This is a genomic window from Ciceribacter sp. L1K22 (assembly GCF_017599385.1).
In the GTDB taxonomy this organism is placed as follows: Bacteria; Pseudomonadota; Alphaproteobacteria; order Rhizobiales; family Rhizobiaceae; genus Allorhizobium.
The window spans coordinates 2960483-3015926 of record NZ_JAGFPK010000001.1; the positions used below are offsets into that span (position 1 = coordinate 2960483).

The window sequence follows — 55444 nt, forward strand, 5'->3', positions numbered from 1 at the left end:
GATTAAGATCACGAAAACCTAAGACCAAAACACCACCTGACCGCGCACCTAAAAACAAGAAAACCCGCCAAGCAAAAATCGGCGGGTTTGTCAGCAGTCTGAATCCCGCCTCCACCGAGGCGGGATTTTTTATAGTGCGAAATCTTGCACTCCGGCATCACCCCTTTGTTAATCCTGTCGCTTCAGCCGCGTTTAAGCTTTCTCTGACACCCTCGCCTCTTGATCAAAATCATAAGGGGAAAAGGGTTTGAATTCCGCATGGGGACATCCGGAGCAGCGGGAGGCCGCCGCACCATGACACATTCAGTCGAGAACCGGTTCCTCGCGATCGTCGCGACGGCGGTTTTCGTGCTCGTCGTTCCCCTATTCGTCCTTTTCCTGACGCTGTCCACCGAACGGGCCGGACGCGAGCTCGAGGATCACGTCGACGTACTCCTGGCGGCCAATGCTCAGGCGCTTGGTAAGCCAATGTGGGACTTCGACGAGGAAAGCGTACGGCGTATCGCCACGACCGTTATTTCCGGCGGCGCCATCAGCAAGGTGCAGATCAGGGATACGGCCGGAGCCCTTGGCGTCGCGCTGCCCGCCATGCCCGATTGGCCCAAGGGCGGGCTGCGGTCCAAATCGCAACCGATCGTCTACGAAACGGTCGAAGGCCCCAAGGTCGTCGGCTCGATCACGGTCTATTTCAGCCGCCGGAGTTTCCTGTCGAGCCTGCGCGAAGCCGAGGCGGCCATCGTCGCGATCTTCCTGATCACCGTTCTTGCCGTCATCGGTGCCGCCGTCGTCGGCAACCGAATGATGATCGTGAAGCCGCTTCTGAAGCTGACGGCCGCCATCGAGGCGACCCGTCGCCTTGGCTCGCGTCACCACGTCGACTGGCATTCGAACGATGAAATGGGCCGCCTGGCGCAGAGCTTCAACGCCATGCAGATCAAGCTCGAGCAGGAAGAGCGTGAGTTGAAGCTCGCGCATCGGCGCTCGAACGAAATCTACAACATGACGCCGGCCATGCTGTTCTCGATCGACGACGACGATCGCATCACCGGCGTTTCCGACCACTGGCTGCTTGCCACCGGCTATAGCCGCGAGGATGTACTCGGAACGCGGTTCTCGGACCGCATTGCCGCGGATGCCCGTGAAAAATACCTCAGCCGCAAGCGGGAACGCCAGATCGGCGAGTGCATCTGGGAATGCACCACCAAATTCATCTGCGCCGATGGGCGCGTGATGGATGTCCTGATCATCGAAAGCTCGAAGAGCGTCGAAGATGAGGCCGAGGCCCTTTCCCTCAGTGTCATGACGGACATCACCGCTCTCAAGCAGTCCGAGGCAAGAAACCACCGTCAGGCGATCACCGATCACCTGACAGGGCTCATGAACCGCCAGGGCTTCGAAAGCGCGCTGGACGAGAAGATCGCCGAGGCGGACGCGGCGCACACGCAGCTCGCCTGCCTGTTCATCGACCTCGACCGCTTCAAGTGGATCAACGACAATCTGGGACATCAGGCCGGCGACTCGGTGCTGAAGATGTTCGTCGCCATGCTCGAACCGCTTCTACCGCAGGGCTCCGTTGCGGCAAGACTGGGTGGTGACGAGTTCGCGATCCTGCTGCTCTCCGGCGACGCAGAGCGCACCGCGCTGGACGTTAGCCGGCGCATCTGCGCAATCTTCGACGCACCCTTCATATTGCAGGGCACGGCCGCGCGCCTCAGCGCCAGCATCGGCATCGCGCTCTATCCCGCCCATGCCGGCAATGCGGCCGAACTGCTGCAGAAGTCTGACCTTGCGATGTACAGCAAGAAGCGGGGCGGCAAGAATGGTGCGCGCGTCTACGACCCGCAGCTTCAGGACAGCACCCGCCAGCGCGCCGAGATCGAGAGCTTCATCGAGGCAGGCCTCGAAAACGACTGGTTCGAGGCCTTCCTCCAGCCGATCGTCGATCTGACGGACGGAACCGTCATGGGCTACGAGTCGCTGATGCGCCTCAACCATCCGCAAAAGGGCCTTCTCCCGCCCGGCGACATCATCAATGTCGCCGAGGAGACCGGTTCGATCGTCGACATTGGCAATCGCATCCTCGAAAAAGCGCTCGACAACCTCGTTATGCTGACCGAAGCCACCGGCGACGACCGCACCTATCTTGCCGTCAACTATTCGCCCCTGCAGTTCGAGCCCGGCCTGCCGATGCGGCTGGCCGCCCTGACGGCGCGACGCAACATTCGGCCCGAGCGCATCGTCATCGAAATTACGGAAGCCATGCTGCTACGCGACAATCCGCTCGTGCACACGATCCTTGAGGAGTTCAAGCAGTTCGGCTGCCGCATCGCGCTTGACGACTTCGGCACAGGCTATTCGTCGCTGAGTTACCTCAACCGTTTCCCGGTCGATATCATCAAGATCGACCAGAGCTTCATTCGCTCGCTCACAGACGGACAGCCCGAAAAACGCAAGAAGAGCCACCTCCTCGCCGAAGGCATCACGGACATCGCCCACCGCATGGGCTGCTCGGTCGTCGCCGAAGGCATCGAGTCCGGCGCCCAATGGGAAATCGTCCGCGACTTCGGTTGCGACTACGGCCAGGGCTATCTCTTCGCGCGTCCGCAGCGGGTCGAGGATCTGATCGAACAACACCAGTGGCAACAGGAGAAGTCGACCTACGTTGCCTAATGCGGCGGCCGCCCCGCCCGAGAACCAGGAGAAGACAACATGAGAATGCTTTCTGTGCTGCTTCTGCTTGCCGCCGCTCCCGCTGCGGAGGCACAAACCGTCAAGTTCACCACGGAGGAATATCCGCCCTACAACTATCGCGAAGGGGATGGCTATGGGGGCGCCGGCTACGAACAGGTCGTCGAGATGATGAAGACGGTTGGTGTCGACTATACCGTGGAACTTATGCCCTGGGCCCGGGCCCTCGCGCTCGCCGAATCCGAGCGTGACCACTGTGTCTTCACAACGGCCCACATTCCCGAACGCGACGCGCGCTTCAAATGGGTGGAACCACTGGCGATCGATCGCAACTTCATGATCTCGAAATCCGGGACAAACGTCGAGGCGAAGAACGTCGAGGAAGCGCGCCAGTACATTGTCGGCACGCAGCGCAACGATTACACGCAGGATCTTCTCCAACGCAACGGCTTCCCGAAGATCGACCTTGCGGCCGATCTCGATCTGACGCTGAAAAAACTGCTGGCTGGTCGCATCGACATGATGCCGATCTCCGAGAAGTACTACACCAAGCTCAAGGCGGAAGGTAATCCGGTGGAGGCGGAATTCGTGTTCTCCAAGCAGACGTTCTCGATCGCCTGCAACATCGATTTCCCCGCCGACCTGCAGAAGAAAATGCAGGACGCGCTATCAGAGTTGATCGCTAATGGCACGCAGGCTCGCATCCTGGAAGCCCACGGTCTCGGCGGCCTGGGGGAGACGACGGCGGAGTTGCAGTAAGAAACGGGTTGACAAGTCCCGCGTTTGACGATGGTGGATCACCAGAGACAAGCACGGGACTGACGTCACATGTTCATCATCGCCGGCCTCGGCAATCCGGGCGCAAAATACGAAAGCAACCGCCATAACATCGGCTTCATGGCCATCGATGCCATCCATCGCCGCCATCCGTTCGGCCCGTGGTCGAAGAAGTTCAAGGCGGAGATTTCCGAGGGGGAACTCGGCGGTGAAAAGGTCCTGCTGATCAAGCCCCAGACTTTCATGAACCTATCAGGCGAATCCGTCGGGGAAGCCATGCGCTTCTACAAGCTGACGCCGGCGCAGATCATCGTGATCCACGATGAACTCGACCTGCCAGCAGGCCGGGCCCGGATGAAGACCGGCGGCGGCCACGGCGGCCATAACGGTCTCAAATCCATGGACGCCCACTGCGGCAAGGACTATCGCCGCCTCCGGCTCGGGATCGGCCACCCCGGCGACAAGGACCGTGTCCATGGTCACGTTCTCGGCGATTTCGCCAAAGTCGACCGCGATTGGCTCGATCCGCTGCTCGACGCCATCGCCGACCATGCCGACATGATGATGCTGGCCGATGAATCGAAGTTCATGAACAAACTGGCGCTGGCGACCGGCGGCAAGGCCGAAGAGGAAAAGGCAAAGCCGGCGAAACCACCCAAGCCTGCCGGCCAGTCGCATATCCGCCAGGCGCGGGGCGGCGCGGCACCGAAAATGCCGGCGAGCGGACCGATGGCCGACATGCTCAAGCGCATGTTCGGCGAGAAAAAGGATTGAGTCCTATTCTTCGGGCTCGGTCGTGAACATCAGCGGGAAGCCCGCCTCCTTTGCGAGGTCGGTCGCCTCCTTGGCTTTGGTCTCGGCGATATCCCTGGCACAGACCACGACGACCGCCGATCCGAACCGGTGCGCCGTCATCATCACCCTGTGACCGGTCTCCTCGCTCATCCGGAACACCGCCTTCAGCACGATGGTGACGAACTCGCGTGGTGTATAGTCGTCGTTGAGCAGGATGACCTTGTAGAGCTTGGGACGCTCCAGCTTCGGCTTCGACACCGTCTTCGGCGCCAGCACCGTGTCCTTGTCTGCCATGGCGAACTCCCGGATCGGTTGGATACGCTTCGCGGACGGTCAACACTTGACCGTCCCTCTCCTATACCCCATACGCGTGGTCAACGAAAATCCATCCCGAGCAGGTATTCAGAGCCATGGGCTTCAAATGCGGTATCGTCGGGCTTCCGAATGTCGGCAAGTCCACTCTCTTCAACGCGCTGACCAAGACGGCAGCCGCCCAGGCGGCAAACTATCCTTTCTGCACGATCGAGCCGAACACCGGTGAAGTGGCCGTTCCCGATCCGCGCATGAAGAAGCTCGCCGACATCGCCGGCTCCAAGGAAATCATCCCGACCCGCATCTCCTTCGTCGACATCGCCGGCCTCGTGCGCGGCGCGTCGAAGGGCGAAGGCCTGGGCAACAAGTTCCTCGCCAACATCCGCGAAGTCGATGCGGTCGTGCACGTGCTGCGCTGCTTCGAGGACGACGACATCACGCATGTCGAGGGCAAGATCGACCCGGTCGGCGACGCCGATACGATCGAGACCGAACTGATGCTCGCCGACCTGGAAAGCCTGGAACGCCGCGTCGAGCAGACCCGCAAGCGCGCCACCGGCAAGGACAAGGAAGCGACCGCCCAGCTGCCGATCATGGAACAGGTGGTCAAGCTCCTGCAGGAAGGCAAGCCCGCCCGTCTCCTGCTGAAGACGCTCGCCCCGGAAGAGATCGAAATCCTAAAGGGCCTCAACCTCCTGACTTCGCATCCGGTCCTCTACGTCTGCAACGTGGCAGAGGCCGATGCCGCGACCGGCAACAAGCACACCGAAGCCGTTGCCAAGATGGCGGCGGAACAGGGTGCGGAATGCGTCATCATCTCGGCCGCGATCGAAGCCGAAGTCGCGCAGTTGCCGGAAGACGAAGCGACCGAATTCCTCTCCGCCCTTGGCCTCGACGAGGCCGGCCTCGACCGCCTGATCCGCGCCGGCTACCACCTGCTTGACCTTATCACCTATTTCACCGTCGGCCCTAAGGAATGCCGCGCCTGGACCATCGTCCGCGGCACCAAGGCTCCCCAGGCCGCCGGCGTTATCCACACCGATTTCGAACGCGGCTTCATCCGCGCCTTCACCATCTCCTATGACGACTACATCGCCTACAAGGGCGAAGTCGGCGCCAAGGAAGCCGGCAAGGGCCGCGACGAAGGCAAGGAATATGTCGTCCACGACGGCGACGTCATCCACTTCCGCTTCAACACCTGACGGCAAGCCATTCGTTCAAAAAGAAAAAGCCGCGACATCGATCGCGGCTTTCGACGTTTTGGGACGTTGCCCTTCAGGCCTTGGTCACCGGGCACGTGGTGATACCGAGGATAGAATAAAGCGGGCAGGTCGACAGCAGACCGGTCGCCAGCGGCACGATGCCGATCAGCGTCAGATAGCGCCACGAAGCATTCGGGTAGATGAAGAACAGCGACAGGAGAACGAGTCCCGCGACAATCCGCAGGACGCGGTCGATCGATCCGACATTCTTGGTAAACATGAAAGTCCCTCCGGCTTTGTTGTCCATGCGCCGACACTACGCCGCGTTAGCTTCCGTGTCGGTGACTAAGTCACGCTTTCACGCAATTTGCGATCCGGCCATCCCGCGCATTTCGTTGCGGTCGAGAAGGCGAACCTGGCCTCGCTCGCTCGTGACCAGCCCTTGCGAAACCAGCGCTTCTATCCGCCGTGACACCACCTCGCGGGCGGAGCCGATAACGGCAGCCAACTCCTGGTGCGTCGCCGCGACGATACCGTTATCGTCAGCGCGCTCGACCAGTGCCTTCGCAAGTCTCTGCTCGACCTTCACGAAAGCGACCTGTTCCAGCACGAACATCATGTCCGTAAGGCGCGCACCGAACGCCTTGAAGACGAAGCCGCGAAATGTCGCCGACCGCGCCATCAGCCGGTCGAACAGGTCGGGAGCGAGCATCACGGCGACGATGTCGATTTCGGCAATGGCCTCCCCGGAATAGCGCGTACCGCCCATTACGCCGAGTGTCGTCTGGATGCAGGTCTCCCCCGGCGTAACCGAGTAAAGCAGCAGTTCCCGACCGTTGCGTCCGGTCAGATACACGCCGATCCGGCCGGACAGGATGATCACGAACGCTTTGGCCTCGTCGCCCGCCCCGAAGAGAACGGTCTTTGCGGGCACGAACTGCGGCTTCACCGCGGCCAGCATGTCTCGGGCTTCGGGCTCGATGCCGTTGAGAAAGGTCGCTTGGTCAAGCCACCCGCTCATGTCACCTCCTTGAATTTCAGAACGTCCCCCGCCATGGTACCGGCACAGTAATGCGGGCGGAGAAAATGACGAGACTTTATTTCGAGGATTTTGAACCGGGCCGGAGCTTTCCGCTCGGGCCGAAAACGGTTGATGCTGCCGAGATTGTTGCTTTCGCCACGGAGTTCGATCCGCAGCCGATGCATCTCTCCGAAGAGGCCGGCAAGGCGAGCATTCTCGGCGGTCTATCTGCCTCCGGCTGGCACACGAGCGCCATGCTGATGCGCATGATGATCGACGCCTATCTGCTGTCCTCGGTCTCGGAGGGCGCACCCGGCATCGACGTTATGGAGTGGAAAAAGCCCGTGCTGGCCGGTGATACGCTGTCAGGGCGGTCGACAGTCACGGCCGCGCGTACCCTCCGCTCGCGTCCGCAGATCGGCATCGCCACCTTCCGCCACGAACTGGAAAACCAGCGCGGCGAACGGGTTCTTGTCTCGGAAAACTCGATCATGTTCCGCCGTCGCGATATCGAGGGGGGCACCGCATGAAGTTGCTCGAACTCTCCCCGCCTGGTCATCCGTTGAAGACCGGCAGCAAGGAATTCACCGCCGAATCGATCATCCGCTTCGCCGAAAAATTCGACCCCCAGCCCTTCCACACCGACGCGGAAGCCGCAAAGGGTTACGTCTTCGGCGGCCTCTGCGCGTCCGGCTGGCACACCTGCGCCGAATGGATGCGCTGCTTCATCGATTTCTGGCGCCTCGAGACGGCGCGGCTGATCGCGGAGGGCGTGGTCCCTCCGAAGCTCGGCCCCTCCCCCGGTTTCAGCGAGTTGCAATGGCTGAAACCAGTGTTTGCCGGCGATGTCGTCAGCTACTCCCTGACCGGCATCGACAGCCGTCCGCTCGCCTCTCGTCCTGGCCTCATCCTCAACACCGGCCTCGCCGAAGGGGTCAACCAGAATGGCGAGCCGGTTCTGCGGTTCAAAAGCAAGATCATCGAGTTCGAATAGGAAACGACTATGACGGTCCACGATTTCACCGCCTTCGACATCACCGGCAAGGAACGGCAGCTCTCCGAATTCACCGGCAAGGTCCTCTTGATCGTCAACACCGCGAGCGCCTGCGGCTTCACGCCACAATACGAGGGCCTCCAGCAACTGCAGGAGAAATATGCCGATGACCTCGTCGTGCTCGCCTTTCCCTGCAACCAGTTCGGCGCGCAGGAAAGTGGCACCAACGCGGAGATCGCCTCCTTCTGCGACCTGCGCTTCCGCGTCACGTTTCCGCTGTTCTCCAAGATCGAGGTCAACGGCAACGATGCCCACCCGCTCTACAAATACCTGACCCACGAGGTGCCGGGCATTCTCGGCACCGAGGCGATCAAGTGGAACTTCACCAAGTTCCTGATCGGCCGCGACGGCGTGCCGATTGCGAGGTATGCCCCAACCACCAAACCGGAAGCGATCGCGCCGGATATCGAGAAAGCGATGTAGCGTTCATGGCCCACGGGTTCACAGCCTTCTCGACCGGCATTCGCGGCCTCCACGCCGTGGCGGCGGAAAGCGATCACGTCTTTCCGAGGCATACCCACGACGAGTTCGGCATCGGCGTCATACTTGACGGTGGTCAACTCTCGGCATCCGGACGCGGTCAGGTCGAGGCCGGTCCTGGAAACGTTATCACCGTCAATCCAGGCGAGGTTCATGATGGCATTCCGGCGGGCGGCAAGAGCCGTCGCTGGACGATGTTCTATCTGACACCGGAATGTCTGCACGACTTTGCCGCCGGCTTCACACACCTCACCGTGCCAGCTCTCGAATTCGAGGCCCCGGTGTTCAGGAACGGGCAACTGGCTGATCGTTTCCTGTGCGCCTGGCGAACGATCAGGACGACCGATGCGGCCGGGCCGCTCGCTTGGGAAGAGGCACTATTGGACCTGCTGGCCGAAGCGATGGCCCCACCGCGCACACGCCTTGACCGACACGATCAACGGGGCATTGCCCAGGCCCGGCAGATGATCGACGACGACCCAACCTCGACGCCGACACTTGCATCTCTCGCGGCGGAGACTGGCCTCAGCCGTTTCCAGACGCTGAGAGCCTTTGCGAAGGTAACCGGATTGACGCCGCACGCCTATCTCCTGCAACGGCGCCTCCTCCTGGCGCGCCGCCTGATCGCCTCGGGCGTACCGCTGGCGGCAACTGCCGCCGAGAGCGGCTTCGCAGACCAGAGCCATCTGACTCGCGCCTTCCGCCGTCACTACGGCCTGACGCCGGCTGCCTTTCGGCAGGCGACAACTGCAATCCCGTTCAAGACGCAGGAGCGGCACTAGTCGTATCTCTCCTTCCAAATGGAACCGGAGACACCCATGACCCTCGAATTCCTCGTGACCGCCTTTATCGTCGTCGCCACGCCCGGCACCGGCGCAATCTACACCATCGCCATGGGACTGATGCGCGGACGCAGCATGTCCATCGTCGCCGCCTTTGGCTGTACCCTCGGCATCGTGCCCCACATGGCCGCCGCGATCCTCGGCCTCGCCGCCGTGCTGAGCAGCAGCGAAAAGGCCTTCATGATCCTAAAGCTCGCCGGGATCATCTACCTCATCTATATGGCGATCGACATGCTGCGTGCCGGCGGTGGAGGCGGGCTGGGAAAGCCGGATACACGTCAGTCCGGCACCGGTATCGTCATGCAGGCAATACTCATCAACCTGCTCAACCCGAAGCTATCGCTGTTCTTCCTCGCCTTCCTGCCGCAGTTCGTCGATCCGTCAGCGGAAGGCGCCGTCTCTTTGATGATCGCCGACAGCCTCGTCTTCATGCTGATGACCTTCGTGGTCTTCGCCATCTACGGCCTCTTCGCCGCATCGCTTCGGGATCGTGTCGTCGAGCGTCCGAACGTACTCGCCTGGATCAGACGTGTCTTCGCGACCGCTTTCCTGGCGATGGCTGCGAAGCTCGCTCTGGCATGAGCGTCACAGGTATCCGTCAGGGGGATGCCGCGGCCAACTCCGACGGGACAGACGGCAGCCGCTCCGCGTGATCCGCTGTTGCCCGCAGCATGCTTGCCTCGATCTGCCGCGCCAGTCCGATCTCGCGCACGATCTCGGCCACCTTCTCGAACTGCTGCTTGAGCGGATTTGTCTTGCGCCAGACCATGCCGATCCTCCGGGATGGCCGGGGTTCGGCGAGACGGGCGACGGAAATCTCCGCCGACCGCGCCTCGATAGAAACGGCCATTTCCGGAATCAGCGTCACGCCGATGCCGGCACTGACCATCTGCACCAGCGTGGAGAGCGAACTGCCCTCCATCAGATCGCGTGGCGTGGAGGAACTGATGTTGCACACCGCGAGCGCCTGGTCGCGGAAGCAATGGCCCTCTTCCAGCAAGAGCAGCCGCATTTCGTGCAGCCTGTCGGAACTCGGCACAGGCCTGTCGGCATCTTCGAGCGAGCGCACCAGCACGAATTCCTCGTCGAACAGCGGCACCTCTTCGAGCGCAGGTTCCGACACCGGCAGCGCCACGATTGCCGCATCGAGCCGCGCGTCCAGCAGGTCCTCGATCAGCCTCTGCGTAATCGCCTCGCGCGGGCGCGGGTCGAGACCCGGATAGCGGCGGGTGAGCGTGGCGATCACCTCAGGCAACAGATAAGGCGCGACCGTCGGGATGATTCCGAGCCGCAGCCGCCCGGCAAGCGGCCCGTGAGCAGCCCGCGCCAGATCCTCGAGCTCGTCCACGGAACGCAGGATGGCCCGCACCCGCTCGGCGAACTCGTTGCCGAGTGTCGTCAGCCGGATGGTCCGCCCACCCCGCTCCACCAGTGGCGCGCCGATGAGGTCCTCCAACTCGCGGATCTGTACCGAAAGCGCCGGTTGAGAGATGGCGCAGGCCTCCGCCGCCCGGCCGAAATGGCCCGATCGCGCGAGCGCATCGAAGTACCGCAGATGCCGCATCGACAAACCTATCATAACCTGAGCATATCGGACCCTTTAGATTATACAATTGGAATTTATGGAACAGGCTTGCTAACCGTGGAAATCACGGAAGGAAGACGCTCGCTGTCACACAACGCGCTTACCTTCTCCTCGATCTTCAAACCTGAAAAAATCCGTCGGAGGATATTATGGACGCAAGTACGAAACCGGCTGGCAAATGTCCCGTCATGCATGGTGGCAACACCGCCACTGGTAGCTCGGTCATGGCTTGGTGGCCCAATGCGCTGAACCTCGACATCCTGCACCAGCACGATACCAAGACCAATCCGCTGACCGGCTTCAACTATCGTGAAGCAGTCAAGACGCTCGATGTTGCTGCCCTGAAGGCTGACATGAAGGCGCTCCTGAAGGACAGCCAGGATTGGTGGCCGGCCGACTGGGGTCACTACGGCGGACTGATGATTCGCCTCGCCTGGCACTCCGCCGGCTCCTATCGCCTGGCCGATGGCCGTGGCGGCGGCGGCACCGGCAACATCCGTTTTGCGCCTCTCAACTCCTGGCCGGACAATGCGAGCCTCGACAAGGCGCGTCGCCTTCTGTGGCCGCTGAAGAAGAAGTACGGCAACAAGATTTCCTGGGCCGACCTGATCATCCTCGCCGGCACGATCTCCTATGAGGACATGGGCCTGAAGACCTTCGGCTTTGCCTTCGGTCGCACCGACATCTGGGGTCCGGAAAAGGACGTCTACTGGGGTGCCGAAAAGGAATGGCTGGCGCCGTCCGACAACCGCTACGAAGACGTCACCAAGCCCGACACGATGGAAAACCCGCTCGCCGCCGTGCAGATGGGCCTCATCTACGTCAACCCGGAAGGCGTGAACGGCCGGCCCGACCCGCTGGCCACCGCCGCCCAGGTGCGTGAGACTTTCGCCCGCATGGCGATGAACGATGAGGAAACCGCAGCCCTCACGGCTGGCGGCCACACCGTCGGCAAGGCCCATGGCAACGGCGATGCCGCCACGCTCAGCGCCGAACCGGAGGCCAGCGACGTCGAGAACCAGGGCTTCGGCTGGATCAACCCGAACCAGAACGGCAAGGCGAGCCTCGCCGTGACCTCGGGCATCGAAGGTGCCTGGACCGCCAACCCGACTGTCTTCGACATGGGCTACTTCGACCTGCTGTTCGGTTACGAGTGGGAACTGACCCGCAGCCCGGCTGGCGCGCAGCAGTGGCAGCCGATCGGCATCAAGGAAGAGCACATGCCGGTCGACGCCTCCGATCCGTCGGTCCGCCGCATGCCGATGATGACCGACGCCGATATGGCGATGAAGGTCGACCCCGCCTATCGCGCCATCTGCGAAAAGTTCATGGCCGATCCGGAATACTTCAAGGACACCTTCGCCCGCGCCTGGTTCAAGCTGACCCACCGCGACATGGGACCGCGCGTCCGCTACATCGGCCCGGACGCCCCGACCGAAGACCTGATCTGGCAGGATCCGATTCCGGCCGGCCCGACCAATTACGACATCGGTGCCGTCAAGGCGAAGATTGCCGCCTCGGGTCTCTCGATCTCCGAAATGGTCTCGACGGCGTGGGACAGCGCCCGCACCTACCGTCAGTCCGACATGCGCGGCGGTGCGAACGGCGCACGTATCCGGCTTGCCCCCCAGCGGGAGTGGGAAGGCAACGAGCCCGCCCGTCTCGGCAAGGTCCTGTCGGTCCTTGAGCCGATCGCGGCGGAATTCGGTGCGAGCATCGCAGACGTGATCGTCCTTGCCGGCAATGTCGGCATCGAAAAGGCAGCCAAGGCGGCCGGCTATACGATCGAGGTGCCCTTCGCCGCGGGTCGTGGTGATGCGACGGCCGAGCAGACGGATGCCGCAAGCTTTGCACCGCTCGAGCCGCTGGCCGACGGTTTCCGCAACTGGCTGAAGAAGGACTATGTGGTCAGCCCCGAGGAAATGCTCCTCGACCGCGCCCAGTTGATGGGCCTGACGGGTCCGGAAATGACGGTCCTGCTCGGCGGCATGCGCGTGCTGGGGACCAACCATGGCGGAACCCGCCATGGCGTCTTCACAGACCGCGAAGGCCAGCTGACGAACGACTTCTTCGTCACGCTGACCGACATGGGCTACAGCTGGAAGCCGACCGGCAAGAACAGCTACGATATCTGCGATCGGAAGACCGGGGCGGCCAAATACACCGCCACCCGTGTCGATCTGGTTTTTGGATCGAACTCAGTCCTGCGCTCTTATGCGGAAGTCTACGCCCAGGACGACAACGCCGAAAAGTTCGTGAAGGACTTCGTTGCCGCCTGGACGAAGGTCATGAACGCCGACCGCTTCGACCTGGCCTGATATCGAACGCGTCTGCTTCGACAAACAACAGTGTGAAGCCCTCCCCCGCCCGCCGTGGGGAGGGCTTTTCCATTCGCGACTTTGGCGGCCGTCGGACGATCAGAGGGAGGAACATTTGCCTATCGGGTCCGTTGATAACGGGAGCCCAACGAGGAGTAGACAGATGTCCGAATACGCAAAGAACAACGACACGACGAAGAAGGAAACCGACGAGGATCCGGGCGTCATCACCGCCAGCCCCGACGCACACCGTCGGGAAAAAGCCGGCGCGGACAAGCGGGATGACAAGCCGGCGCAAAAGCCGGCGACTGATCAAACCAAGGACCGCTAACGTCCACCGAAACAAAAAACGCCGGCGTCTACGCCGGCGTTTTTTTGTGAACGCGATCGCCAGATGGGCTTCAGTGCCCCGAAAACTCCACCAGCGTGCGTACCTCGACGCCCATCGCTTCGAGCTTCTTTCGTCCGCCAAGATCCGGAAGATCGATCACGAAGCAGGCGGACACCACGTCCGCGCCGATCTGCCGGAGAAGCTGCACAGCTCCGACGGCGGTGCCGCCGGTGGCGATCAGGTCGTCGACAAGGATAACCTTCTCGCCCGGTTGCACCGCATCGATGTGCATCTCCATCTCGTCCACTCCGTATTCCAGGCTGTAGGCGATCCGCACCGTTTCGTGCGGCAGCTTGCCCTTCTTGCGGATTGGCACGAAACCGGCCGACAGCTGATGCGCGACCGCGCCACCCAGGATAAAGCCACGCGCCTCCATGCCGGCGATCTTGTCGATCTTCAGACCCGCATAAGGCTGCACGAGTTCATCAACGGCGCGACGAAACGCCCGCGGATTGCCGAGCAGCGTGGTGATGTCGCGGAAGATGATCCCCGGTTTTGGATAGTCCGGGATCGAACGGATGGCGGAGGCGAGCTCCAAGGCAATATTGCTCATGTTCTGTCTCTGGGAGAGTTCGGAAAAGTTAGGCAACACTAGCAACAGCGCCCGCTGCGACCAACAAAAAAGGCGGCCGAAGCCGCCTTTTCCAATGGGCTTGGAAAACCTCAGTGTTCCTTGTTCGCGTAAACCGACTTCTTCGTCAGATAGACGAGCGCGGTGAAGATCGCCAGGAACACCATGACCATGAAGCCGGTGCGCTTGCGCTCTTCCAGATGCGGCTCCGCTGCCCACATGAGGAACGCGGCTACGTCCTTCGCGTACTGGTCGAGCGTCTGCGGCGTGCCGTCGTCGTAGGTCACCTGATCGTCGCTGATCGGCTGTGCCATAGCGAGCGCCGCGGCATTCGCGAAATAAGGATTGAAGTGCGTACCCTCGGCAACGGTGACACCTTCCGGCGGCTCCTGGTAACCAGTAAGCAGCGAGTAGATGTAATCCGGCCCGCCTTCCTGGTACTGCGTGAAGATATCGAACACGAAGGTCGGGAAACCACGGGTCACGCCGCGCGCCTTGGCGATCAGCGAGAAGTCCGGCGGAGCAGCGCCGTTGTTGGCGGCGGCAGCCGCTTCCTTGTTCGGGAACGGCGACGGGAAATGATCTGATGGCACGGCGGTGCGGGTAAACATCTCGCCATCACCGTTCGGACCGTCCTCGACTTCGTACTCGGCGGCAAACGCCTTCACCTGCTCCTCCGAGTAGCCAAGGTCTTCCAGCGTACGGAAAGACACGAGGTTCATCGAGTGACAGGCCGAGCAGACTTCCTTGTACACCTTCAGGCCACGCTGGAGCTGACCCTTGTCGTATTTGCCAAACGGGCCGGCGAACGACCATTCGACATTTTTCGGCTTCAGGATCGGATAGTGACCGACCTGGGCCGCATGATGGACGGCTTCGGCGAGGTCTCCCTCGCTTTCTGCCGCCGTGGCGACGGCACCGAAGGTTCCGATCGAGGCGATCAGCGCGATGCTTGCAACAAGCTTTTTCATTGTATCAGTCCTTCTCTCGCGCTCAGGCCTGGGCTGCGGCAGACTTGCCGTTCTTTTCGAGAACCGCCTCGGTGATCGAGTTCGGAATGCGCCGTGGCGTTTCGAACAGACCAAGCAGCGGCATGATCACGAGGAAGAAGCCGAAGTAGTAGAGCGTGCCGACCTGCGACATGACCACATAGAGGCCTTCCGCCGGCATCGCGCCGAGATAGCCGAGCATGATGGCGTTTGCCACGAAGATCCAGAAGAACAGCTTGTACCACGGACGGTAGACGGCGGAGCGAACCTTCGACGTGTCGAGCCAGGGCAGGAAGAACAGGATGATGATCGAACCGAACATCACCAGAACGCCGCCAAGCTTGGAGTCGATCGGGCCGACGTTGAAGGTGATGGCGCGCAGCATCGCGTAGAACGGCAGGTAGTACCATTCCGGAACGATGTGAGCCGGGGTCTTCAGGGCGTCAGCCGGAATGTAGTTGTCCGGATGGCCGAGGTAGTTCGGCATGTAGAAGACGAACCAGGCATAGACGATCAGGAAGAGCGAGATGCCGAACGCATCCTTGAGGGTCGCGTAAGGCGTGAACGGAACGGTGTCCGTCTTCGACTTCACTTCAACGCCGGTCGGGTTGGTCTGGCCGGTGACATGCAGCGCCCAGATGTGCAGCACCACGACGCCGGCGATCATGAACGGCAGCAGGTAGTGCAGCGAGAAGAAGCGGTTCAGCGTCGGCTGGTCGACGGCAAAGCCACCGAGCAGGAATTGCTGGATCCATTCGCCGACCCACGGGAAAGCCGAGAAGAAGCCGGTGATAACGGTCGCACCCCAGAAGGACATTTGACCCCAAGGCAGCACATAGCCCATGAAGCCGGTCGCCATCATCAGGAGGTAGATGACCACGCCGAGAATCCAGAGGATTTCGCGAGGCGCCTTGTAGGAACCGTAGTAGAGACCGCGGGCGATGTGGAGATAGACCGCGATGAAGAAGAACGAGGCACCGTTGGCGTGCATGTAGCGCAGCAGCCAGCCGTGGTTCACGTCGCGCATGATCTTTTCGACCGAGTTGAAGGCGACTGTCGTTTCGGCGGCATAGTGCATGGCCAGCACAACGCCGGTCAGGATCTGCACAACCAGCATCACCATCAGCATGGCGCCGAAGGTATAGGCATAATTCAGGTTCCGGGGGACCGGATAGGCGACGAAGCTGTCGTACATCATGCGCGGCAGCGGCAGACGCGAATCGATCCACTTCTCCAGACCGGTGGACGGCTGATAGCTAGAATGACCACTCATATTTCAGTATCCCCTCAACCGATCTTGATCACAGAGTCGGAAACGAAGCCATAGGTCGGAATGTGCAGGTTTTCCGGCGCCGGGCCTTTGCGAATACGACCCGCTGTATCGTAGTGCGAGCCATGGCAGGGACAGAACCATCCGCCGAAATCGCCGGCCTGGCCGAGCGGGACGCAGCCGAGATGGGTGCACGAGCCGATCATGACGATCCAGTTTTCCTTGCCGTCGCCGGCCGAACGGGCGATATCCGTCGCTTCCGCGGTACCGTCGATATTGGCATTGCGCGCGATCGGGTCCTTCAGGTCGGCGAGCGGAACGGCCTTGCCTTCCTCGACTTCCTTCTCGGTACGGTTACGGATGAAGATCGGCTTGCCGCGCCACTTCACCGTCAGCGACATGCCCGGCTCCAGTGCTGAGACATCCACCTCGATCGAGGCGAGTGCCAGCGTCGAGGCGTCTGGCCGCATCTGGTCGATGAACGGCCAGGCAACCGACACGGCGCCCACGGCACCGGCCATACCCGTCGTCAGGTAAAGAAAATCGCGGCGAGTAGGCTCGCCCATGCTGTCGCTGTTGTCGTGTTCGCTCACGGTCAGACCATCCTCTTCGCAAATGTTTGCGATCACCGCATTTGCCCAAATGGCGACGAATCCCCCCTGCGCCATGAAGCAGACACAGATTCCCCGTCAATTTGGCGCGTTCTAAGCTTGATAGCGAAATATGTCCAGCCTTGACAGGGGGATGGGGGCAGTTTGTCGCGGAATTTATTGACCGCTCTGAAGAAGTCGGCATTGCCCTTCTTCGAGGCCCGAATCATGCTGGTATCGCTGGGATTCTCTAGGATATTTACCTAGCAGGATGACGTGTTTTCGCCATTCTTGCTACCGATGTTGCATTGCACACAGGTCTGCGGCATGGTCCGCGACCGTCAACACGCCGCTCAACGGAACGTCCTGCATGAAAACCAGCCTCGCCAGTGCCGTGTGCACGATCGTCACGCTTGCGATCGTGGCAATGAGTCTTCGCTACCTCACAGATTTCTGGCCGCTGTCCTTCATCTATACGCTTCAAAGCCACGCCGGTATCGCAGCGATGTCGGGAGCCCTGGTCGCGATCATGCTCGGCGCACGCCGTTACGGCACCACACTCCTGTTGGCGGCAGCGGCACTGACGGTCCACTCCGTCTGGATGTCGCGTGAATTTCTGCCGGCCGCGCGCGACGTGGCGGCGGGAGCGCCGACGGTGCGGCTAATGTCCTTCAACATCCTCAGCAGCAACCACGCCAATGCCGGCCGCATTGCCGACGAGATCCTGTCGTCCGAGGCCGATATCGTCTACCTCTTCGAGGCAGCGCCCACCCTGTCGCAACTCTCCGCCTTGTCGGAGAAGTATCCCTACCGCATTGGCTGTGGCGAGGTGACCCGCGGATGCGACCTCATGGTCCTGTCACGCCTGCCGATGAAGAAACGCGGCGCCTGGGGTCTCTCGGACCTGCGCGGCGAACGTTTCGCCGTGGCCGAAATCGACGTCGGCGGAAGGACCGTGCACTTCGCGGCCATTCATCTCACCAAACCCTACTACGACGATTACCACAGTACCGAGCTCGAGGTGGCTGGCACTTACTTCGCCAGACACCCCGGAACCTGGGTGGTGGCGGGCGATTTCAATTCCGGCGTCATCGCGCCCGACATGCAGCATTTCCTGCGCACTTTCGACATGACGACGGCAGGCACGGAACCCGCCACATGGCCGGTCGCGGCCGGCCGCTGGGGCGTGGCCCTCGACCATGTTTTCGTTTCTCCGGACGTCGCTCCGCTGAACCTTGAACGGATGGAAGACAATTATGGCTCCAACCACTTCGGCCTGATCGCCGACCTCGCCTTCCCCGCGGAGTAAACGGTCAAGTCACTCCGCATCGTCGACGGCAATGAACCCGCCTGACTGCCTGGCCCAGAGTTCCGAGTAGAGTCCGCCACTCTCGACCAGCTCCGCATGCGTGCCCTGCTCGATGATCCGCCCCTTGTCCATCACCACCAGCCGGTCGAGCGCGGCGATCGTTGAGAGCCGGTGGGCGATGGCGAGTACCGTCTTGCCCTGCATCAGTTTCTCAAGGTTGGACTGGATCGCCGCCTCGACCTCGGAATCCAGCGCCGATGTCGCCTCGTCGAGCACGAGGATCGGCGCGTCCTTGAGCATGACCCGCGCAATCGCGATCCTCTGGCGCTGGCCGCCGGAGAGCTTCACGCCCCGCTCACCGACATGAGCGTCGAACCCCTTGCGCCCGCGCTGGTCCTCCAGCCTTTCGATGAAGTCGAGCGCCTCCGCCCGCTCCGCCGCCTTGATCAATTGCTCTTCGGTCGCGTTCTCGCTGCCGAACAGGATGTTGTCCCTGATCGAGCGATGCAGCAGCGCGGTATCCTGCGTCACGACACCGATCGAGGAGCGGAGGCTCTCCTGCGTGACCGACGACACGTCCTGCCCGTCGACTAGGATACGGCCGCCCTCCACGTCGTAGAAACGCAGCAGCAGGTTCACGAGCGTCGACTTGCCGGCCCCGGAGCGCCCGACAATGCCAACCTTCTCACCCGGAGCGATGGTCAGGGACAGGTGGTCGATCACGCCGGACTGCCGGCCATAATGAAACGACACATCCTCGAACCGGATTTCCGGACGGCTGATCTTGAGCGCGACCGCATCCGGCTTATCGGTGAGTCCGATCGGTTTCGAGATCAGCTCCGCCGAATTCTGGATCGTGCCGATATTGCGCATGATGCCGTTGAGCTGCGTCATCATCCGGGCGAGCAGCATGTTGAGTCTCAGCACCAGACCGAGCGTGAAGGCAACGCTGCCAGCGCTGATCTGCCCGGAAAGCCACAGGTCGATGGAGAGTGCTGCCACCGCCGTGATCATCAGGCCGGAAAGCGCCGCCTGCGAGGCGCGCACCCCGGTGATCAGTCGCGCGAACGGCCGCAGCGTGTCCTGGAAACGGTCGAAGCCTTGGCGGATGAAATGGTCGTTTCGATCCTCACGCCCGAACAGTTTAAGCGTCTGGATATTGCTGAAACTGTCGACCAGCCGCCCGTTGACCATCGACGCCGCCTCGGCAGACTCCCGCGCATGATGCCGGATGCGAGGCACGAAGTAACGGGCAAGCAGGCCGAAAATCACGACCCAGAGCCCGATGATCGCCGCAAGCCGCCAGTCGAGCTGGCCGACGAGTGCCATGGTCGATGCCGTATAGATCACCATGAACCAGACGACCTGCAGGATCGAGGTTAGGAGATCGCCCGTCGACTGTCCGGCCGCCCAGACCTTGGTAACGATACGACCGGAAAAATCGTTCTGGAAAAAGCTCAGCGACTGACGTGCCACATGCGCATAGGCCTGCCATCGCACGAGGTTAAAGAAATTGAGAACGATCGCCTGCTCCTCGACCAAAGCGCCGACCGTCACCACGATGAAGCGGCCGAGCAGAACGACCAGCATCATGCCGAGCAATTCAAGTCCATGTGCCTCTAGGAGGCCAGACCAACCCGCCTCGCGCGGCACGGTATCAAGCAGGTCGACCAGCCGCCCGACGAACCAGAACAGCGCCGCCTCGAGAATGGCAACCGCGCCACCGAAGACGGCCATGGCCGCAAACGCGCCCTTGGCCTGGCTGACATAGTGCCAGATGAACGCCGACGTCTTCTCCGGCGGCCGCACATCACCGCGCTTGGAGAAGGGATCAATCCAGGTTTCAAAGAGGCGGATGATGGGGGCGAAGATCATGGAAGGCGATATAGGCGGTTTCCGACGAAAGGCAAAGGACCCCGCCGCTGACCCCTACTTCGAAAACCGCGTGAGATAGATCCCGAACAGGATCAGCGCCACTCCGGCCGGCTGGCCGATGTGGAAGGTGGCGGTGCCACGCAGATAATCGATCATCAGTCCCGCGATCATCTGGCCGCCGATGATCAGCAGCGCCGAGCGGTTCGCCCCGATGCGGGGAAAGACGTAGGAGCTGATAGCAACGAACACCGCGCCGATGATCCCTCCCGTGAACGCCCACGACGGCGTTGCCCCGAGAAGCGGAATACCCTCGCGGTGCAAGAGCAGGATATAGACGGTCAGCAGCGCGAAGCCGATGAAGTGGTTCCAGAACGAGGCGCTGAAGGCGCCGCGGTCCATGGTGAGCCGTCCGTTGATCGACCGGCTCATCCCGACAGCGGCGCCGCCGGCGAGCGCGATGAGAACCGAGGTCAGCATCAGGCACCTCCCGAATAGATGATCAGCGCGCTGCCGCCGATCACGCAGGCGGCCGCGAGCAAGTCATATCGGTTGATCGCCCGCTGCGGCGTGCCGAACAGTCCGCCCATGTCGGAGATGAGGCCGAACAGAATCTGCCCGACCAGAAGCAACGACAGTCCGCCGGCGAGCGCCAGTTCCGAATTGACCGCGATGGAGGACAGGGCGACGGCAAAGGCGCCCGGCGCGCCGCCGAGATAGGACCAGAGTGGCGGTTTTTCGCCGCTGAGACCTGCCGGGCGACGACCGCGCACCAGCGTCACGTTGACCCGAAGCAGCACGAAGGCGGCGACAGCGCCGACACCGTGCACGACCCATGAGGCGGTAAAGGGCGTGGTATGGGCCGCCAGTCCGCTGTTGATCGTGACCATACCAGCAAGCAGCACGCCAGCCAGCCCCGCCCACAGCCAATCGATATAATGTCTCATGCCGCCTCGCTTGCACTGCCGCAAGGATTCGCGGACCGATGGCCCCGCATAGGCAAGCAGCGGACACATGCCAATCGAAATCTGTCGGTCCTGTATATAGAAAAACTGAAGCGTCCACGCGTCCGCAAACGCGTGGACGGAGATGATGCGGCAGGATTACTCCGCCGCTTCGTCCGCCTCTTCGAGGGCTTTGGCCTCTTCATCGGCGCGACGCTTCTTTTCCAGCTCCTGCTCCTGGTCGACCTGGTCGGCAAGAAAGCCGCCGGACTGGCGGTTCCAGAGGTCGGCATAGATGCCGCCCTTTTCCACCAGTTCGCCATGCGTTCCGGTCTCGACGATATGCCCCTTGTCGAGAACCACCAGCCGGTCCATCTGCGTCAACGTCGATAGGCGGTGTGCGATCGCGATCACCGTCTTGCCTTCCATCAGCGAGAACAGGCTCTCCTGGATTGCCGCTTCCACTTCGGAGTCGAGCGCCGAGGTCGCCTCGTCTAGGATCAGCACCGGCGCGTTCTTGAGGAACACACGGGCAATAGCGATACGCTGGCGCTGACCGCCTGACAGCTTCACGCCGCGTTCGCCAACCTGCGCGTCGAGCCCCTTGCGGCCCTGCATGTCGACGAGCCCCTCGATGAAATCCCAGGCATTCGCCCGCTTCGCCGCCTCGATCACTTCAGCATCGGTCGCATCGGGACGACCATAGGCGATGTTGTCACGGATAGAGCGATGCAGCAGCGACGTATCCTGGGTCACCACGCCGATGAGAGATCGCAGGCTGTCCTGCGTCACCGCCGAGATGTCCTGTCCGTCGATCGTGATGCGGCCTGCCTCCAGGTCGTAGAAACGCAACAAGAGGTTCATCAGCGTCGTCTTGCCGGCACCGGAGCGTCCGACAAGGCCCACCTTCTCGCCCGGCTTTATAGCCAGGGAGAAGTCCTCGATGATGCCCTTGCTCTTCCCGTAGTGGAAGCGCACGCGATCGTAGACGATCTCCCCCTTTTCCACCGTCAGCGCCTTGGAATCCCGGCCGTCGACGATGTCGTGTGGCTTGGTCATCATGCCCATGCCGTCATAGACCGTGCCGATCTGCTCGAACAGCGCCGCCACTTCCCACATGATCCAGTGCGACATGCCGCTGATGCGCATGGCGAGACCGACGGCGACCGCGATCGCGCCGACCGACACCGTACCCGTCATCCAGAACCAGATGCTGAGCGCCGAGATCGTGAACAGCGCCAGCGCGTTGTTGAGATCGACGACGATGTTGAGCCAGGTGATCTGGCGCATCTGCCGGTAGACCGTGTCAAGGAAGGAGTCCATGCCCTTGCGCGCATAGACCTCTTCGCGTCCCGAATGCGAGAACAGCTTCACCGTCGCGATGTTGGTATAACTGTCGACCACCCGGCCGGTCATGATCGAGCGCGCATCCGCCTGCTCGCTGGAAAGCTTCCGCAGCTTCGGCACGAAAAAGGCGAGGATGCCGACATAGAGCACGATCCATGCGATCAGCGGCAGCGCCAGCCGCCAGTCGACGGATGCGACCAGCACGACCATCGAGACGAAGAATGTCACCGCATAGACGAAGACGTCGATCAGTTTCATCGAGGTTTCGCGCACCGCCAGCGACGTCTGCATCACCTTAGTGGCCACACGGCCGGCAAACTCGTTGGCGAAGAAGGTCATCGAATGGCGCAGCAGGAAGCGGTGCATCTGCCAGCGCGCGATCATCGGATAGTTGCCGGCGAGCACCTGATGCATGACCAGACTGTGCACGACCCCGATCAGCGGCAGGCCGACCAGCACCAGCAGCGCCATCCACAGCAGGCGTCCGCCTTCGTCTGTCAGGAAGGTCTGCGGATCTGCCTTCGACAGCCAGTCGACGATATTGCCGAGGAACTGGTAGAGCACGACTTCGCCGATGGCGATGGCGCCTGAACACAGGCCGAGAACCGCGAGCCACGGCGCCGCCGTCTTGGTATAGCTCCAGCAGAAGGCGACAAGCCCCTTCGGCGGAAGGCTCGGTTGTTCCGACGGAAACGCAACGAGGCGTTTTTCGAACCACGAGAACATGAAACAGCTCCTGATGAGGTCACCCGCGGCGCCGACAACGGCAGCATTCTGAGAGCGCGGGCGTTAGTTCAATATGAGAAGGCCAAATCCGGCCTAAAGGCGATTCACGGGGAAAATCAAAAAAGCAGAACGGCGTCCGCTGTCACGCAAGCCAGTAAAATGGCGGGACGGGGAAGCGCATCATGCTGAATATTGTCATCGAGGCCTCCCTTGTTGCGTGTTGAAGATGGTGTCTTCTACCTTTGCCGCCAACGTCTGGAAAGAGACAATCGGCTCGGCCGGCGCGGAAGCGCAAACCTGTTGCCCGCCGACAACAGCGCCGGTCGCTTGAGTTCCATGCTTTCTCCGCGCTAGATCAGGCACATGAGTCTCATCAGGATCGCCCTCTACCAGCCCGACATTCCCGGCAACACCGGCACCATTCTCCGGCTCGCCGCCTGCCTCGGCATTGGCGTCGATGTGATCGAGCCGGCCGGATTCGACCTTTCCGACCGCAACCTCAAGCGCTCCGGCATGGATTATCTCGCCGCCGTGGCGCTGACCCGTCATCTGTCGTGGACGCATTTCGAGGCGTGGCGGGCAACGACCGGCCGGCGGCTTGTCCTCGCTTCCACCAAGGCGGCGGAACGCTACACGGATTTGCGTTATCGCCCCGACGACATCCTGCTCTTCGGCCGCGAGAGCGCCGGTGTTCCCGACCATGTCCACGACACCGCCGGCGAAAGGGTGCTTGTCCCCATGGTGGAAGGGCAAAGGTCGATCAATGTCGCCATGACCGCGGCGATGATCGCGGGCGAGGCGTTGCGGCAGACAGGCTTCTCCGGCTGATTGTGTCGGCATGACCATAGTCCTCCCAGGGGCTGGCATCGGCAGGACACCTTGATAGAGGCTCAACCGCGGTTGAGGTCAAGCCTGCTCAGGAAACGCCGCGACCTATTCCCGCAACCATTCATTCAAGATTGCTAATTCCACCTTGACGCGCTATGTTGCAACGCAGCAAAAACCGGGAGGTGACTCATGTTCGAGACAGCATTCACCGTAGGCCTGACGCAGTTCGCCCGTACTCTCAGTTTTCCCGAACGCCTCCAGCACCGCACCGCGCGCAACGGCGTGCTCGAGGCATGGCGTCTCCGCAACACTGGACTCGACGGCTTCTTCTATGACGTGAAAACGTTGACGCCGGAAGAGATCTACTATGTCAGCGACGCAATCTCGGCCGAAGGGCTGATCCTGATCGTTCCACCGAGCGGCGGGCCGATGCTGACTGTCTGTGAAAATATCGACGAATACCTGGCGCGCGGTGGCCGGAACGTGAAGGTTCTTGCGGTCGCCGGCCTCGGCGGCTCGGCCCTTGGTGCCGCCGCCTTCGCCCGCAACGTTGCCGACGCCGTCGGCGAACCCGTCGCAGCGATCGTCTCCGGCTATGGCCTCGGGGATATCGTCAGCGAAACGATCGGCGCGACCTTCCTGTTCGGATGGCTCGGCAGCATCCGTGGCGACTGCGAGGTGATCGACGACGTGGTCGGGCGCCCGCGCTTCGGCGCCTACGATGATCGCCGGGCGGGTGACACGCCGGTCCGCACCTGCCTCGACGTCGATACCGTCAAGGGCCTGCTCGCCGACGACCGTCTTTCATTCCGGCTGCTTGCAGGGCATTCCCGTGGCAACCTGGTCCTGTCAGAGGCGCTTTACGCCTTGAAGGACGAAAAACCCGAGCGGCTCAAAACCATCGCCGCCGGCGCCCGGATCGTTACCTTCGGTGCACGCATCACCATGCCGCCCGCCTTCCAGTCCGTCATTGACGTGATCGGCGATCTGGACTGGTACGGCGAGATCAACTCCCGCCCGAAAATCGAAAGCGATATACGAGTGCCCATGGCCGGGCATTCCACCAACACCGACATGCTGGGTGCCTTACGGGTAACGACGCTTCTGAAGTCGATTCTTGCGGATACATCGGAGAGCGGCGAGGCACATGCTGCCGATCCCCTCGCGCTCCCGGCCCCCTCGCCTTCCGATCATGTCGTGGAGATAACAGCCGAAGACGCCCTGCCGGAGCCCCTGCCACCTGAAGCGATTGAGGCAATAGCGTCGGCGGAACCGGTTGCGGAGATAACGACGAGCGTTTCGGAGACGCCGCCCGCGGAGGCGCTGGAAGCGACGCCGGCTGAGAAGCCGGATAGCGTCCCGGCAGAGCCCATCATTGCCGATGCGGGCACGGCCAAGGCCCGACCCGCAACGTCCCGACGAAAGAACCCGCCATCTCGCCGCAAGGGCTGAGATCGGACGATTAGAGGAAGAGCTTGAAAGACCCGGCGACGCTGTTGGCGATGGGCAGCGATTGCGCCTGCAACTGTTCGCTGGCCTTCAGCGCGAGTTCGATTGCTCCTTGATCGTCGAGACCTGCATCGAGCGGGGAGGTCGATGAAGCCTGAACGTCGTCCAGGCCGATATCGCCAATCACCTGTCCTGCGGTCGTCTCGAGCGCTGTCGCGGCCGCGGCAACATATCCGGACATGAGATCGACGGCGGTGATCATGCCGTCGATCTCATTATTCGAGGTGGCTGGAGTCAGCATGACCGGCCGAACCGCATCGCCCGTACCCGCCGCCCCGGCGCCGAGCAGGACATAATCCGATATCTCGCCATTGGCGGCGACCACCGAATAGCGTCGTGTGAGAAGACCGTCCTCGGGGTTGTGGCGGCTGACGAGAACCGCCCCGGACGTATCGAAATCGATCACGTTGACCGAAAGCTCGCCCGCTGCGGTGCGCGACACCGAGGCGACGATAGCCTCCACATTCGGCGACCGGCCGGCGGGAAGGCTCAGCCAGTTTTCACCATCGAATTCGGATTGATCGGCTACGGCAAGGAGCTTTTCCTTCAGCACATCCAGCCTCGCGCCGATCCCGGAGCGCGAGATGTCGGACCGCTTTGCCGCCACGAGGGTCGAGCGGATTTGATCAAGAAGGGTCGCCGCATCTGCAAGGCCAAGCGCCGCCGTATCGACAAGCGCGCTCGCACGACTGGTTGCCGCCTCCGCGCTGGACAACGACAGGCCGTCGACCTTCACCGTCGTGGCAATCGACCAATAGGCCGCGTTGTCGGAAGCCTGCTCAACCTTGAGACTGGCCGCACGCGTCGACGCCGGCGGTGCAGCCCGCCCGACGCCAACAAGCAGCGACAGCGCCTGCGCCGCCGCGGTATTGATAGAAAGCCCCACGCCCATCGACCCTTTAAGTGAATCATTCACCTAAGGCGCCGTTCGCCACCCGAAACGGCACCCTGTCGCGACACACCTTGCATCGTAGGTCTTGAAACCGGGTTTAAGGGACCTTTAAAAATTTAGCGACGCCGCAGATAATGCGACAGTGTCGCTCAATCGGCGGACGGAAGACGGCGCATGGTGAACTCGATCTGATCGTTGTCGAGCTGACGCCAGCTCTCGACCTCGGTCCAGTACGCCGCCTTGGGATAGGAATCGAACCATTCGCGCGCCTTCGCCCTCGCCTCGTCGCGGGACAGGCAATAGGTTTGCCGCACGAACTGGCCGGCGCTGCGGCTCTCTTCGCGATGCCGCGCGATCCTGCGCTTCAGGCCGTCAAGCGGCGGTAGACCGGGCATCTTCGTCATGGAATACACCTCGCAGCTGAAAAGATAGTCGCCGACCGTTGCGATTGCGAGTCGATTTTTCGGGGAAGTCCGGCCGCGCGTCTGTTCGCGAAGTCCCTGACCTGCTAATCAAATCCGATTGTAAAACCCGCACACGATCGATGCGGGACAGCAAGACGGCGATGGGGGACGCGATGGAAAGACCGGATCTGCCGAAGGGCCTGCCCGACGATATCGAGGACAAGAAGAGCCGGGCACGCGCGTGGTTCGAAAGCCTGCGCGACACCATCTGTTCGTCCTTTGAAACGCTCGAGCAGGAATTGTCGGGTCCCAACTCCGAGCGCGAACCGGGTCGCTTCGTCGCCAAGGACTGGCATCGGGAAGACGGCGCGGGCGGCGGCGGTCGCATGTCGATGATGGAAGGCCGCGTCTTCGAGAAGGTCGGCGTCCACACCTCCACCGTCCACGGCGAATTCTCGCCCGAATTCCGCAAGCAGATCCCCGGCGCAGACGAGGATCCGAGCTTCTGGGCCTCCGGTATTTCGCTGATCGCCCATCCGGTCAATCCGAACGTGCCGGCGGTGCACATGAACACCCGCATGGTCGTCACCTCGAGCAATTGGTTCGGCGGTGGCGCCGATTTGACACCGGTCCTCGACCGCCGCCGCACCCAGGACGACCCGGACAGCCAACTGTTCCACAAGGCGATGGAAATCACCTGCGGCCGCCATCCCGATATCGCCGACTATCCCCGCTACAAGGCCTGGTGCGAGGAGTACTTCTTCCTGCCGCATCGGAACGAGCCTCGCGGCATCGGCGGCATTTTCTTCGACTGGCTGCATTCCGACGAGGAAATCGGGGGCTGGGAAGCCGATTTCGCCTTCGTGCAGGATGTCGGCCGCGCCTTCAGCCTCGTCTATCCTCGCATCGTGCGCGGCAACTTCAACGCCCCCTGGACAGATGCCGACCGCGAAGAGCAGTTGGTGCGCCGCGGCCGCTATGTCGAGTTCAACCTGCTCTACGACCGCGGCACGATCTTCGGCCTGAAAACAGGCGGAAACGTCGAGTCGATCCTCTCTTCCCTGCCCCCGTTGGTGCGCTGGCCGTAGTGCGGCCTGCGGGCGCGCCGCGACATTATTTCGTTGGGCAGTTGCGAAACCACATGCTAATTTTCCTCCCGAGACTCATGGGAGGAGAACCGCAATGGCTACGATTGGCAGCAGTCCGGTACCCGTAGTTGACCCAGCTTCGGAGCGCGCGTTGGATGCGCCCGAGCTTATCGAACGCATGGCCGCAGAGCTGCGCACCGCAAGCGGCTCGGAACTGCCTCTCGAATACTTTATCGATCAGGTAAAGCGAGGGCTCGCCGGCCAGGAGACGAACGACAGCCGGCCGCAGACCACCGAGACCCGCCGCGCCGCAGCCGGCACCTCGCCGTCGGTCTTCCACTCCTGGGCGATGCCGGAGAACTAGGGACCTATCGAATTTCAGCAACGATGAAACCATGCTACGATCATGGCGTTGAACCATGGCAAAGGAGGAAACGCCATGAGACTGTTTGAATGTGGTTCATTGGTTCCCGGTTGCCCCTGGCACACCCGAGCCGACGAGGATGCCGAGGTGGTCCGCCGCGCCGTCGAGCACATGCGCACCGCCCACGGCGAGACGATCATCCGGGAAAACATGGTCGACAACATCAAGGCGCGCATTCGCGACGACGCGAAGGCGGCCTGACCGACGGCTCAGCCGCCGGCCTTCAACTCTTCCAGCCGGGCGAGCAGCCTCGCCCGGTCCAGCGTAAAATTGCGTTCCAACCACTCGTCTTCCAACCGCTTCAGCAGGTCGCCCACCGTCGGTCCAGGCGCGATCCCCGCGGCAAGCACGTCCGCTCCGCTGACCGGAAACGAGGGCTTTTCAAAGCGCTCTGCGCGGGACAGCAATGTCGACACCCGTCCGACCTTTTCCATCCCCGCCATTCCGCCATCGCTGTTTGCGCGTGCCGAGGCTAGGTCCAGCTTCAGCCGAGCAATGATTCCCGTCTTGCCGGCCCGATAGAGCAGGCGATCGAGCGCGGCTTCCTTGAGATCATCGGCAACGGCCGGTGCTCCCGCGAACTGTTCGAGGAACGCCGTCTCCGCATTCGACATCCGCAAACGCGCCGCCATCGCCTTCAGCCGGTCCACGTCGCGCGGCACGATGGACGCGAGGCGCAAAAGCGGGTCGGGCGTCCAGCCGAGCGCCTTTTCGGCAGCGATCAGACCCGGAATGGCGTCGATGCCCCATCGCTCTGTCTCGGGCAGAATTTCGGTGAGGATCGCCGTCTGCCGCATCCAAAGAAGCGCCCGCCCCGGATCAGGTGCCGACAGAAGCTTCTTCATTTCGGCCCAGATGCGTTCGGCGGACAGTTGCCTCAGATGGCGTCTGGCGGCGGCGCAAGCCTTCAACCCGTCCGCGTCGGGTCGACCATCGCCATACCAGGCAAAGAAGCGGAAGAAACGAAGCACACGCAGGTAGTCCTCGGCGATCCGGAGGTTCGCATCGCCGATGAAGCGGACCCGCTTGGCCTCGATATCGTCGAGCCCGTCGACAAGGTCGATCACCTCGCCGTCGGCGTCGAGATAGAGCGCGTTGATTGTAAGGTCGCGGCGCATCGCATCCTCCGCCCAGCCCGCGCCAAAGGCCACCTGCGCCCGCCGTCCATCCGTCTCAACGTCATGGCGAAGCGTTGTCACCTCGAAGCCGCGACCATCGACGACGAGCGTCACGGTGCCATGGTCGATGCCCGTTGGCACCGCCTTCACGCCATCCTCCTTGGCCCGCCGCACGACCTCTTCGGGCACCAGCGTGGTGGCGATGTCGATATCGGAAACCGGAAGCCCCATCAGGCTGTTGCGCACGGCCCCGCCGACGATGCGGCCCTCGCCGCCGTCGCGATTGAGCAGCTCGAGCACGCGCCGGACAGCCGGATCATTGAACCAAGGCTCGGCCGAAAGATTGGTCATGCGTAGAGCCTTTCATAAAGCGTGCGCAGGATGCCGGCTGTGATACCCCAGATATACCGCTCGCCATAGGGCATCGAATAGAAATGCCGGACAATCCCCTGCCACATCCGGCTTTCCTGCTTGTGATTGTCGGGGTCCATCAGAAAAGCGAGCGGCACCTCGAACACCTCATCCACCTCGTGCGGATTGGGCGTGATGGTGAAGCCGCGTTCGACGACCGCCAGCACGGGCGTGATCCTGAAGCCGGTGCGCGACAGATAAAGCGGTAGGCGCCCCACAGGCTCCACAAAGCGCGGATCGAGCCCGATCTCCTCCTGCGCCTCGCGCAGCGCCGCCATCTCCGGCGAGATATCGTCCGGGTCTATGCCTCCGCCGGGAAAGGCTATCTGCCCTGAATGTTTGCGCAGCTTCGAGGTGCGCTGGGTCAGGATCACCTTGGCGTCGTCGCCATCGTTGACGATGCCGACCAGCACCGCCGCATCCTTGAGCTTCAGCCCCTCCACCTCGAGCATGGTGTCAGGATTGAGGATGTGATCGCCGTGGTCGCGCCAGGCATGTTCAACCGGCGCCCCGATCTGGTTGAGCGCGCGGTGACGGAAGTCGGCGGCATTGAAGGACGGTGTCAGGCTCATCGAGACAGGCGTTCCAGCTCGCGCGCCGGCATGATCGGAAAGACCTCTCCTCCAGAGCGGACGGAGAACATCGCCTCACCGTCGATCTCGATCTCCTCCCCGAGTTCCACCAGGTCGTACATCACGGCGCGCGAGACCAGAGCCTCAAGCCGACCGCGGACATGCAGGTACGGCTTGAGCTCCCCAAGGTCGCCCTCGATCGTGAAACGCAGCGGATGGTCTCGTCCCGCCTCGACCACGTCGCCAACATTGGTGCGGAACGTCAGAACCCGCTCAGCACCCTCACCAACCACATTCATCTCTACGGCAACGAATGGCGCGTCGATCACCCGGATTCCGACTTTTTCCACAGGCGTGACGAGATAGGTTTTGCCGTCCTCGTCCTTCCTCAGAACGGTCGAAAACATCCGCACCAGCGGCTGGCGGCCGATCGGCGTTCCCATGTAGAACCAGGTGCCGTCGGCGCGAATTTCCATGTCGATATCGCCGCAGAACGGCGGATTCCATCTATCGACGGGCGGAAGAGAGCCTTTTTTGCCCGGTGTCTGCTCGGCGGCGCGCGCGATCAGCGCGGCCAGTCCCGCCGCATCCGTCGTCGCTTTCAGCTCCTCGCCTGCCATCTTTGAGTCCCGGTTGTGAACTAACGGTTGATTTCACGAGATAGTCATTCATGAGCCGCTTGTCAGCCATTCGCCAGGCAATAAGTTATTTAGAATAGCGAAAAACGGATGGCCCGCCTGATTCGCCGGCCGCCATGCAACCGAACGGAGATCAGCATGGGGATGAACACGACGCCGGAAGCCGTGCTGGACGAAAAGGCCGCGATTGAGGCCGCCGAACACGCGCTCGCCGACATCGCGCTGATACGCCAGGAAGTGTCGAAGGTCATCTTCGGACAGGAGCGCGTCGTCGAGAACACGCTGCTCGCGATCCTCTCCGGCGGTCACGCTCTGCTCGTTGGTGTGCCCGGTCTTGCCAAGACCAAGCTGGTCACGACTCTGGGCTCCGTCCTCGGGCTCGACGCCAACCGCATCCAGTTCACCCCCGACCTCATGCCATCGGATATCGTCGGCACCGAAGTCATGGACCAGGACGAGACCGGTCGCCGTTCGTTCCGCTTCGTCAAGGGCCCCGTCTTCGCCCAGCTTCTGATGGCCGATGAGATCAACCGCGCCTCGCCGCGCACCCAGTCGGCGCTTCTGCAGTCGATGCAGGAGTACCACGTCACCATCGCCGGCCAGCGCTACGACCTGCCCGCCCCCTTCCACGTCCTCGCGACCCAGAACCCTCTGGAGCAGGAAGGAACCTACCCCCTGCCCGAAGCCCAGCTCGACCGCTTCCTGTTGCAGGTCGACGTCGGTTATCCGGGCCTCGACGCAGAGCGCCAGATCCTGCTCGAAACCACCGGCCTTTCCGAGGCCACACCGCAGAGCGTGATCACCGCCGCCCGCCTGTCCGAGATCCAGCGCCTCATCCGCCAGATGCCGGTGTCCGAAAAGGTCGTCGACGCCATTCTGGCGCTGGTACGCTCGGCTCGTCCCGGCCAGGGCACCACCGAAACGGACAAGCACGTCGCCTGGGGACCCGGCCCGCGCGCCGGCCAGGCCCTCATGCTTTGCGCCCGTGCCCGGGCCCTTTATGAGGGACGCCTCGCGCCGTCGATCGACGACGTTCGCGCCCTTGCCGAACCCGTTCTGCAGCACCGCATGGCGCTCACCTTCGCCGCCCGCGCCGAAGGCATGTCGGTCCGTGATCTGATTGCGGGTCTGGCGAAGAAGGTGGACGGCTAGGGAAACGCCCATGGCAACGATCGGCCAGGTCGTCGAACAGACATCCGGAAGTGAGGCGCTGACGCGCGCCCGCCAGCGCGCCGTGCTGGTGCCCGATTGCATGGTCGAAGCCAAGCGCATCGCCAACACCGTGATCGCCGGCTGGCACGGCCGCCGCAAGCGTGGCATCGGCGAGAATTTCTGGCAGTTCCGTCCTTACAGTGAAGGCGAGAGCCTCGCCCGCATCGACTGGCGGCGCTCCGCCCGCGACGATCACATCTACGTCCGCGACCGCGAATGGGAAGCCGCCCACACCGTGTGGCTCTGGGCCGACATGTCGCCGTCGATGATGTACAAGTCGACGCTCGGCAACGTCTCGAAGGAAAGCCGCGCGCTCGTCCTGATGCTGGCGCTTGCCGAAATCCTGGCGCGCTCGGGCGAGCGCATCGGCTGCCCCGGCGTCATGGAACCGGTGTCCGCCCGCAACGCCGCGGAACGGCTGGCCGCCGCGCTTCTCCACGCGCCGCTGACGACAGGCATCCCCGATACCCGCATGATCCGTGGCGCGAGCGATATCGTGCTGATCGGTGACTTCCTCGACGATGCCGAGGCGATCATGGCGCAGATCTCGCCGCTTGCCCGCCGGGGCCTGCGCGGCCATGTGGTCGAGATCGCTGATCCGGCCGAGGAAGATTTCCCCTACGCCGGTCGTACCGAATTCACCGATCCGGAAACCGGCGATAAGCTGGTATCGGGTCGCGCCGAAGGCATTCGCGAGGAATACCGCCGCGCTTACATCGCCCGCCGCGACGGCCTTGGCGAGGGCTTGCGCCGTCTCGGCTGGAGCTTCGTTCCGCACCGGACAGACCAGCTCGCCTCGCAGGCGCTCGTCGCCGTGCACATGTATCTGTCCGGCAGCCCGCCGCGCAGCGAAAGGAGCACCCGCAGTTGAGCTTCCTGTCGCTCGCCTTTTTAAGCCCCGCCGTGCTTGCCGCGCTCGCCGTGCTGCCGCTCATCTGGTGGCTGCTGAAACTCACCCCGCCACGCCCGCGCACGGAGGTTTTCCCACCGCTCAAGATCCTTGCTTCGGTCCTGAAGCGGGAGGAGACGCCATCGAAGAGCCCGTGGTGGTTGACCCTGCTGCGCATGGTCATGGCCGCGCTCATCATCGTCGCCCTGGCTGACCCCGTGCTAAATCCGCGCAGCGATACGCTGTCGGGCAATGGTCCTCTCGTGCTGGTGGTGGACAACAGCTGGGCGACCGCAACCGACTGGGACCGCCGGCGCGACACGGCGGAGTCGATGATCGACGACGCCGAAGGCCGCGACATCCCCGTTTCCATCCTCTTCACCGCCGATGCCCGCCATGACGCTACCCCGGGCGCCGCGACGGCTGCGCGGGAAAAACTCGCGGCTGCCAGCCCGCAGCCGCAGGTGCCACAACGCGCCCTTGCCATCACGGCCCTCACGGAAGCGCTCGGCGGCGAAGCACCGGGAACGCTCGTCTTCCTGAGCGATGGCATCGCCGCAGCGGAGGAAGACGACACCCTCGCCGCCCTGTCATCGCTCAACCCTGCCGAACTCCGCCTGGTCGAGGGTGACGGCGCCGCAGCCGTCGCGGTCACCACCGCTTCCAACGGCTCGACGGCGCTCAATGTCACAGCGTCCCGGCTGCGGACGACCGATGCCGCAAGCCTCGTCGTCGACGCCCAGGATTCGCAGGGCCGCACGATCGCCTCCGGCAGCATCGACTTCGCCGCCGGCGCGGCATCGGCGAGCGGCGAGATCGCCGCCCCCTTCGAACTGCGCAACGATTTCGCCCGCGTCTCCATCGCCGGACTGTCGACGGCCGGTGCCGTGCATCTGCTCGATGATGGCTTCCGCCGCCGGCGTGTCGCTCTGCTGGCCGGCGACACCGGCGACGAATTCCAGCCGTTGCTGTCACCGCTCTACTACATCAACCGTGCCCTGCAGCCTTTCGCCGATCTTGTCGAGCCCGGCGTCGCCGATCTTGCGGTCTCAATCCCCGACCTTCTGCAGCAGAACCCGTCCGCCATCATCATGGCCGATATCGGCCGCCTGCCCGCCGAAACCTATGAACCGGTCGAGCGGTGGGTATCGAACGGCGGCACGCTGATTCGCTTTGCCGGGCCTCGTCTCGCCGCCGCTCCCTCGGCGGACCCGCTCGTTCCGGTGATCCTGCGACAGGGCGAGCGCGCGCTCGGCGGGGCGCTCTCCTGGGCGGAGCCGCAGCCGCTTGCGGAGTTTCCAACCTTCGGCCCCTTCGCCGGCATGCCCCGCCCCGCCGATGTGATGATCCGCAGGCAGGTGCTCGCCGAACCGACACCGGATCTTGCCGAACGCACCTGGGCAAGCCTCGCCGACGGCACGCCGCTCGTCACCGTGCGCGACGTGGGCCGCGGCCGCATCGTGCTCTTCCACGTGACCGCCGAAGCAACCTGGTCGAACCTGCCGATCTCAGGCGATTTCGTAGAGATGCTGCGCCGCGTCGTGCAGCTCTCCTCGACAGGGGGCGGTGACGCCAGCTCCGGCACTTCGGCCAGTCTGGCGCCCTGGCGGCTGCTCACCGAACGCGGCGCGCTGACCGCCGAAACAGGCGATGCGCGCCCGATCGCCGGGGGACAAAACCGCCCTGTTGCCGCAAGCTTCGACCACCCACCCGGCCTCTATGGCAGCGAGGATGGCTTCGTTGCATTGAACCTCTTGCCGCCTGACACTGAACTTCGCCCGCTCGACCGCACCGTGCCCGTCACGACCGCCCCGCTGCTCGGGGAGATTGCCACGCCATTGAAACCGACCCTGCTGGCGCTCGCCCTGATGCTGCTTTTCATCGATGCCCTCGTCGTTCTTTTCATGGGCGGCGCCTTCGCCCGCCTGCCGAAACGAGCCGCGGCCGCTGCCGTCATCGGCCTTGCAGCGCTCGCCCTCTCGCCAGTGCCACAGGCCCGTGCGGACGACCCGAAGCCCGGCGATGAACAGATCTTCGAACGGCTCGACAACACGCATCTCGCCTACGTCGTGACCGGCGAGGAGGAGGTCGACCGCCTGTCGGAACAGGGGCTCGCGGGCCTCACAGAATACCTGACCTACCGCACGACGCTGGAACCCGCCCCGCCTGTCGGGCTCGATATCACAAAGGACGAATTGTCCTTCTACCCGATCATTTTCTGGCCGATTTCGGCTTCCGCGCCGATGCCGACCGCCGCCGCGATCAGCCGCATCGACGCCTATATGCGCGCCGGCGGCACCGTGCTGTTCGACACCCGCGATCAGTTCTCGGCGCTCGACGGCGACACTGGCCCTACGCCAAATGGCGAACGGCTGCAGGCGATCCTCGCCAACATCGACATCCCGCCGCTGGAACCCGTGCCGTCGGATCATGTGCTGACGCGCTCCTTCTATCTGCTCTCCGGTTTCCCGGGCCGCTACAGCGGCAGTCCGCTCTGGGTCGAGGCCCGTCAGGAAGCGAGGAACAGCGACAGCGGCATCACCTCCGCCGGCGATGGCGTCAGCCCCATCATGATCACCGGCAACGACCTGATGGGCGCCTGGGCGATCGACAACAACGGCGCGCCTGTCATGCCGACCGTGCCGGCTGACGAGCTGCAGCGGGAAATGTCGTTCCGCTCCGGCGTCAACATCATGATGTACATGCTGACCGGCAACTACAAGGCGGACCAGGTCCACGTCCCGGCGCTGCTGGAAAGGCTCGGCCAATGACCACGATCAGCTTTGCCCCTTTCCTCCCCTGGTGGATGCTCTCCGTCGCGGCCGTGCTGGCTCTCGGCATCGGCGTGCTCGGGGTGGCGCGATCCGTACGTGGCGCCTGGATCCGGCTCGCTGCCTTTGCCGCACTGATCCTCGCCCTCGCCAATCCTCTTCTGCTCAGCGAAAACCGCGAAGCGCTGTCTACCGTCGTGCCTGTGATTGTCGACCGCAGCCAGAGCCAGGCGACGGAAGAGCGTCGCCAGATGACCGATACCGCCGTCGCGGAACTGCGCGAGCGCCTGGGCCGCTTCGCCAATATCGAGCCGCGTTTCGTGGACGTAGAGGAGCCGGAAAACTCCGACACCCCGTCGACCCGGTTGTTCGAAGCCCTCTCCGCCGCCGTCGCCGACGTGCCGCCCGCCCGCATCGGCGCCGCCGTCATGCTTACCGACGGCCAGATCCACGACCTGCCGGCCAACGCATCGGCACTCGGCTTCGACGCGCCGCTCCACGGCCTGATCACCGGTCGCGTCGACGAGACCGACCGGCGCATCGAGATCGTCCGCGCACCGCGCTTCGGCATTGTCGGCGAGGAGCAGGAACTCACCTTCCGCGTCTTCGACGACGGCGTCGAGGACAATGCGCCCTCAGACGTCACTGTGACGATCAACGGCGAGCCCCTGTCCATCGTCCAAGCCGTCCCCGGCGAGGCGACGCCCTTCACTTTCACCGTCCCGCGCGGCGGCTCCAACGTGCTCGAATTCGAGGTCTCCGGCCTGCCGGGCGAAGTCACCGATGCCAACAATAAGGCCATCCACCTGATCGAAGGCATCCGCGAGAACCTGCGCGTCCTGCTGGTATCGGGCGAACCGCATGCCGGAGAACGTGCCTGGCGCAACCTGCTCAAGTCCGACGCCTCGGTCGATCTCGTCCACTTCACCATCCTGCGCCCGCCGGAAAAGCAGGATGGCACGCCGATCAACGAACTCTCCCTGATCGCCTTCCCGACGCGCGAGTTGTTCGTGGAGAAAATAGACGATTTCGACCTGATCATCTTCGATCGCTACCAGCATCGCGGCGTGCTGCCGATCCTCTATTACGACTACATCGCCGAATACGTGCAGAAGGGCGGCGCGCTGCTGATCGCCGCCGGACCGGAACACGCAGGCGAGGATTCGATCGCGCTGACGCCGCTCGCCAACGTCCTTCCCGCCGCGCCGACAGGCGAGGTGCACGAGGCAGCCTTCTATCCGCGCTTGTCCGAACAGGGCAAACGTCACCCGGTGACGCGCGGCCTTGATGGCTCCGCGCAGGAACCGCCGCAATGGGGTCGCTGGTTCCGCACCATCGATGTCGGCCAGCCGGAAGGCGAGACGGTGATGACAGGCGCCGACGACCGTCCCCTGCTGGTCCTCAACCGGGCCGCCGAGGGCCGTGTCGCCATGCTGCTCTCTGACCAGGGCTGGCTCTGGGCCCGTGGCTTCGAGGGCGGCGGTCCGCACGTCTCGCTCTACCGCCGCATCGCCCACTGGCTGATGAAGGAGCCTGAGCTCGAGGAAGAGGCGCTGAATGCCCGCGCCACCGGCCGCACGCTGGAAATCCGCCGCCAGACGATCGGTGACGATCCGGGCCCGGCAACCGTGGTCTATCCATCCGGCCGCAGCGAGCAGGTCACACTGTCCGAGGCAAGCCCCGGCCTCTGGCGCGCCGAACGCCAGATGGAGGAAACCGGCCTCTTCACGGTCCAGAACGGCGATTTCTCCGCCCTCGTCCATGTCGGCGCGGTCGATGCGCCGGAATTCAAGGCGATGATCTCGACGACCGATACGCTTGCTCCACTCGGTCAGGCGACACGCGGCATCACGACGCGTCTGGATGATGGCGGCGACGGAGTCCAGATGCCCGACATCTTGCCGGTGCGCGGCGCCGTCCGCGTCGTCGATGACCGCCGCCTCACCGTCCGGTTGACCGACGAAACGGTGCTGAAGGGCATCGATACGCTGCCGCTCTTCGCGGGTTTCGCCGGCGTCGGCCTGCTGCTGCTTGCCATGTCGGCCATGTGGTGGCGCGAGGGACGCTAGTCCTCGATGCGTTCCCTGTCGGCCTTCCGCTCATGCCTGTTCCACACGAACTGGAGAAGGGCGAAGACAGCGCCAAGCAGGATCGCCGGTACCAGATCGTCGGCCATCACGCCCCATCCGGAGGGAAGCTCTTCCATAAGGCTCACCGGCCAAGGCTTCTGCCGGTCGAGAAAGAGAAAAATAGCCGCGAAAGGCACAAGCATCCGCCAGCCGGCCTGGCGGATCAAAGATGCTCCGATCAGAAACGCCGCCACCTCATCGATCACGATGCGGCGGTCGTCCTTGACACCGGTGGCGATGTCAATGGACGACGAGACATAAACGCCGAGCGCGAATATCATCATCGCCACGAGCGGCATCACATGCCTTGGCAGTTTTATCGCCATAATCAGCAACGGAACCAGGGCAAAAACGGCAAGCCCTGCCCGGAACGGAACGACCAGCCCGGCGCCAAACCAGGTCGCGAGGAGCCAGTGCCAGCCCGGCACCAGCGCATATCCGGGCGGCTCCAGCAGTTCCAGGGACCAAAGATTATCCAATGAACACACCCTTGTCCGGCCGGCTCAACGCGGACGGTCCCCGTCAACCTGCTCCGCGATCGCCGCCTTGTCGATGATCGACCACACCGACCTGATTTTTCCATCCGCGAACTGGTAGAACACGTTTTCCTCGAACACGACGCGGGTGCCGTTCACAGGCATCCCGAACAGCATACCGGCGGGTGTGCAGTCGAAGCGAACCGGCTTGCGACGACAGGTGGATCGCAGACAAGAAGGCGAACGTCGAAGAAAAGGTCCGGGATCGCGACGAAATCACCTTCGATCATCTCCCGGTAACCGTGAATACCAATCCGCTCTCCGTTGTACTCTACATCATCGTGGACGAATTGCCCGAGCCGGTCGAAATCCTGACCGTTCAGGCAGTCGATGTAGGCGCGGTAGATCGTGGGAAGGTCGTTGTCCGGCATCGGCTTCTCTTCGCTGAATACCTCTCCATCTAGGTCATCTCGGCCCGATATCCACCAGCAGAACCTGAGGTCGCCGCGAAGCCACTCTCGACAGCTACGCGTGAGCCGCCTACCGTAACTCCATGACGACACCCATGACGCTCTTCGACACCGTCCCCGACGACGCCCGTGATGCGATCCTCGCCGGCATCAAGGCCTACAACAACAACGTCCTCGGCCCCACGGACCGGCGCGATCTCTTCATCCCCCTCATCGATGACGAGGGACAGACCGACGGCGGTCTCGTCGGTTACACCGGTCGCGGCTGGCTCTATGTCGAGATGCTTTTCGTTCCGGAGCGTCTACGAGGCCAAGGGGTGGCGGGCCAGTTGCTGCAGAGAGCGGAAGATGAGGCGAAGGCACGTGGCTGCCAGGGTGCCTATATCGACACCATAAACCCGGTCGCTCGCCGCGCCTACGAGCGGCAAGGCTATCGCATTTTCGGACGTATCGACGATTTCGTTCCAGGCTACGATATCACCTGGATGATCAAGCGCTTCCTGCCATAACCGCATCCGTCCGCTCGGCCCCGTCCTTCAGGATGAACTAGAAGATTAGCATCAGCAGCAGGACCACGACGATCAGTCCGATCAGGAAGATCGCTCCGATCGTTCCACCAATGAATTTCAGCATGATGTTTCTCCTCTCGTGATTGATACGGCGGACGAAGCTTGCCCTGCTAAAAAGTCAAACGCGTCGTCGAAAGGGGAACAGATCGGACCCTGAGAGGTTCCCTCTGACAACAGGACTGCTCCCGACATCACACCTTCTATGGTTGCCGCCGTCGCGCTTTCTGTCCAGCGCAAGGCGCGGCGGAAGCCAGATAACGGGTGAGCATCCCCGCAGCAAAGACGAAGGAAAGGAACAGACATGACGGTAAAACACGATCTGCTCCGCCTCGGGCCAACCGGGGGCCCGGACCGCCGTCAGATGTCCGTCGCTCTTGTTTGCCTGGTGATCGGCGCACTGCTGATATTTCTGCCCGGCACGCTATTGATGGTTTTTGCAGGCGTGCTGCTCGCCATTCTCGTCCGCTCCTCCGGAGCGTGGATTGGCGCGCGCCTGTCTGTCGGTCCGACCTGGGGCGTCGCCATCTTTCTGCTCGCGGTGCTTTTGGTCCTGGCTGCCGGCGGAACGGCCGCCGCGCCGGCGATTTCCCAGCAGATCGATGAACTCTGGCGTCAAATTCCCGATGCTGTTGAAAACCTGCGTTCGAGAGCGGAGGAATACGCATGGGGCCGTGAGCTGATCGACCACGTCAGCGAAGACAGCCTCTGGACGTCGGCTTCGGGAGGCGCCGCCACGCAGGCGCTGGGGTCCGCGTTCGGTTATCTCGGTAACACGGTCCTGTTGATTTTCATCGCCCTTTACGGCGCATTCGATCCGCACACCTACCGAAAGGGTTTCCTGAAGCTGTTCGCTCCGTCCCTGCGGGACAAGGTCGCACATGTCCTCTCCCGCTCCGTCGGCCAGCTGGAAAGCTGGCTGTCCGCACAGTTGATCTCGATGACGGTGGTGGGCGTCCTGACAGGACTGGGCCTCTGGCTGATCGGCATTCCGCTGGCATTGGTGCTGGGCCTGCTCGCGGGACTTCTCGCGTTCATCCCGAATATCGGCCCCGTTCTCGCCGCGACGCCCGGTCTTCTGCTCGCTTTGCCCGGCGGAACGAACTCGGTCCTGATGGTTCTGGGGATTTATCTGGCCGTTCAGGCCCTTGAGAGCTATGTGGTGACGCCGATCGTCCAGCGGCAGAAGGTCTCGCTTCCGCCCGTGCTGGTCATTTGCTCGCAGCTTGCCTTTGGGGCGCTGTTCGGCCTGATCGGCCTGGCGCTGGCGACACCGCTGATCGCTCTGGTTCTACAGCTTGTCGACGATCTTTACGTCAACGATTACCTTGAGCAAGAAACAAGGGTGCCGCGCGCCCACTAGGGGTCACGCACGTTACCCGGCGCGGGACAACCGGCCGAGCTCGACCGAGGACTCCACGACCGCATCGGCGTCGTCATCAGAACCGGCTGCGGCGCACATTCTCCAGCCGATATCTCCTCTCAGCCGGTCGTGCACGTCCGTCCCCATAGGCACCACCAACACCCGGCCCGGATCAACGGGCCCGGGAAACTCCAGCGCCTTCCAGGCGACCTTCTCGAAGCCGAGCGGCATGTAATACGGCGGATCGCCGATCAGGATAACGGCTTCCGAGCCCTTCCGCCGCGCGGCCTCAATGGCGATCCGGACCAGTTCCCGGCCAATCCCCATGTTCTTGTGCGAGGGCCGTACCGCAAGCGGCCCGAGAAGATGGCCCTTCACCGAACCAGCCAGCACCGGCGTCATGCGCACCGAGGCGATCGTTTCGCCGCGATCGGCGCAAACGAACGACAACTGGCGATCATGCGGTCCCTGCTCGCGGATACGGGCCGCCGCACGCGTATGCCGGCCGGGGCCGAAGGCTTCTTCGTTGATAAGTTCGATAACCGCGTCGTGCGACGCATCCTCGGTGAGGTAGACGAGCTCGTGAGCTTTCATGGGTATGACCGGAACCAGGCTGAACAGACGGAGACATAGGTGAGCGATGACACGCGAAGGTGTCAGGTCAGCGTCAGCGTCGTCGCAGGGTCCGTACAAGGGTCATAAAGGAGCGCATCCAATTTTTGGTGACGGCTTCGATAGCAGCATTGCGGCGATCCGTCCAACGGAAAAACGCAGTGTTCATTCATTCGCCCCTCGCAATCGACGCCGACCTGCATATTTTCAGGAAGACGATAAACGTAGCGGGAAAGGATAAGCCGATGGGCATGCTCGTGGACGGCGTCTGGAAGGACGTCTGGTACGACACAAAATCGACGAACGGGCACTTCAAGCGAGGTGCGTCGACATTCCGCAACTGGGTGACCGCCGATGGCTCTGCCGGTCCCTCCGGTGAAGGCGGCTTCAAGGCCGAATCCGGCCGCTATCATCTCTATGTATCGCTGGCCTGTCCCTGGGCTCATCGAACCCTGATCTTCCGCAAGCTGAAACAGCTGGAGGAGCATATCGGCCTGTCCATCGTCGATCCGCTGATGCTGGAAAACGGCTGGGAATTCCACGAACGCGACGGCGCAACCCCGGATCACCTGTTCGGCTCCGACACGCTCTGGCAGGTCTACACCCGCGCCAAATCCGATTTCACCGGCCGCGTCACCGTTCCGGTTCTCTGGGACAAGGAAAGGAACACGATCGTCTCGAACGAGTCCGCCGAGATCATCCGCATGTTCAATAGTGCCTTCAACGGCATTACCTGCAACACCGACGACTATTGCCCTGACGACCTCGTCGGCGAGATCGATGAGCTGAACGCCCGCATCTACGACAACGTCAACAACGGCGTCTACAAGGCCGGCTTCGCCACCAGCCAGGACGCCTATGAGAGCGCGGTCAAGCCACTGTTCGACACCCTCGACTGGCTGGAAAGCCGGCTGTCAGGCCAGCGTTTCCTGATGGGCGACCGGCTGACGGAGGCCGACTGGCGGCTGTTCACCACTTTGGTGCGTTTCGACGCCGTCTATGTCGGCCACTTCAAGTGCAACATCCGCCGCATCGCTGACTATCCGCACCTTTCGGCCTATCTGCGCGACCTCTATCAGTGGCCGGGCGTTGCCGAAACCGTCAACATGCGCCACATCAAGCACCACTACTACCGCAGTCACAAGACTATCAATCCCTCGGGCGTGGTGCCCGTCGGCCCGGCGCTCGACTTCGACCGTCCGCATGGTCGCGACAAGCTGGCCGAGGCTCTGGAAATCACCAGGTCTCGGCGCGGGGAAGCTCACCTCGCAACTCGCTGAGCCGGCGCAGCGTCGCATCCGTCGTGCCCGCCGGCGGGTTCGCCGGATCGAAGAAGCCGCATTCCACGATTTCCCGGTCTGGCAGTCGTGGTGCGGTCTGCCGGACGTTGACCCGGTAAAACAGCACATGGTCGCGCTTGCTGACATGCCGGTTGAAATAGACGCCCAGAAGTTCGGGTGGTGCTGTCGCCTCCAGATTGCCCTCTTCGCGGATTTCCTTTGTCAGGGCCTCTCCCACGGTCTCGCGGCGCTCGACCCCGCCGCCGGGAAAGTACCAACCCGGCAGGTAGCTGTGCCGAACGAGGAAGACCCGCCCCTCCGTGTCGAAGCATGCCGCGCGCACGCCAAGCGTCATGCCGCGCGCCATCACGAAATAGGTGTGCAGCACCCGCATCATCAGCCGCCGGCTTCCCCCCTCGATGACAGCCTTGCCTTTGTCTTCTTTAATTCCTTGCCCCATTGCCCCTCCCGCACTATGAGTGTCGCCGATGTTCAAGCTCGCTCACATATCCGACATACATCTCGGACCGCTCCCAAAGCTGACTTTGCGCGAACTTGCCTCCAAGCGCATCACCGGCTACGTCAACTGGCATCGTAACAGACGAAAGCATCTTTTTGCCAATGCTTTAGACCTCGTCATGGAAGGTATTGCCGAGGCAAGGCCGGACCATCTGGCAATAACCGGCGACATGGTCAATCTAGCCACCGCCATGGAAATCCGCATGGTCTCGGACTGGCTGAAGCACGCCGCCGAACCGCTGTCCACCTCGATCGTTCCCGGAAATCACGACGCCTATGTGCCCGGCGCACACGCTAAGACCGTCAGCGCCTGGTACGATTACATGCGCGGCGACGACGATCCGCTGGTCTGGGAGGACGACCACAAGCTCTTTCCTTATATCCGTCGGCGCGGACCCGTAGCGATCATCGGATGTTCCACCTCGATCGCCACCCCGCCCTTTTCGGCCATGGGATATTTCAGTGCCAGACAGGCACGAGAGACGGCAAACCTCCTGAAGGCGGCTGGCGAAGAGGGCCTGTTCCGCGTCGTCCTGATCCATCACCCGCCGGTGCGGGGCGCCGCCAGCCGCTACAAGCGCATGGTCGGCATACGGCGTTTCGGCGCGGCGATCTCCGTCGGCGGCGCCGAACTCGTGCTGCATGGCCACACGCACCTCAACACGCAATACACGCTCCCAAGCCGTGGTCGCCCCATTCCTGTCATCGGCATCGCTTCGGCATCGCAGGGCCCCGGCGGCCACAAGCCCGCCGCCGCGTTCAACCTGTTTGGAATATCGGGCAAAAGCGGCGCCTGGACACTGGACTGGCAACGTCACTCGCTGCGCGAAGATCTCCAAGGCACCGAGATGTCCCACCACCACATTTTCTCCCTCTGACGCCGGTCAGGCGGCGAACCACGCTCCAGTCTTGATCCAAGTCAATGCCGGAAGCCTTTGCCGGGCGCTCTATATTAGCGGTTTCGATGAAGGCGCGAGGGGGTGGGCATGACGCAAGACAACAACGAGGAGAAGAAGTCGGCTGACCTCCCGGAGGGCGTGGAGACAGGGTTGGCGGAGGAACGCCGCGAGGCCGCACAGGAGGCCGAACTCTCCGCCCTTGGCGCCATAGCCGCGACGGGCAACGAGGAGGTCGTCTCCGGCATCGAGGCCATCATAGAGGGCGCCTCTCCCGATGACGCCACCCGGCTGCGCAAGTCGCTAGGCCTTCCCAAGCCATCCGGCCATCCGCGCGTGACGAGCGACGAACTGGCCGACGACTGGCGCGACGGCGGCTATCCCTTCCGCTACAAGATGCTGCGACGCGATTACGAGCGCGAGAAATTCATCCTGCAGACCGAACTGCTGAAGCTCCAGTCCTGGGTGAAGGAAGCCCAGCAGCGCGTCGTCATCCTGTTCGAGGGACGTGATGCCGCCGGCAAGGGCGGCGCGATCAAGCGCTTCATGGAACACCTGAACCCGCGCGGCGCTCGCGTTGTCGCGCTTGAAAAGCCGAGCGAGGTCGAGCGCGGCCAATGGTATTTCCAGCGCTACGTCGAACACCTACCGACGCGCGGCGAGATCGTTCTGTTCGACCGTAGCTGGTACAATCGTGCCGGCGTCGAGAGGGTCATGGGTTTCTGCACGGACGAGGAATACCGCGAATTCCTGCAACAGGCGCCGGAGTTCGAGCGCAATCTCGTGCGCAGCGGCCTGCACCTGATCAAGTTCTGGTTCTCCGTCAGCCGGGACGAGCAGCGCCGCCGTTTCAAGGAGCGCAAGGTCCACCCGCTGAAGCAGTGGAAGCTCTCGCCCGTCGATCTCGCCTCCCTCGACAAGTGGGACGATTACACCCGCGCCAAGGAAGCGATGTTCTTCCACACCGATACCGCCGACTCTCCGTGGACGGTCATCAAGTCGGATGACAAGAAACGCGCCAGGCTGAATGCCATGCGCTACGTCCTCCATGCGCTGCCCTACAAGGGCAAGGACCTGAAGCGCGTCGGCCGCGTCGAACCCCTGCTGGTCGGCCGCGCCAACACCATCCACGAGCGCGGCGAATACGACTTCGGCGTCCGATAGGCGCTCATGCCCGGTCAGCCTGCGCCCGATATGATCGACTTCAGGAGGTCCGCCACGGCATCTGGGGCCTCTTCCGGCAGCATGTGCCCGATGCCCATCCAGCGACGGAAGACAAGATTGTCGGGAAGAGAAGTCTCGTCGGGGACAGGAAGGATCGCGTCCTCGTCGCCCCAGACGACGGTCACCAGCATCGAGAGCTGTGCCAACGCCGACATGTCGATGGTTCCCTGTTCCCATCCACCCTTGCCGTCCGGCCGCATCATCGCCTCGAAGACACGGCTCAGGAGCTCTCGAGCACCCGGCCGCTGACGCTCGTTCCAGAGCCGATCCACGACCTCAAGCAATGGCCGCCGCCCCTCCGCCATCATCGCGGCCAGCGCATCGGCGAGGTTCGGCCTGTCCTCGGGCAAGGAGAAGCGCCGCAGCACCTCGTGATTGATCTCCGGACCGAAACCTCCCGGCGCCAGCAGCGTCGCGGTCAACACCCGTTCGGGCGCCCTAAGGGCTATCAGCGCAGCGGTCGCCCCGCCGAGCGAATGACCCGCGAGGTGGAAATGCGAAATCCCGCGCGCCGAAAGATCGGAAAGCAGAGCTTTCGCCATCCGCCCCGCCCCGCCTGGATTTTCGGCGTCGACCGAGCCGCCATGTCCCGGCAGGTCGTAGGCAACAAGCGGCGGCCCTCCTGCGAGAGCCGCCACCACCTCATCCCAGACATGTCCGCCGCCGCCGAAACCGTGGAGTAGCACCAATGGCGGTGCGTCATCCAGGTTGCCGGTGATGGCGGCGTGGAGACCCATGGCTCAGGCCTTCGTGGTTTCCTCGAGCACGCGGTTGGCGGCCGAGACGATCGCCTCGAGCGAGGCGGCAACGATGTTGGTGTTGATGCCGACGCCGAACAGCTTGCCGGTCGGATGTTCCACCTCGACATAGGCGATCGCCGAGGCGTTGGAGCCGTGCTGCAGGGAGTGCTCGGAATAGTCGGCAACCGAGAGCTCGATCCCGAGATAGGTCGACAGCGCGTTGATGAAGCCGTCGATCGGTCCCGTTCCCTTGCCCTCGATCCGCTTCACCTCGCCCTTGTCGGTGATCTCCGCCGCCACCACGCGAACCCCGCGTGCGTCACCGCCGGCCGGGTAGGTGTGGTGGTCGACGAACTTCAGCCGCGCCGTCGGCTGGTCGACATAACGTTCGATAAAGCGCTCGTAGATCGCCTTAGACGGCAGTTCCTTGCCGCCTTCATCCGTGATCCGCTGGATGTCCTCTCGGAACTCGACCTGCAGGTTGCGCGGCAGGTTGATTCCGTAGTCCTCTTGCAGGATGTAGGCGATGCCACCCTTGCCGGACTGCGAGTTGATGCGGATGATCGCCTCGTAGGTGCGCCCCACGTCCTGCGGATCGATCGGCAGATACGGCACTTCCCAGACGGGCGAATTCGCCTTGCGGATCGCCTTCATGCCCTTGTTGATCGCATCCTGGTGCGATCCGGAAAACGCCGTATAAACCAGTTCGCCGACATACGGATGACGCTCGGGGATCACCATCTCGTTCGAGTATTCGTAGACGGCCTTGATCCGCTCGATGTCGGAACAATCCAGTTCCGGATCAACACCCTGCGTGTACATGTTGAGCGCCAGCGTCACGATATCGACATTGCCGGTGCGCTCTCCATTGCCGAACAGCGTGCCCTCGACACGGTCGGCGCCGGCCATCAGGCCGAGTTCGGTCGCGGCAATCCCGGTACCCCGGTCGTTGTGCGGATGCAGCGAGATGATGACGTTCTCGCGGTCGTCGATATTTCGGCACATCCATTCGATCTGGTCGGCGTAGATATTCGGCGTCGCCATTTCCACGGTCGACGGCAGGTTCAGGATCAGCTTGTTGTCGGCCGTCGGCTTCACGATCTCGACCACCGCGTTGCAGATTTCCAGCGCCACCTCCAGCTCGGTGCCGGTAAAGCTCTCCGGCGAATACTCGAAGCGATAACCGCCGCCCGCTTTCGCCGCCATGTCCATGATCATCTTGGCCGCGTCGACCGCGATCTGCTTGATGCCCGCCACATCCTTTCCGAACACGACGCGGCGCTGCAGCTCGGACGTCGAGTTATAGAAGTGGATGATCGGCTTGTTGGCTCCTTCCAGCGCCTCGAAGGTGCGCGTGATCAGCTCCGGCCGGCACTGCACCAGAACCTGCAGCGACACGTCGGCGGGAACCCCGCCCTCCTCCACGCACCAGCGGGCAAAGTCGAAATCGGTCTGGGACGCCGACGGAAAGCCTATCTCGATTTCCTTGAAGCCCATGTCGAGCAACAACTGGAACATCCGGGCCTTGCGGTCGTGGCCCATCGGGTTGACCAGCGACTGGTTGCCGTCGCGGAGATCCACGGAGCACCAGATCGGCGCCTTGTCGATCACCTTCGACGGCCAGGTGCGGTCCGAAATGTCGATCTGCGGATAAGGGCGGTACTTCTGCGAAGCGTCCGGCATGCCCTGCTTCACGGTATGGGTCTTCAAAATCATCGTCGTCTCTTCTCGTCCTCGTCGGCGTGACCGGCTGATAGCAAATCAGCACTGGTTTGGCACGTCCGAACACACCCTTTTCAAGGGATGGATTGCATCAATGGGGGAGTTTCGAGGAGCAATCGCCGAACGGCTGACCCGGCCGCCGGGCGCTCCTCAATGGACCCGGCAACCGCGGATAAGGCCGAGAAGAAGAAGCGAGTTTGGCACCGACGCGACGAAACCGGCCGCCGTGCGGGCCGTCATGCAAGTCGCAACAATGGTCGTGCCGTTGATATTCATGGGATGAGGAATAACGCGCGGAATTGAATCGCGCAAGGGCGTTATTCGGCGGCGGACGGCGTCACCGCGTCGAGCTTTTCACGCAGCCATTCTTCCAGAAGAGTGTCGGCGGATAGACCAAGCTCCCGAGCCTGCCTTTCCAGCCTAAGCTTCGTGCCCCGGGTAACAGTCACCGTCAGCACTACAGGCTCCAGATTGGGGCGAGTTGCCGTGGTCCAGTCGATGTATTCGCTTATATCTTCGCCATCATCGAACTTCCGATCGAATTCCTCAGCGCTGATTGTCTTCATAGCGACGCCTTTCATAAATTCGTGCCCGGCGGACCGAAATGATGCGAATACGCTCCTCGCGTAGAACGTAGACACCGGTCCACAGGACCCCGAAAATCCGGCCTATTCGGATCCGCCTTGGCTCGAGCAGATGTCCGGCATCCGCATCGACGGCGAATAGATCATACCACAATTCCTGCGCCGCCACGAAATCGATTCCGTGCTTCGCTTTGTTCGCCTCGCTTTTGGCCGGATCGAATTCGAACTCCATGCCGAAAAGCTAGCGCAACCATGACGATCACGCCAGATCGGTCACACCTCGCTCACCGCCGCCCGAACTGCGCGATTAAGGCTGCGGCCAGGAAGCCGAGCGCGATCATGCCCCAGACCATCCCGCCATCGGTAACGTTGTTGCCATCAGGCGTAACGCAGCTCGATTGTGAAGCTGCAATGCAGTCCCGCCACATCCAGTAGCGGGCATGAAAGATGGCGGCGAAAAGCCCGGCGGCAAGCACAAGGACAATCGCCCGCGGACGAACCCGCATCACGCGCGAGCCCTGGCCACTTTCAACAACCCCAGCATCGCGACCCCCGCGACCAGTCCCCAGAACGCGCCGGAGATCCCGAGGATCGAAATGCCCGACGCCGTCACCAGAAATGTCACCGCCGCCGCCTCCCGCGTCTCCGGCTCCTTGAATGCCGCCACCGCCGAGCCCGAAAACGCCCCGATCAGCGCCAGCCCGGCGACGGACTGGATCAGGATGGGCGGTGCCAGGGATACGAAGGCGGTCACAGCGCCGGCCGCGAGCCCAAGAACAATGTATCCGATACCGGCGATCACCGCCGCCCAGTAGCGCCTGACAGGATCGGGATGGGCATCCTCACCGGCGCACATCGCCGCCGTGATCGCCGCGAGGTTGACTGCATGGCCACCAAATGGCGCTGACAGGAGAGAGAACACCCCGGTCGCGGCGAATAGCGGCCCCGGATTGGGATCGTAGTTGTTGACCTTCAGCACCGCGATGCCGGGAATGTTCTGCGAGGCCATCGTCACGATGAAGAGCGGCAGTGCGATCGAGACGAGCGCGGCGAGCGTGAACTGCGGCGCCACAAATTCCACCGGCGGCGCCAGCGACGAGGCCCAGGTGGCGAAGGCTCCATCCGGCAGCTCGACGCCGAGGACCATGACGATCACGAACGCGACGAGCGCGGCCGGCACCGCATAGAGACGCTTGAACGCCGCAACGACCGCCCAGGCGATGAAGATCGGCAGGCCGAGCGCCGGATCGAAGGCGATTGCCTTGAACGGCGCGAAGCAGAGGCCGAGGATGACGCCGGACAGCATGGCGTTTGCGAGGGGCGCCGGGATCGCCGCAACCGCACGACCGAGCGGTCGGAACAGGCCGGCGACCACGATCAGCACGCCGCAGACGAGGAAGGCCCCGACCGCAACGGCGAACCCGCCCTCCGGCACGCCCGCCGTCACCAGAACGGCGGCACCCGGCGTCGACCATGCGATCGAGACCGGCAGGCGCGTCCAGAGGCTGAGCACGATCGCGCAAAGCCCCATCGACACCGAGAGAGCCATCAGCCCCGAAGCCGCCTCGTAGTCGGTCGCGCCCACGCCCTTCAGCCCCTGCAGCACCACCGCGAACGAACTGGCAAAGCCCACGAAGGCGGTCAGGCAGCCCATGAACACGCTTTGAGGGGACAGGTCTTTGAACATCGATGACTCCGGCGAATGACGCTCAACCCTCAGCAAAGATTCAGGTTGCACGCAAGCCTGTCCGGCGCCGTTCAGGTACGCATGAAATCCGGCTTTTCGGCCCTCGGCCTTGACATTGCCATGCTTTGACCCGACCTTTCTCCTATGAACACGCGCAAACGCCACACCCTGTACCGGCCCTTCCCGATCGCGGAATAGCGGCCCCGGCTCGGCATCCCCGGGACCGGGGAGGCGTGTAACCATCGGAAAAAGTTCATCGGTCGACCGTTGCCGCGTCCATCGCGGCGGCAAGCGTTTTGATTACGGATCAAGCGTTTTGACTACGGATATTGCGCCGGGTCGGCCCACTACACAGAAGGACAAGAACCATGACCAGACCCCGGATCGTCGTCGAGAAGAACGACCACGACAAGCTGATGCGCCTCGCCAACGGCCTCGTCGAAACCCGCCCCGAGATCGCCGAGGAACTGCTCGACGAACTCGAACGCGCCGCCGTCGCCGAGGACGCAAAGGCCATCAACGGCACAGTGCAAATGAACAGCACCGTCGAATACCGCACCGATGACGGCGCATCGCGCACCGTGACCCTCGTCTATCCGGCCGATGCCGATATCGCCGAAGGCAGGATATCGATCCTCACCCCGATCGGCACCGCGCTGCTCGGCATGCCCAAGGGCCGCACCATCGACTTCACCGCCAATGACGGCCGCGAGCACAAGCTGACCGTCGTCTCTGTCACGAAGGCCGCCACCGAAAACGGCGCCACGAAAGCCTGATCGCCGGCGGGCAAACCGCGCGGTCCGCGAGTTGATCTTTTTCGCGGCCTCGTGTTATAGGCCCGCCCCACACATTGCAGGTTTCATCTGCTGGTTGGAGAGGACGCCATGTCGAGCGACGCCCTGTTCCAATCGGGGATGGGCCCAGTCGAACTGGATGCCCCCCGAACGGAAGTAGTCTCTATCGCGCCCCTTACCCGGGCGTGCCGGACGATATTTCGTCTCGTCTTCACGCACACGCGGCTGACGGGCATCGCACTCATGCGCACCGAAATGCGCCAGCGCGGCGGTCTGCAGAAGCGCCTCGTGCCGCGCCGCATGGCGATCACCATCCCCTCCTGAACAATTCAAGCCAGCCCTGAAGCCGACGGGTCGAGGCGCGCCGCGCCATGCCCCGCCTCGGCTTCACGTCGCCGTCACATGCCGATGGCACACCCCTTCCCTGCGAACGAACAGGTGTCACGATGCCGCTCCAGACCCCCTATTACCTGATCGACAAGTCCAAGCTGCTCCAGAACATGGAGAAGATCGCGACCCTGCGCGAACTCTCCGGCGCAAAGGCGCTTCTGGCGCTCAAATGTTTCGCCACCTGGTCGGTCTTCGACTTCATGCGCGACTACATGGACGGCACGACCTCGTCGTCGCTCAATGAAGTCCGCCTTGGCCATGAGCGGTTCGGCAAGGAAACCCATGCCTATTCGGTCGCTTACGCCGACTACGAGATCGACGAGGTCGTCAGCCATGCCGACAAGATCATCTTCAACTCGATCGGTCAGCTCACCCGCTTCGAGAAGCAATCCTCCGGCATCATCCGCGGCCTGCGGCTGAACCCCGGCATCTCCTCCTCGAGCTTCGATCTGGCCGATCCCGCCCGCCCCTTCTCGCGTCTGGGCGAATGGGACCTGAAACAGGTCGAGCCGGTCATGGACATGATCTCGGGCTTCATGATCCACAACAACTGCGAAAACGGCGATTTCGACCTTTTCGACCGCATGCTGGGCGACATCGAACAGAAGTTCGGCCCGCTTCTGAAGAAGGCCGACTGGGTATCGCTCGGCGGCGGCATTCATTTCACCGGCGAGAACTATCCGCTGGAAAAGTTCGCCGAGCGCCTCAAGCGCTTCTCCGGCGAGTTCGGCGTTCAGGTCTATCTGGAGCCCGGCGAAGCCTCGATCACCAAGTCGACCACGCTCGAAGTCACCGTGCTCGACAGACTTTACAACGGCAAGGATCTTGTCGTGGTGGATTCCTCCATCGAAGCGCATCTCCTCGATCTCCTGATCTACCGGGAAAGCGCGAAGGTCCACCCCAACCAGGGACCGCACCGGTACCAGGTCTGCGGCAAGTCCTGCCTCGCGGGCGATATCTTCGGCGAATTCAATTTCGAGAAGGAATTGAACATCGGCGACCGCATCTCGCTGCAGGACACCGCCGGCTACACGATGGTCAAGAAAAACTGGTTTAACGGCGTGCAAATGCCGGCAATCGCCATCCGCGAACTGGATGGCAGCCTCAGGACGGTCCGTGAGTTCGACTACACGGACTACGAAACAAGCCTGTCCTGAACTCCCTCAGGAACAGGTTCTGACGATTGGACGTAAGGAGTTGGTCCCAGAATGAAAAAGAACGTGCTCATCATCGGCGCCGGCGGCGTCGCCCAGGTGGTCGCCCACAAGTGCGCGCAGAACAATGACGTGCTCGGCGACATCCATATCGCCTCGCGCACCAAGGCGAAGTGCGACGCCATCATCGCTTCCGTGCATGAGAAGAAGGCGATGAAGCAGGAGGGCGTTCTCGAAGCCCATGCGCTCGACGCACTCGACATCGAAGCCACCAAGGCGCTCATCAAGAAGCTCGGCACCGAAATCGTCATCAATGTCGGCACCGCCTTCCTCAACATGTCGGTGCTGCGCGCCTGCATGGACACCGGTGTCGCCTATATCGACACCGCGATCCATGAAGAGCCGAACAAGATCTGCGAGACCCCGCCGTGGTACGGAAACTACGAGTGGAAGCGTGCCGCCGAATGCGAGGAAAAGGGCATCACCGCCATCCTCGGCGCCGGCTTCGATCCGGGCGTCGTCAACGCCTATGCCCGTCTTGCCAAGGACGAATATCTCGACAAGGTGACCGACGTCGACATCGTCGACATCAATGCCGGCAGCCACGGCAAATACTTCGCCACCAATTTCGACCCGGAAATCAACTTCCGCGAATTCACCGGCGTCGTCTATTCCTGGCAGGGCGGCGAATGGAAGGTCAACAAGATGTTCGAGATCGGCAAGGATTACGACCTGCCGGTCGTCGGCACCCGCCGCGCCTATCTCTGCGGCCATGACGAAGTGCATTCGCTGGCCAAGAACATGGACGGCGCCGACGTGCGCTTCTGGATGGGCTTTGGCGATCACTACATCAACGTCTTCACCGTGCTGAAGTCGATCGGCCTCCTCTCCGAACAGCCGGTCAAGCTGGCCGACGGTTCCGAAGTCGTGCCGCTGAAGGTCGTCAAGGCCTGCCTGCCCGACCCGGCTTCGCTTGCCCCCAACTACGAAGGCAAGACCTGCATCGGCGATTATGTAATGGGCTTCAAGGACGGCAAGGAAAAGACCGTATTCCTCTACAACGTCGCCGATCACAAGGAAGCCTATAACGAAGTGGGCAGCCAAGGCATCTCCTACACGGCGGGTGTCCCGCCGGTTGCTGCGGCCATGCTCGTCGCGACAGGCGAATGGGACGTGAAGAAGATGGCCAACGTCGAAGAACTGCCGCCCAAGCCGTTTATCAATCTGCTCAACAAGATTGGTTTGCCGACGCGCATTCAGGACGAAGATGGCGATCGGGCCGTGGAGTTCTGAGGGCGCGGGTAGCGCTTGAGATTTGAGGGAATGCGGACCCCGCCGGAGAGATCTGGCGGGGTTTTTCGTTGGCCACCAATGCCTGCTACCGTCATCCCCGGGCTTGTCCCGAGGATCTGCTTTCGTCAGCGGCAGGCGCTGGGGTAGAGAGTGCGGATGCCCCCTCCGAAAGCGGTTGTGAAAAGGCTAAATGCGCATGTAGAGTTGCTCAAAGAATGAGAGGCAACTCGTGCAGTCACCAAAGTTCAAGTTCATACGCGACGAATTAGATGCCGCATTCTCAGCTTCCAAACTCACGGAAGAATGGAAGAAGCGGGTTCGCTATCAGATTAGGAAGCAGCTCGTTTTCGACCCAATCGAATATCGAGACTACAACGACAAGCTAAGCTCGATTGTCCGAGCGGTCAGAAAGCAGATTTTAGGCGGGATTTATGAGGTACGACCAGCGAAGAGATATCTAGCTGAAAAATCCCGGGGCCTTTGCAGGCAGATGACGCTTGTTCATCCGGTAGATCTTCTTGTTCTCGAGAGGCTTTCACGCTCTGTATACTTCGAATTGAAATCCAAAGCACCTAGCAAGTCGGCATTCTTTGAACCCGACGACGGAAAATTCATCAAAGGCATCAATCAAGCAGAGGTAAAGTATGGCTCATTTGAGAGTTGGAAGCGATTTCAAGGCGCAGTGTTCGGCTTCGCAAATGAAAACAAGTACATCGTAGTCACAGACGTAGCCAATTTCTATGACTTCATAAACTTTCAGCACTTAAGAAACATTGTTTCATCACTAGCAGACATCAGGGAATCACTTTTAGACCTTTTAATTTACGTCCTAAACAAATTGACTTGGACTCCAGACTTCATGCCGCTCACGCAAATAGGGATGCCGCAAATTGAGACTTCGGCGACCCGTGTACTGGCCAACGCGATGTTGTACGAGGTCGACAAAGTCTGCGAGCACTCTGCCGTATCGAATTACGCACGCTTCATGGACGATATGGACATCGGCGTCGAAACGATAGCTGATGCAAAGAAGATAGTTCGGGATGTCGACTTAACCCTACAATCGCGCCAGCTTCGCCTAAATGCTTCTAAAACCCGTATTCTTACGCAGAAGGAAGCATATACCCATTTTTGTATAGACGAGAACTTTCACCTTGCACGGCTTGAGCGCGTTATTGGCGCCAAGAAATCTTCAGCTGCGGGGAATATACTTCTGAAAACATATGAAGCATGGATGGCAAGAGACGAAGGCCCGTCACCCGGCAAATCTTCCCCATTTCACCACGGCAACGGATCCAAAATACACAAATACATACTAGGCCTGCTCTACCAAACAGAAACCCGAGTGCCAGATGATGATTTGTTATGGCTTATACGTAACAAGCCAGACATGCGCTCAACAGCGTTTCGTTATCTCTCATACTCGAACAACATCGGTACGGCGGCGTTTGAAGTACTCTCACTCCTCAGCGAGGGAATTTTTGTTGATGACGCATCTCTCGTCGATTTGACCGGATTTTTGCTGCACTCAAGAATTCCCAAAACACGTAAAATAAAGATAAAACTGCAGCAGGCGATCCAAATAATTGAATACTCTGGCGACCTAGGACTTCATTGCGCTATTTTTCTCTCAATTAAGTTCAGTGACCTTGGTGAGCTGCAATCAGTTATTCAGCGGCATAAGGAGAGAATAGCGAATGATTATT

Annotated in this window: 58 protein-coding genes and 1 pseudogene (1 of these 59 only partly in view); 32 read left to right on the forward strand and 27 right to left on the reverse strand. The window is 62.2% G+C overall.

Features of this window, described 5'->3' with window-relative positions; genetic code table 11:
• The 4 genes from J5J09_RS14685 to pth form a co-directional block, all read left to right on the forward strand.
• Positions 1 to 251 (forward strand): hypothetical protein (locus J5J09_RS14685; RefSeq protein ID WP_208551625.1); only part of this gene is annotated, 251 nt, incomplete at its 5' end.
• Between the two features lie 43 nt (positions 252 to 294).
• Entirely contained in the window at positions 295 to 2670 is a 2376-nt protein-coding gene (locus J5J09_RS14690) for an EAL domain-containing protein (protein ID WP_208551626.1), read from the forward strand.
• Between the two features lie 39 nt (positions 2671 to 2709).
• On the forward strand, positions 2710 to 3447 hold the full coding sequence (locus J5J09_RS14695) for a transporter substrate-binding domain-containing protein (RefSeq protein WP_208551627.1): 738 nt from the start codon (positions 2710 to 2712) through the stop codon (positions 3445 to 3447).
• A gap of 69 nt (positions 3448 to 3516) precedes the next feature.
• The gene (gene pth / locus J5J09_RS14700) at positions 3517 to 4239 is read left to right on the forward strand and encodes an aminoacyl-tRNA hydrolase (protein WP_208551628.1); all 723 of its coding nucleotides are present in this window, start codon (positions 3517 to 3519) and stop codon (positions 4237 to 4239) included.
• A 3-nt stretch (positions 4240 to 4242) separates the two neighbouring features.
• Here pth and clpS read toward each other — a convergent pair whose 3' ends face one another.
• The gene (gene clpS, locus J5J09_RS14705) at positions 4243 to 4554 is read right to left on the reverse strand and encodes an ATP-dependent Clp protease adapter ClpS (protein ID WP_208551629.1); all 312 of its coding nucleotides are present in this window, start codon (positions 4552 to 4554) and stop codon (positions 4243 to 4245) included.
• Between the two features lie 116 nt (positions 4555 to 4670).
• Between clpS and ychF the strand changes: the two genes are divergently transcribed.
• Positions 4671 to 5774 (forward strand): redox-regulated ATPase YchF, encoded by a 1104-nt coding sequence (gene ychF / locus J5J09_RS14710; RefSeq protein ID WP_208551630.1) that lies wholly within the window; start codon positions 4671 to 4673, stop codon positions 5772 to 5774.
• 73 nt (positions 5775 to 5847) lie between these two features.
• On the opposite strand, the gene J5J09_RS14715 is transcribed toward ychF, so the two are convergent.
• Positions 5848 to 6054 carry a DUF2892 domain-containing protein gene (locus J5J09_RS14715; RefSeq protein WP_208551631.1) on the reverse strand — a complete coding sequence of 69 codons (207 nt, stop codon included), beginning with the start codon at positions 6052 to 6054 and terminating at the stop codon, positions 5848 to 5850.
• Positions 6055 to 6132: 78 nt separating this feature from the next.
• The gene (locus J5J09_RS14720) at positions 6133 to 6795 is read right to left on the reverse strand and encodes a Crp/Fnr family transcriptional regulator (RefSeq protein ID WP_208551632.1); all 663 of its coding nucleotides are present in this window, start codon (positions 6793 to 6795) and stop codon (positions 6133 to 6135) included.
• A 50-nt stretch (positions 6796 to 6845) separates the two neighbouring features.
• Here J5J09_RS14720 and J5J09_RS14725 point away from each other — a divergent pair, with 50 nt between their 5' ends.
• The 5 genes from J5J09_RS14725 to J5J09_RS14745 are packed head-to-tail and all read left to right on the forward strand — an operon-like array spanning position 6846 to position 9753.
• Positions 6846 to 7325 (forward strand): MaoC family dehydratase, encoded by a 480-nt coding sequence (locus tag J5J09_RS14725; RefSeq protein WP_208551634.1) that lies wholly within the window; start codon positions 6846 to 6848, stop codon positions 7323 to 7325.
• The gene (locus tag J5J09_RS14730; RefSeq protein ID WP_208551636.1) at positions 7322 to 7789 is read left to right on the forward strand and encodes a MaoC family dehydratase; all 468 of its coding nucleotides are present in this window, start codon (positions 7322 to 7324) and stop codon (positions 7787 to 7789) included. Before J5J09_RS14725 ends, J5J09_RS14730 begins: the two co-directional genes overlap by 4 nt.
• Positions 7790 to 7798: 9 nt before the next feature.
• The gene (locus tag J5J09_RS14735) at positions 7799 to 8272 is read left to right on the forward strand and encodes a glutathione peroxidase (protein WP_208551637.1); all 474 of its coding nucleotides are present in this window, start codon (positions 7799 to 7801) and stop codon (positions 8270 to 8272) included.
• A 5-nt stretch (positions 8273 to 8277) separates the two neighbouring features.
• Positions 8278 to 9111, forward strand: coding sequence for an AraC family transcriptional regulator (locus J5J09_RS14740; protein WP_208551638.1), 834 nt, complete (start codon positions 8278 to 8280; stop codon positions 9109 to 9111).
• A gap of 36 nt (positions 9112 to 9147) precedes the next feature.
• Positions 9148 to 9753 carry a LysE family translocator gene (locus J5J09_RS14745; protein WP_208551639.1) on the forward strand — a complete coding sequence of 202 codons (606 nt, stop codon included), beginning with the start codon at positions 9148 to 9150 and terminating at the stop codon, positions 9751 to 9753.
• A 16-nt stretch (positions 9754 to 9769) separates the two neighbouring features.
• Here the strand turns inward: J5J09_RS14745 and J5J09_RS14750 are convergent, their stop codons facing one another.
• The gene (locus J5J09_RS14750; protein WP_208551640.1) at positions 9770 to 10750 is read right to left on the reverse strand and encodes a hydrogen peroxide-inducible genes activator; all 981 of its coding nucleotides are present in this window, start codon (positions 10748 to 10750) and stop codon (positions 9770 to 9772) included.
• 155 nt (positions 10751 to 10905) lie between these two features.
• Between J5J09_RS14750 and katG the strand changes: the two genes are divergently transcribed.
• Both katG and J5J09_RS14760 read left to right on the forward strand, forming a co-directional pair.
• Positions 10906 to 13074 carry a catalase/peroxidase HPI gene (gene katG / locus J5J09_RS14755; RefSeq protein WP_208551642.1) on the forward strand — a complete coding sequence of 723 codons (2169 nt, stop codon included), beginning with the start codon at positions 10906 to 10908 and terminating at the stop codon, positions 13072 to 13074.
• Between the two features lie 163 nt (positions 13075 to 13237).
• Entirely contained in the window at positions 13238 to 13405 is a 168-nt protein-coding gene (locus J5J09_RS14760) for a hypothetical protein (RefSeq protein ID WP_208551643.1), read from the forward strand.
• A gap of 70 nt (positions 13406 to 13475) precedes the next feature.
• Here J5J09_RS14760 and J5J09_RS14765 read toward each other — a convergent pair whose 3' ends face one another.
• The 4 genes from J5J09_RS14765 to petA all read right to left on the reverse strand — a co-directional run bounded on the left by J5J09_RS14765 (position 13476) and on the right by petA (position 16888).
• The gene (locus J5J09_RS14765; RefSeq protein WP_208551646.1) at positions 13476 to 14018 is read right to left on the reverse strand and encodes an adenine phosphoribosyltransferase; all 543 of its coding nucleotides are present in this window, start codon (positions 14016 to 14018) and stop codon (positions 13476 to 13478) included.
• Between the two features lie 110 nt (positions 14019 to 14128).
• A complete protein-coding gene (locus J5J09_RS14770) occupies positions 14129 to 15007 on the reverse strand; it encodes a cytochrome c1 (protein ID WP_208551649.1) in 879 nt (292 codons plus the stop codon).
• 22 nt (positions 15008 to 15029) lie between these two features.
• A complete protein-coding gene (locus J5J09_RS14775; RefSeq protein WP_208551651.1) occupies positions 15030 to 16298 on the reverse strand; it encodes a cytochrome b N-terminal domain-containing protein in 1269 nt (422 codons plus the stop codon).
• A 14-nt stretch (positions 16299 to 16312) separates the two neighbouring features.
• Positions 16313 to 16888, reverse strand: coding sequence for a ubiquinol-cytochrome c reductase iron-sulfur subunit (gene petA, locus J5J09_RS14780; protein WP_208551653.1), 576 nt, complete (start codon positions 16886 to 16888; stop codon positions 16313 to 16315).
• A 367-nt stretch (positions 16889 to 17255) separates the two neighbouring features.
• Here petA and J5J09_RS14785 point away from each other — a divergent pair, with 367 nt between their 5' ends.
• Positions 17256 to 18194, forward strand: a complete 939-nt coding sequence (locus tag J5J09_RS14785) for an endonuclease/exonuclease/phosphatase family protein (RefSeq protein WP_208551655.1) — start codon at positions 17256 to 17258, stop codon at positions 18192 to 18194.
• 9 nt (positions 18195 to 18203) lie between these two features.
• Here the strand turns inward: J5J09_RS14785 and J5J09_RS14790 are convergent, their stop codons facing one another.
• The 4 genes from J5J09_RS14790 to J5J09_RS14805 form a co-directional block, all read right to left on the reverse strand.
• Complete coding sequence (locus J5J09_RS14790) at positions 18204 to 20066, reverse strand: ABC transporter ATP-binding protein (RefSeq protein ID WP_348646483.1); 1863 nt, start codon at positions 20064 to 20066, stop codon at positions 18204 to 18206.
• Between the two features lie 57 nt (positions 20067 to 20123).
• A complete protein-coding gene (locus J5J09_RS14795) occupies positions 20124 to 20546 on the reverse strand; it encodes a DMT family transporter (RefSeq protein ID WP_208551658.1) in 423 nt (140 codons plus the stop codon).
• Positions 20546 to 21013: a DMT family transporter gene (locus tag J5J09_RS14800; protein WP_208551660.1), complete on the reverse strand. Its 468-nt coding sequence runs from the start codon at positions 21011 to 21013 to the stop codon at positions 20546 to 20548. The genes J5J09_RS14795 and J5J09_RS14800 overlap by 1 nt, the downstream gene beginning before the upstream one ends.
• Before the next feature lie 156 nt (positions 21014 to 21169).
• Positions 21170 to 23083: an ABC transporter ATP-binding protein gene (locus J5J09_RS14805; protein WP_208551661.1), complete on the reverse strand. Its 1914-nt coding sequence runs from the start codon at positions 23081 to 23083 to the stop codon at positions 21170 to 21172.
• A 363-nt stretch (positions 23084 to 23446) separates the two neighbouring features.
• Between J5J09_RS14805 and J5J09_RS14810 the strand changes: the two genes are divergently transcribed.
• Positions 23447 to 23911 (forward strand): tRNA (cytidine(34)-2'-O)-methyltransferase, encoded by a 465-nt coding sequence (locus J5J09_RS14810; RefSeq protein ID WP_208551662.1) that lies wholly within the window; start codon positions 23447 to 23449, stop codon positions 23909 to 23911.
• 189 nt (positions 23912 to 24100) lie between these two features.
• On the forward strand, positions 24101 to 25363 hold the full coding sequence (locus tag J5J09_RS14815; protein ID WP_208551664.1) for a cell envelope biogenesis protein OmpA: 1263 nt from the start codon (positions 24101 to 24103) through the stop codon (positions 25361 to 25363).
• A gap of 10 nt (positions 25364 to 25373) precedes the next feature.
• Here J5J09_RS14815 and J5J09_RS14820 read toward each other — a convergent pair whose 3' ends face one another.
• Positions 25374 to 26336 carry a hypothetical protein gene (locus J5J09_RS14820; protein ID WP_208551665.1) on the reverse strand — a complete coding sequence of 321 codons (963 nt, stop codon included), beginning with the start codon at positions 26334 to 26336 and terminating at the stop codon, positions 25374 to 25376.
• 125 nt (positions 26337 to 26461) lie between these two features.
• Positions 26462 to 26716: a hypothetical protein gene (locus J5J09_RS14825; RefSeq protein WP_208551666.1), complete on the reverse strand. Its 255-nt coding sequence runs from the start codon at positions 26714 to 26716 to the stop codon at positions 26462 to 26464.
• A gap of 173 nt (positions 26717 to 26889) precedes the next feature.
• Here J5J09_RS14825 and hemF point away from each other — a divergent pair, with 173 nt between their 5' ends.
• The 3 genes from hemF to J5J09_RS14840 all read left to right on the forward strand — a co-directional run bounded on the left by hemF (position 26890) and on the right by J5J09_RS14840 (position 28429).
• A complete protein-coding gene (gene hemF / locus J5J09_RS14830) occupies positions 26890 to 27804 on the forward strand; it encodes an oxygen-dependent coproporphyrinogen oxidase (RefSeq protein WP_208551667.1) in 915 nt (304 codons plus the stop codon).
• Between the two features lie 94 nt (positions 27805 to 27898).
• Positions 27899 to 28168: a hypothetical protein gene (locus J5J09_RS14835; protein ID WP_208551669.1), complete on the forward strand. Its 270-nt coding sequence runs from the start codon at positions 27899 to 27901 to the stop codon at positions 28166 to 28168.
• A 75-nt stretch (positions 28169 to 28243) separates the two neighbouring features.
• A complete protein-coding gene (locus J5J09_RS14840; protein WP_208551670.1) occupies positions 28244 to 28429 on the forward strand; it encodes a DUF1059 domain-containing protein in 186 nt (61 codons plus the stop codon).
• A gap of 8 nt (positions 28430 to 28437) precedes the next feature.
• Here J5J09_RS14840 and J5J09_RS14845 read toward each other — a convergent pair whose 3' ends face one another.
• From J5J09_RS14845 to J5J09_RS14855, 3 genes are read right to left on the reverse strand one after another with little or no spacing between them, the layout of a single operon-like run.
• Positions 28438 to 29697: a CCA tRNA nucleotidyltransferase gene (locus tag J5J09_RS14845; protein ID WP_208551671.1), complete on the reverse strand. Its 1260-nt coding sequence runs from the start codon at positions 29695 to 29697 to the stop codon at positions 28438 to 28440.
• A complete protein-coding gene (locus J5J09_RS14850) occupies positions 29694 to 30329 on the reverse strand; it encodes a CoA pyrophosphatase (RefSeq protein ID WP_208551672.1) in 636 nt (211 codons plus the stop codon). The genes J5J09_RS14845 and J5J09_RS14850 overlap by 4 nt, the downstream gene beginning before the upstream one ends.
• Complete coding sequence (locus J5J09_RS14855; RefSeq protein ID WP_208551675.1) at positions 30326 to 30949, reverse strand: DUF1285 domain-containing protein; 624 nt, start codon at positions 30947 to 30949, stop codon at positions 30326 to 30328. The genes J5J09_RS14850 and J5J09_RS14855 overlap by 4 nt, the downstream gene beginning before the upstream one ends.
• Positions 30950 to 31105: 156 nt before the next feature.
• Here J5J09_RS14855 and J5J09_RS14860 point away from each other — a divergent pair, with 156 nt between their 5' ends.
• Genes J5J09_RS14860 through J5J09_RS14875 form a run of 4 tightly spaced genes read left to right on the forward strand, consistent with a single transcriptional unit; the run spans position 31106 to position 37908 of the window.
• The gene (locus J5J09_RS14860; protein WP_208551679.1) at positions 31106 to 32119 is read left to right on the forward strand and encodes a MoxR family ATPase; all 1014 of its coding nucleotides are present in this window, start codon (positions 31106 to 31108) and stop codon (positions 32117 to 32119) included.
• Positions 32120 to 32129: 10 nt separating this feature from the next.
• Entirely contained in the window at positions 32130 to 33050 is a 921-nt protein-coding gene (locus J5J09_RS14865; RefSeq protein WP_208551680.1) for a DUF58 domain-containing protein, read from the forward strand.
• The gene (locus tag J5J09_RS14870; RefSeq protein ID WP_208551682.1) at positions 33047 to 35839 is read left to right on the forward strand and encodes a DUF4159 domain-containing protein; all 2793 of its coding nucleotides are present in this window, start codon (positions 33047 to 33049) and stop codon (positions 35837 to 35839) included. Before J5J09_RS14865 ends, J5J09_RS14870 begins: the two co-directional genes overlap by 4 nt.
• Positions 35836 to 37908: a hypothetical protein gene (locus J5J09_RS14875; protein ID WP_208551683.1), complete on the forward strand. Its 2073-nt coding sequence runs from the start codon at positions 35836 to 35838 to the stop codon at positions 37906 to 37908. Before J5J09_RS14870 ends, J5J09_RS14875 begins: the two co-directional genes overlap by 4 nt.
• Here the strand turns inward: J5J09_RS14875 and J5J09_RS14880 are convergent.
• Both J5J09_RS14880 and J5J09_RS14885 read right to left on the reverse strand, forming a co-directional pair.
• Positions 37905 to 38447 (reverse strand): phosphatidylglycerophosphatase A, encoded by a 543-nt coding sequence (locus tag J5J09_RS14880; RefSeq protein ID WP_208551684.1) that lies wholly within the window; start codon positions 38445 to 38447, stop codon positions 37905 to 37907. The two genes, J5J09_RS14875 and J5J09_RS14880, sit on opposite strands and share 4 nt — an antisense overlap.
• A 24-nt stretch (positions 38448 to 38471) precedes the next feature.
• Positions 38472 to 38875: pseudogene (locus J5J09_RS14885) on the reverse strand (ester cyclase).
• 134 nt (positions 38876 to 39009) lie between these two features.
• On the opposite strand from J5J09_RS14885, the gene J5J09_RS14890 reads away from it, so the two are divergent.
• A complete protein-coding gene (locus tag J5J09_RS14890; RefSeq protein WP_246745847.1) occupies positions 39010 to 39423 on the forward strand; it encodes a GNAT family N-acetyltransferase in 414 nt (137 codons plus the stop codon).
• A gap of 361 nt (positions 39424 to 39784) precedes the next feature.
• Positions 39785 to 40843 carry an AI-2E family transporter gene (locus tag J5J09_RS14895; protein WP_208551687.1) on the forward strand — a complete coding sequence of 353 codons (1059 nt, stop codon included), beginning with the start codon at positions 39785 to 39787 and terminating at the stop codon, positions 40841 to 40843.
• Between the two features lie 12 nt (positions 40844 to 40855).
• Here J5J09_RS14895 and J5J09_RS14900 read toward each other — a convergent pair whose 3' ends face one another.
• Positions 40856 to 41437, reverse strand: coding sequence for an N-acetyltransferase (locus J5J09_RS14900; protein ID WP_208551689.1), 582 nt, complete (start codon positions 41435 to 41437; stop codon positions 40856 to 40858).
• Positions 41438 to 41700: 263 nt separating this feature from the next.
• Here J5J09_RS14900 and J5J09_RS14905 point away from each other — a divergent pair, with 263 nt between their 5' ends.
• Positions 41701 to 42735 (forward strand): glutathione S-transferase family protein, encoded by a 1035-nt coding sequence (locus J5J09_RS14905; RefSeq protein WP_208551691.1) that lies wholly within the window; start codon positions 41701 to 41703, stop codon positions 42733 to 42735.
• Here the strand turns inward: J5J09_RS14905 and J5J09_RS14910 are convergent.
• Entirely contained in the window at positions 42692 to 43195 is a 504-nt protein-coding gene (locus tag J5J09_RS14910) for an NUDIX domain-containing protein (RefSeq protein ID WP_246745848.1), read from the reverse strand. The genes J5J09_RS14905 and J5J09_RS14910 overlap by 44 nt on opposite strands.
• Positions 43196 to 43223: 28 nt before the next feature.
• Between J5J09_RS14910 and J5J09_RS14915 the strand changes: the two genes are divergently transcribed.
• Both J5J09_RS14915 and ppk2 read left to right on the forward strand, forming a co-directional pair.
• Positions 43224 to 44132: a metallophosphoesterase gene (locus J5J09_RS14915; protein WP_208551693.1), complete on the forward strand. Its 909-nt coding sequence runs from the start codon at positions 43224 to 43226 to the stop codon at positions 44130 to 44132.
• Positions 44133 to 44240: 108 nt separating this feature from the next.
• Positions 44241 to 45314: a polyphosphate kinase 2 gene (ppk2, locus tag J5J09_RS14920; RefSeq protein WP_208551694.1), complete on the forward strand. Its 1074-nt coding sequence runs from the start codon at positions 44241 to 44243 to the stop codon at positions 45312 to 45314.
• 14 nt (positions 45315 to 45328) lie between these two features.
• Here the strand turns inward: ppk2 and J5J09_RS14925 are convergent, their stop codons facing one another.
• The 6 genes from J5J09_RS14925 to J5J09_RS14950 all read right to left on the reverse strand — a co-directional run bounded on the left by J5J09_RS14925 (position 45329) and on the right by J5J09_RS14950 (position 50107).
• A complete protein-coding gene (locus J5J09_RS14925) occupies positions 45329 to 46111 on the reverse strand; it encodes an alpha/beta fold hydrolase (RefSeq protein ID WP_208551695.1) in 783 nt (260 codons plus the stop codon).
• A gap of 3 nt (positions 46112 to 46114) precedes the next feature.
• Positions 46115 to 47830, reverse strand: coding sequence for a 2-isopropylmalate synthase (gene leuA / locus J5J09_RS14930; protein ID WP_208551697.1), 1716 nt, complete (start codon positions 47828 to 47830; stop codon positions 46115 to 46117).
• Positions 47831 to 48153: 323 nt separating this feature from the next.
• Positions 48154 to 48402, reverse strand: coding sequence for a CopG family transcriptional regulator (locus J5J09_RS14935; protein WP_208551699.1), 249 nt, complete (start codon positions 48400 to 48402; stop codon positions 48154 to 48156).
• The gene (locus J5J09_RS14940; protein WP_208551701.1) at positions 48383 to 48652 is read right to left on the reverse strand and encodes a BrnT family toxin; all 270 of its coding nucleotides are present in this window, start codon (positions 48650 to 48652) and stop codon (positions 48383 to 48385) included. Before J5J09_RS14940 ends, J5J09_RS14935 begins: the two co-directional genes overlap by 20 nt.
• 52 nt (positions 48653 to 48704) lie before the next feature.
• Positions 48705 to 48926, reverse strand: coding sequence for a hypothetical protein (locus J5J09_RS14945; RefSeq protein WP_208551703.1), 222 nt, complete (start codon positions 48924 to 48926; stop codon positions 48705 to 48707).
• Positions 48926 to 50107: a benzoate/H(+) symporter BenE family transporter gene (locus J5J09_RS14950; protein ID WP_208551705.1), complete on the reverse strand. Its 1182-nt coding sequence runs from the start codon at positions 50105 to 50107 to the stop codon at positions 48926 to 48928. Before J5J09_RS14950 ends, J5J09_RS14945 begins: the two co-directional genes overlap by 1 nt.
• A gap of 368 nt (positions 50108 to 50475) precedes the next feature.
• Here J5J09_RS14950 and rnk point away from each other — a divergent pair, with 368 nt between their 5' ends.
• The 5 genes from rnk to J5J09_RS14975 form a co-directional block, all read left to right on the forward strand.
• Positions 50476 to 50883, forward strand: coding sequence for a nucleoside diphosphate kinase regulator (gene rnk / locus J5J09_RS14955; protein ID WP_208551707.1), 408 nt, complete (start codon positions 50476 to 50478; stop codon positions 50881 to 50883).
• A gap of 108 nt (positions 50884 to 50991) precedes the next feature.
• On the forward strand, positions 50992 to 51225 hold the full coding sequence (locus tag J5J09_RS14960) for a hypothetical protein (RefSeq protein WP_208551709.1): 234 nt from the start codon (positions 50992 to 50994) through the stop codon (positions 51223 to 51225).
• A gap of 122 nt (positions 51226 to 51347) precedes the next feature.
• Positions 51348 to 52448 (forward strand): carboxynorspermidine decarboxylase, encoded by a 1101-nt coding sequence (locus J5J09_RS14965; protein WP_208551712.1) that lies wholly within the window; start codon positions 51348 to 51350, stop codon positions 52446 to 52448.
• A gap of 51 nt (positions 52449 to 52499) precedes the next feature.
• Positions 52500 to 53738, forward strand: coding sequence for a saccharopine dehydrogenase family protein (locus J5J09_RS14970; protein WP_208551715.1), 1239 nt, complete (start codon positions 52500 to 52502; stop codon positions 53736 to 53738).
• A 229-nt stretch (positions 53739 to 53967) separates the two neighbouring features.
• Positions 53968 to 55444: the 5' portion of an RNA-directed DNA polymerase gene (locus J5J09_RS14975; protein ID WP_208551718.1), read on the forward strand. 338 nt of this gene lie beyond the right edge of the window; the window shows 1477 of its 1815 coding nt (coding positions 1–1477); the start codon lies at positions 53968 to 53970; its stop codon lies off the right edge, out of view.

Excerpts from the sequence above, each read along its gene's own strand:
- J5J09_RS14690 (WP_208551626.1), top strand. The coding sequence starts at position 295 with ATGACACATTCAGTCGAGAACCGGTTCCTCGCGATCGTCGCGACGGCG.
- J5J09_RS14695 (WP_208551627.1), top strand. The coding sequence starts at position 2,710 with ATGAGAATGCTTTCTGTGCTGCTTCTGCTTGCCGCCGCTCCCGCTGCG.
- pth (WP_208551628.1), top strand. The coding sequence starts at position 3,517 with ATGTTCATCATCGCCGGCCTCGGCAATCCGGGCGCAAAATACGAAAGC.
- clpS (WP_208551629.1), bottom strand. The coding sequence starts at position 4,554 with ATGGCAGACAAGGACACGGTGCTGGCGCCGAAGACGGTGTCGAAGCCG.
- ychF (WP_208551630.1), top strand. The coding sequence starts at position 4,671 with ATGGGCTTCAAATGCGGTATCGTCGGGCTTCCGAATGTCGGCAAGTCC.
- J5J09_RS14715 (WP_208551631.1), bottom strand. The coding sequence starts at position 6,054 with ATGTTTACCAAGAATGTCGGATCGATCGACCGCGTCCTGCGGATTGTC.
- J5J09_RS14720 (WP_208551632.1), bottom strand. The coding sequence starts at position 6,795 with ATGAGCGGGTGGCTTGACCAAGCGACCTTTCTCAACGGCATCGAGCCC.
- J5J09_RS14725 (WP_208551634.1), top strand. The coding sequence starts at position 6,846 with ATGCGGGCGGAGAAAATGACGAGACTTTATTTCGAGGATTTTGAACCG.
- J5J09_RS14730 (WP_208551636.1), top strand. The coding sequence starts at position 7,322 with ATGAAGTTGCTCGAACTCTCCCCGCCTGGTCATCCGTTGAAGACCGGC.
- J5J09_RS14735 (WP_208551637.1), top strand. The coding sequence starts at position 7,799 with ATGACGGTCCACGATTTCACCGCCTTCGACATCACCGGCAAGGAACGG.
- J5J09_RS14740 (WP_208551638.1), top strand. The coding sequence starts at position 8,278 with ATGGCCCACGGGTTCACAGCCTTCTCGACCGGCATTCGCGGCCTCCAC.
- J5J09_RS14745 (WP_208551639.1), top strand. The coding sequence starts at position 9,148 with ATGACCCTCGAATTCCTCGTGACCGCCTTTATCGTCGTCGCCACGCCC.
- J5J09_RS14750 (WP_208551640.1), bottom strand. The coding sequence starts at position 10,750 with ATGATAGGTTTGTCGATGCGGCATCTGCGGTACTTCGATGCGCTCGCG.
- katG (WP_208551642.1), top strand. The coding sequence starts at position 10,906 with ATGGACGCAAGTACGAAACCGGCTGGCAAATGTCCCGTCATGCATGGT.
- J5J09_RS14760 (WP_208551643.1), top strand. The coding sequence starts at position 13,238 with ATGTCCGAATACGCAAAGAACAACGACACGACGAAGAAGGAAACCGAC.
- J5J09_RS14765 (WP_208551646.1), bottom strand. The coding sequence starts at position 14,018 with ATGAGCAATATTGCCTTGGAGCTCGCCTCCGCCATCCGTTCGATCCCG.
- J5J09_RS14770 (WP_208551649.1), bottom strand. The coding sequence starts at position 15,007 with ATGAAAAAGCTTGTTGCAAGCATCGCGCTGATCGCCTCGATCGGAACC.
- J5J09_RS14775 (WP_208551651.1), bottom strand. The coding sequence starts at position 16,298 with ATGAGTGGTCATTCTAGCTATCAGCCGTCCACCGGTCTGGAGAAGTGG.
- J5J09_RS14785 (WP_208551655.1), top strand. The coding sequence starts at position 17,256 with ATGAAAACCAGCCTCGCCAGTGCCGTGTGCACGATCGTCACGCTTGCG.
- J5J09_RS14795 (WP_208551658.1), bottom strand. The coding sequence starts at position 20,546 with ATGCTGACCTCGGTTCTCATCGCGCTCGCCGGCGGCGCCGCTGTCGGG.
- J5J09_RS14800 (WP_208551660.1), bottom strand. The coding sequence starts at position 21,013 with ATGAGACATTATATCGATTGGCTGTGGGCGGGGCTGGCTGGCGTGCTG.
- J5J09_RS14805 (WP_208551661.1), bottom strand. The coding sequence starts at position 23,083 with ATGTTCTCGTGGTTCGAAAAACGCCTCGTTGCGTTTCCGTCGGAACAA.
- J5J09_RS14810 (WP_208551662.1), top strand. The coding sequence starts at position 23,447 with ATGAGTCTCATCAGGATCGCCCTCTACCAGCCCGACATTCCCGGCAAC.
- J5J09_RS14815 (WP_208551664.1), top strand. The coding sequence starts at position 24,101 with ATGTTCGAGACAGCATTCACCGTAGGCCTGACGCAGTTCGCCCGTACT.
- J5J09_RS14825 (WP_208551666.1), bottom strand. The coding sequence starts at position 26,716 with ATGACGAAGATGCCCGGTCTACCGCCGCTTGACGGCCTGAAGCGCAGG.
- hemF (WP_208551667.1), top strand. The coding sequence starts at position 26,890 with ATGGAAAGACCGGATCTGCCGAAGGGCCTGCCCGACGATATCGAGGAC.
- J5J09_RS14835 (WP_208551669.1), top strand. The coding sequence starts at position 27,899 with ATGGCTACGATTGGCAGCAGTCCGGTACCCGTAGTTGACCCAGCTTCG.
- J5J09_RS14840 (WP_208551670.1), top strand. The coding sequence starts at position 28,244 with ATGAGACTGTTTGAATGTGGTTCATTGGTTCCCGGTTGCCCCTGGCAC.
- J5J09_RS14845 (WP_208551671.1), bottom strand. The coding sequence starts at position 29,697 with ATGACCAATCTTTCGGCCGAGCCTTGGTTCAATGATCCGGCTGTCCGG.
- J5J09_RS14850 (WP_208551672.1), bottom strand. The coding sequence starts at position 30,329 with ATGAGCCTGACACCGTCCTTCAATGCCGCCGACTTCCGTCACCGCGCG.
- J5J09_RS14855 (WP_208551675.1), bottom strand. The coding sequence starts at position 30,949 with ATGGCAGGCGAGGAGCTGAAAGCGACGACGGATGCGGCGGGACTGGCC.
- J5J09_RS14860 (WP_208551679.1), top strand. The coding sequence starts at position 31,106 with ATGGGGATGAACACGACGCCGGAAGCCGTGCTGGACGAAAAGGCCGCG.
- J5J09_RS14865 (WP_208551680.1), top strand. The coding sequence starts at position 32,130 with ATGGCAACGATCGGCCAGGTCGTCGAACAGACATCCGGAAGTGAGGCG.
- J5J09_RS14875 (WP_208551683.1), top strand. The coding sequence starts at position 35,836 with ATGACCACGATCAGCTTTGCCCCTTTCCTCCCCTGGTGGATGCTCTCC.
- J5J09_RS14890 (WP_246745847.1), top strand. The coding sequence starts at position 39,010 with ATGACGCTCTTCGACACCGTCCCCGACGACGCCCGTGATGCGATCCTC.
- J5J09_RS14895 (WP_208551687.1), top strand. The coding sequence starts at position 39,785 with ATGACGGTAAAACACGATCTGCTCCGCCTCGGGCCAACCGGGGGCCCG.
- J5J09_RS14900 (WP_208551689.1), bottom strand. The coding sequence starts at position 41,437 with ATGAAAGCTCACGAGCTCGTCTACCTCACCGAGGATGCGTCGCACGAC.
- J5J09_RS14905 (WP_208551691.1), top strand. The coding sequence starts at position 41,701 with ATGGGCATGCTCGTGGACGGCGTCTGGAAGGACGTCTGGTACGACACA.
- J5J09_RS14910 (WP_246745848.1), bottom strand. The coding sequence starts at position 43,195 with ATGGGGCAAGGAATTAAAGAAGACAAAGGCAAGGCTGTCATCGAGGGG.
- J5J09_RS14915 (WP_208551693.1), top strand. The coding sequence starts at position 43,224 with ATGTTCAAGCTCGCTCACATATCCGACATACATCTCGGACCGCTCCCA.
- ppk2 (WP_208551694.1), top strand. The coding sequence starts at position 44,241 with ATGACGCAAGACAACAACGAGGAGAAGAAGTCGGCTGACCTCCCGGAG.
- J5J09_RS14925 (WP_208551695.1), bottom strand. The coding sequence starts at position 46,111 with ATGGGTCTCCACGCCGCCATCACCGGCAACCTGGATGACGCACCGCCA.
- leuA (WP_208551697.1), bottom strand. The coding sequence starts at position 47,830 with ATGATTTTGAAGACCCATACCGTGAAGCAGGGCATGCCGGACGCTTCG.
- J5J09_RS14935 (WP_208551699.1), bottom strand. The coding sequence starts at position 48,402 with ATGAAGACAATCAGCGCTGAGGAATTCGATCGGAAGTTCGATGATGGC.
- J5J09_RS14940 (WP_208551701.1), bottom strand. The coding sequence starts at position 48,652 with ATGGAGTTCGAATTCGATCCGGCCAAAAGCGAGGCGAACAAAGCGAAG.
- J5J09_RS14945 (WP_208551703.1), bottom strand. The coding sequence starts at position 48,926 with ATGCGGGTTCGTCCGCGGGCGATTGTCCTTGTGCTTGCCGCCGGGCTT.
- J5J09_RS14950 (WP_208551705.1), bottom strand. The coding sequence starts at position 50,107 with ATGTTCAAAGACCTGTCCCCTCAAAGCGTGTTCATGGGCTGCCTGACC.
- rnk (WP_208551707.1), top strand. The coding sequence starts at position 50,476 with ATGACCAGACCCCGGATCGTCGTCGAGAAGAACGACCACGACAAGCTG.
- J5J09_RS14960 (WP_208551709.1), top strand. The coding sequence starts at position 50,992 with ATGTCGAGCGACGCCCTGTTCCAATCGGGGATGGGCCCAGTCGAACTG.
- J5J09_RS14965 (WP_208551712.1), top strand. The coding sequence starts at position 51,348 with ATGCCGCTCCAGACCCCCTATTACCTGATCGACAAGTCCAAGCTGCTC.
- J5J09_RS14970 (WP_208551715.1), top strand. The coding sequence starts at position 52,500 with ATGAAAAAGAACGTGCTCATCATCGGCGCCGGCGGCGTCGCCCAGGTG.